We start from the raw sequence: 56,005 nt of genomic DNA on the forward strand, positions 1-56,005 counted from the left end.
CGGGCCCCCCCTCGGGGGGGGCGGGCTGCCCCGCCCCGCCCCGCCCCCCCCCCCCCGGGGGGGGCCCCGGGCCCCCCCCCCCCCGGGGCCCACCGCCGTTGGGAGTCGGCTCAGCTGCTGCCGGGCGCGTCGCTCGCAGAACCTGACGACCCCGACGAGCCCGCGCTGCCGCCGCCGGTGAGTGCGCCGGCGGAGAAGTCGGTGATGCTGGAGACGATCTGGTCCATCTCGGAGACGCTCGGGGCCTTGCTCGCGATGTCGAAGCCCATCCGCACGGCGACCAGCTTGTTCCCGGCCGTGTTCGGGAAGACGACGGTCTCCACCGTCCCGTTGTTGCCGACCTTGGCGTCCACCTGCCACCGGACCAGGTAACCGGAGCGGCCCGCGACGGTGACGGCCTTCTGCTCCAGGACCTGGTGGCCGGTGATGGCGGCGTAGGACTCCTTGGCAGCGGCGGAGATGTCCGTCTCGGCCGCGGCCTGCACGCCGGTGCTGACGGGAGTGCTCAGGGTCACACTGTCGACGCCCGCGAGGGAGCAGGAGTTGCTCGACCCCGCGCAGGTGTAGCTGCCGAAGTAGGCCGAGGCGTGGCCGTCCTGCGTCGTGCCGCCGGTCCAGCCGCTCGGGACCGGGAAGCTGATGCCGTCGACGACGTCGACCGCCGTGTTCGAACCGCTGCCGCCGGAGCCGCCCGTGCTCCCGCCCGAACCGCCGGTGCTGCCGCCGCCGCTGCTGCCGCCCGAACCGCCGGTGCTGCCGCCGCCGCTGCCGAACGGGTTGAGCCCGCCGCTGCCACCGGAACCGCCGTTGCCACCCTGACCGCCGTTGCCGTCCTGGGAGAACGGGCTGCTCGACGCGGTGGTCGACGCGTTGTCGTGGTGCATCACCAGGTACGTGCTGAGCGTGCCGAGGCCCGCGCCGACCAGGGCCGCCGCGACGCCCACGACCACCAGCGGGCGGCGAGGTCCGCGCGTGGGCGCGGCCGGGGGCTCACCGGAGATGAAGACCGTGGTCTCGTCGCTGCGGGTGCTGACGGTCCATTCGGAACCGTTCCACCAGCGTTCGCCGATGTGGTCGGGGTCGGCCGGCTTGGGGTCCGGATACCAGCCGGCTGGTGGGGGCGTCGTATCACTCACGTGGGCAACGTACCGTGCGGCCGATAAGCATCCGATCAGCTCCGCCTGTCGAGCCGTGCGCCGAGCCGTGCGCCGAGCCGTGCGCCGAGCCGTGCGCCGAGTCGTCGCGAACCGTCGCGAACCGTGCCGGCTCGCACCGCGTCGTGGCGCGTCTTCCCAGGTCAGGACAGACCGGGGCAGGCCGGACCGAGCGGTGCTCCAGGGCTGGGACGGGTCTTGACGTGCGCGGATATCGCCCGCAGATTGTGGCGCGAACGCCGAACCGCGGGAAGGACAGCGCCATGAGGGGTACCAGCAGATCGGATCAGCTCGGGCGCTGGGGTCGCGTCGTGCTGGGCGTGTGCGCCGGGGTGTTCCTGGGCGCGGGGCTGCCGCTGTTCCAGCTCGCGTCGGAGGACGGCGGGTTCGGGACGCCGATGGCGCGGGGGCAGGAGGAGCTGGTCCTGGTCGAGCTGGTCGCCGTCCTCGCGGTGCTGGCGCTGCGTCCGCTGCTGGCGCGGGTTCCCCGTGCCCGCCTGCCCTACGGGCCCGTGCCGGTGCTGGCGTTGGCGTTCGTCGTGGTCTGCGCGGCGGTGCAGTGGCAGGAGTTCGGCTTCGCCGACGCGTCGACGCTCGACACGCTGCTCGGCATCAGCGACCGGGCCAAGGAGATGCTGCCGGGCCTGCTCGCGGGCTGGTGGCTGCTGCGCGGGAACCGTCGTGCGAGCTTCCCCACGACGATTCCCGCGCAGCGGGACGAGTCGGTCATCGAGCTCACCCTCGAACCCTTCGAGGTGCTGACCGAGCGCGGCTGAGACCCCGACCGGCCCGCCACGTTCTCCTGGGTCTCCTACAGCGGGGTGACGTACGCGCCGGAGATCCCGCCGTCGACCAGGAACTCGCTGGCGGTGATGAACGCGGAGTCGTCGCTGGCCAGGAACGCGACCGCGGCGGCGATCTCCTCGGCGTGCGCGAACCGTCCGACCGGGATGTGGACCAGACGGCGCGCGGCGCGCTCCGGGTCCTTGGCGAACAGCTCCTGCAGCAGCGGCGTGTTCACCGGTCCCGGGCAGAGCGCGTTGACGCGGATCCCCTCGCGGGCGAACTGGACGCCCAGCTCGCGGGACATCGCCAGGACCCCACCCTTGGAGGCGGTGTAGGAGATCTGCGAGGTGGCCGCGCCCATCTTGGCCACGAAGCTGGCCGTGTTGATGATCGAGCCCTTGCCCTGCCGCTGCATGTACGGCAGCGCCGCCTTGCAACAGAGGTAGACCGAGGTCAGGTTGACCTCCTGGACGCGGCGCCAGGCGTCGATGCCGGTGGTGAGGATGGAGTCGTCGTCGGGCGGCGAGATGCCCGCGTTGTTGAAGGCGACGTCGACGCTGCCGTAAGTGTCGAAGGCGGCCTTGAACAGCGCCTCGACCTGCTCGGCGTCGGTGACGTCGACCTTGACGAAGAGTCCGCCGACCTCCTCGGCGGCGGCCTTTCCGGCCGTCTCGTCGATGTCCGCGCAGACGACGTTCGCGCCCTCGGACGCCAGCCGGCGGGCGGTGGCCAGGCCGATCCCGGAGCCCGCGCCGGTGACGACGGCGGTCCGGCCGACCAGACGACGGCAGACCGGCGCGGCCTGCTGCTCCTCGTGCTGAGTGGTGGTCACCACGTGTCTCCTGTCTTCCTATTCCTCGGTGCTGATGAAGACGTTCTTGGTCTCGGTGAAGTGCGCCAGTGCGTCCGGGCCGAGCTCACGGCCGAGGCCGGACTCGCCGAAGCCGCCGAAGGGCGTCCAGTAGCGGACCGAGCTGTGCGAGTTGACGGACAGGTTGCCCGCGTTGACGCCGCGCGCCATCCGCACCGCGCGGCCGATGTCGCGCGTCCAGATCGAGCCGGAGAGCCCGTAGCGGGTGGCGTTGGCCAGCCGCAGCGCGTCGGCCTCGTCGGTGAAGGGGAGGACCACGGCGACCGGCCCGAAGATCTCCTCGGTGGCGGCGCGGCAGCCCTCGTCCTCGGGCGCGAGCAGCGTCGGCGCCTGCCAGAAGCCGGGGCCCTCCGGGGCCTTGCCGCGGGCCAACACCGGGACGTCGTCGGTGAGGTAGGAGCGGACCCGTTCGCGCTGGACGGCGGAGATCAGCGGGCCCATCTCGGTCGCCGCGTCGCGCGGGTCGCCGACGCGGACCGCCTCGATCGCGGGCGCGACCAGCGCGAGGAAGTCGTCGTAGACCTCGCGCTGGACCAGGATCCGGGTTCGGGCACAGCAGTCCTGGCCGCTGTTGTCGAGGAACGACATCGGCGCGGCGGCGGCGGCGCGCTGCAGGTCGGCGTCGGCGAAGACGATGTTGGGGCTCTTTCCGCCGAGTTCGAGGGTGACCCGCTTCAGGCCCGCGGCGCAGCGGGACATGATCCCCTTGCCGACCGGGGTGGAGCCGGTGAAGACGATCTTCCGTACGCCGGGGTGGTCGACGATCGCCTGCCCGGTGATCCGCCCGTGGCCGGGCAGCACCTGGAACAGGCCCTCGGGCAGACCGGCCGCCAGCGCGATGTCCCGCAGCAGCAGCGCGGTCAGCGGGGTGGTCTCGGCCGGCTTGAGCAGCACCGAGTTCCCGGCCGCCAGCGCGGGCGCGAAGCCCCAGGCGGCGATCGGCATCGGGAAGTTCCACGGCGCGATCACCCCGACGACGCCGAGCGGCTCGTGGAAAGTGACGTTCAGGCCGCCCGCGACCGGGATCTGACGGCCGATCAGCCGCTCGATGCCGCCTGCCGCGTACTCCAGCAGGTCACGGGCGTTGCCCGCCTCCCAGCGGGCGTTGCCGAGGGTGTGTCCGGCCTCGGTGACCTCCAGGTCGGCCAGCTCGTCGATCCGCGCGTCGACGCCGTCGGCGAAGCGGCGCAGCAGGCGCGCCCGGTCGCCGGGGGCGAGCGCGGCCCACGACTGCTGGGCCTTGGCCGCGCGTTCGACGGCGACGGCCACCTGTTCGGGTGAAACGGCCGGGATCTCCGCGACAACCTCTTCCGTCGCGGGGTTCAATACCGTCAGAGATTCGGGGAGATCGCGAAGTTCGGGAAGATCGGGAATTTCGGGAAGTTCGGGGAGCGAAGCAGTCCTGGCATTCACGGGGCGGCTCACATGCGCTCGAAGGAGCGGTAGCGCTCCCAGTCGGTGACGGCGGTGTCGAAGGCGTCCTGCTCCACCTGGGCCATGGTCAGGTAGTGCTGGACGACGTCAGGACCGAAGGCGGCCTTGGCGAGTTCGCTGCCGGCCCAGAGCTCGGCGGCCTCACGCAGGGTCGTCGGCAGGTGGGCGTAGTCGGCGGAGTAGGCGTTGCCGGTGCACGGTTCGGGCAGTTCCAGGCGCTGTTCGATGCCGTGCAGTCCGGCCGCGATCATGCCCGCGATGGCGAGATAGGGGTTGACGTCGCCGCCTGGCGCGCGGTTCTCGAAGCGCAGCGAGGGCCCGTGGCCGACGACGCGGAGCGAACAGGTGCGGTTGTCGGGGCCCCAGGCCACGGCGGTCGGCGCGAAGGAGCCCGGCCGGTACCGCTTGTACGAGTTGATGTTGGGTGCGTAGAGGAGCGTCAGCTCGCGCATGGCCGCCAGCTGACCGGCGAGGAAGTGCCGCATCAGCGGGGACATGTGCCCGCTGCCGTCGGCGAAGGCCGGGCTGCCGTCGGCGTCGCGCAGCGAGAGGTGGATGTGGCAGCTGTTGCCCTCGCGCTCGTCGTACTTGGCCATGAAGGTGAGCGCCATGCCCTCCTGGGAGGCGATCTCCTTGGCGCCGGTCTTGTAGACGCTGTGCTGGTCACAGGTGGTCAGCGCACGGTCGTAGCGGAAGGCGATCTCGTGCTGCCCGAGATTGCACTCGCCCTTGGCGGACTCCACGACGAGCCCGGCGGCGCCCATCTCGTTGCGGATCCGGGCCAGCAGCGGCTCGATCCGGGCGGTGGCGAGGAGGGAGTAGTCGGCGTTGTACTGGTTGGCCGGGGTCAGCGTGCGGTAGCCGCGTTCCCAGGCCTGTTCGTAGGTGTCGCGGAAGACGATGAACTCGAGCTCGGTGCCCGCCCAGGCGGTCAGTCCGCGCTCGGCGAGGCGGTCCAGCTGTCGCTTGAGGATCTGCCGGGGTGAGGCGGCGACGGGCGTGCCGTCCTCCCAGGTCAGGTCGGCGGTGACCAGCGCGGTTCCCGGCTGCCAGGGCAGCCGGCGGAGCGTGTCGAAGTCCGGGCGGAACACGAAGTCGCCGTAGCCGGTCTCCCAGGAGGCCATGGTGTAGCCGGGCACGGTGTTGAGCTCGACGTCCACGGCGAGCAGGTAGGCGCAGCCCTCGCTGCCGTGGGCGACCACCTCGTCGAGGAAGTGGCCGGCCGCGAAGCGCTTGCCCTGAAGCCTGCCCTGCATGTCGGTGAAGGCGAGGGCTACGGTGTGGATCTCTCCTGACGCGACGAGGCCACGGAGCGCCTCCAGGGTCAGGGGCGCTTGCAGGGGCGCCTGAGAAGTCATGGGTGGTGCCTCCGGGTGCATGGGGACATGTGGACCGGGTCGGGCGCCTTAAAGGTATGGCCTTGTACCATTGAAAGGGAAGGGGGTGCCATGATCGAAAAAGACGTGTCCACCGACGCTGGCTCCAGGGCCTCGGGCGACGGCGCATCCGTCGTCGACGCCTACGCGGCCGTGCTGCGTCCGGTTCGCTCCGGCAACACCTTTGAGGAGACGGTCCAGAAGGTGCTGCAGCTGGTCCGGTTGGGCCTGGTCCCGGTCGGCGAGCGGTTGCCGCCCGAGCGCGAGCTCGCGGAACGGCTCCAGATCAGCCGGGTGACGCTGCGTGAGGCGCTCAAGGTGCTGCAGGACGCGGGGGTGCTGGAGGTCCGCCGCGGCCGGTACGGGGGCGCGTTCGTCCGCCAGCCCGTCGCCGCGCCGTCCGCCGCCGAGGGCGACGGCGAGCAACTGCGGCGCCGCGCCGAGGAGTTGGGCGACCAGCTGGAGGACACCCTGCTCTTCCGCGAGGTCCTGGAGGTCGGCGCGGCCGAGCTGTGCGCGGCACGCCGCCCCATCGGCGCCGAGGCCGAGCTGCTGCGCGAGCTGCTCACCGCCACCGGCGAGGCCTCACTCGACGAGTACCGGCGGGTGGACACCCGGCTGCACCTGGCCGTCGCCGAGCTCAGCGGCTCCCCCTCCGTGGCCGCGCACTACGCGACGGTGCGCGCCACCGTCAACGAGCTACTCGACTGCATACCGCTGCTGCCGCCCAACCTGGACCACTCCCAATGCCAGCACGAGCAGCTGGTCGAGGCGATCCTGGCGGGCGACCAGGACCGCGCCCGCGCCGCGATGCGCGAACACCTCGCCGGCACGGCCGCACTGCTGCGCGGCTTCCTCGCCTGACCACCTCTGCTTCCCAGCCTGCCCGCCTTTGCTGCCTCCCCCGACTGCCTCTGCTTCTCCGCTTCCCTTCCGTTCACCTTTCCGTACAGCTTTTCGTACAGCTTCCGTCCCTGCCCCTCACTCCGGAGGTCTCCGTGCCCCGCCCGCTGATCGGCATCACCACCTATCTGAACTCCGCCAGTTGGGGAGTCTGGCGGGACACCCCCGCCGATCTGCTGCCCAGGCGCTACGCCGAGTTCATCCAGGCGGGCGGCGGTCTGGTCGCCATGCTCCCGCCCGACGACCACCCGGACGCGGCAGCCGAGGCGGTCGCCCGGCTGGACGGCCTGATCATCGCCGGTGGACCCGACGTTGCCCCGGCCCGCTACGGCGCGGTCGCCGACCCGCACACACAGGCCCCCACCCCCGACTCCCTCACCCGCGATGCCTGGGAACTCGCGCTGATCCGCGCGGCCCTCGACCGCGAGCGACCGCTGCTGGGCATCTGCCGCGGCATGCAACTCCTCAACGTCGCCCTCGGCGGCGACCTGACGCAGCATCTGCCGAACCTCATCGGCGGCAATCTGGAGCACTCCCCCGCTCCGGGCCGCTACGGCCACCACACCGTCAACGCCGTCGACGGCACTCGCACCGCAACCATCCTCGGCACCGACGCCCTCACTGTTCCCACCTACCACCACCAGGCCGTCGCCACCCTCGGCCACGGCCTCCGTCCCTCCGCCCACGCAGACGACGGCACGGTCGAGGCGGTGGAGGGCGGGGGCCAATCCTTCCTCCTCGCCGTCCAGTGGCACCCGGAGCAGGACGACGACGCCCGCCTCACCGCCGCCCTGGTCCACGCCTCCGCCCGGGTCCACGCCGCGAGCTGACTGGCCGGCGGTGCGCCGATGGTGCGCCGACGGCGCGATCTGATCGCACCACCCCTGGTCGAAAGACCCGGGCCCGGCAAGACTGTCCGCATGCCGACGAACCCGCAGCAGCCCCATGGGGCAACGCCGTTCCACGACCTCGACGCCTTCCTCGCGATCCCGCGCATCGGCGGGCTCGCGCTCTCACCCGACGGATCGCGCCTGGTCACGACCGTGTCGGAACTCTCCTCCGACCGGACCCGGTCCATCTCCGCGCTGTGGGAGCTCGACCCGGAGGGCGAACGGCCCGCGAGGCGGTTGACCCGGTCCGACAAGGGCGAGTCCGCGCCCGCCTTCCGAGCGGACGGCGCGCTGCTGTTCCTCTCCGGCCGGGCGCAGCCCGACGCACCGAAGGGCGAGCCGGAGGTGAAGACGGCCACGCTGTGGGCGCTGCCCGCCGACGGCGGCGAGGCGGAGCGGATCCTGCACCCTGCCGCCGGGGTCGACTCGTTCGCGACGGCGCGGTCGGGTGGTCGGATCGCCTACCTCTCCCCCCGGCTCCCCGGCGCGGTCGACGCCGAGTCGGACGCCGCGCTGCGCAAGGCGCGTGACGAGGCGAAGGTCAGCGCCGTACTGCACGAGGACGCGATCGTGCGCTACTGGGACCACGACCTCGGCCCCGGTCGCCCGCACGTCATCACCGCCTCGGACACCGCCCCCGCCGAGGCGCCGGTGGACTGCGGTTCCTCGAACGCCTTCGAGCCCGCCGTCGTGATCTCCCCCGACGGCTCGCTCGTCGCCTGGACCGCGCTCAGCGGCGGCCACCCGGACACCACCACCGAAGTGATCGTCGTCTCCGACGCGGTGACCGGCAAGGAGCTGCGGCGGATTCACGTCGACGGCGTCTCCTTCACGTCCGCGCTCTTCACCCCCGACTCGCGCGGGCTGGTCTGCCTGCGCTCACTCAACTCCTCCTGGGAGAAGAGCCACGAGGCCACGCTATGGTACTTCACCGACGCCACCGACCCCCTCGACGCGGGCCGCGACCTGCTGCCGGACTTCCCGCACTGGCCGGGAAACGTCGCCGTCTCCCCCGTCCCGGGGCGGGACGGGGCACCGGTCGTCTTCTTCACCGCCGACACGGAGGGCCGTTCGCCGATCTACCGGCTCGACACCGCCGACACCGGCAACTCCGGCAACACCGCCACGCGCAATGGCACAGGCAACGGCAACCGCAGCGGCACCCCGACCCGCCTGACGCTGTCGGGCGCCTACACCAACCTGACCGTCTCCCCGGACGGGACGACGCTCTACGCGCTGCGCGCCGCGGTCGACAGCCCGCCGACCCCCGTCCGCCTGGACGCGCGGCGCGCCGACCAGGACGACCCGGCGGTCCTGCCCGCGCCCGGCCGGATCGCATCGGTCCCGGGCTCGCTGACCGAGGTCACCACCACCGCCGAGGACGGCACCCCGCTGCGCGCCTGGCTGGTCCTGCCGGAGGGCGCGTCGGCGGAGCGTCCGGCACCACTCCTGCTCTGGGTTCACGGCGGGCCGCAGATGAGCTGGAACTCCTGGACCTGGCGCTGGAACCCGTGGGTCGCGGCTGCGGCCGGCTACGCCGTCCTGCTGCCCGACCCGGCCCTCTCCACCGGCTACGGCCAGGAGATGCACGCCCGCGGCTGGGGTGACTGGGGCGGCAACCCGTTCACGGACGTGCTCGCCCTCACCGACGCCGCGCTGGAGCGCGACGACCTCGACGCGGAGCGGACCGCCATGATGGGCGGCTCGTTCGGCGGCTACATGGCCAACTGGATCGCGGGCCACACCGACCGGTTCAAGGCCATCGTCACCCACGCCGCCCTCTGGAACCTGTACTCGTTCAACGGCACCACCGACGCGACCGCCTGGTGGCGCAGGCACTTCGGCGACCCGCTGACCCGGCCGGAGCGGCTGGACTCCTCCTCCCCGCACTTCCACGCGGCGTCCATCCGGACCCCGATGCTGGTCGTCCACGGTGACAAGGACTACCGCGTCCCGATCGGCGAGGCACTGGCGCTCTGGTCGGACCTGGTCCGCTTCGAGGTCCCGGCGAAGTTCCTCTACTTCCCGGACGAGGGCCACTGGGTGCTCAAGCCCAACAACGCCAAGCTCTGGTACACCACCGTGCTGGCGTTCCTCGCCCACCACGTGCTGGGCGAGGAGTGGCGCCGCCCCGACCACGTCTGAGCCGGACGGCGCCAGGCGACCGACAGGGTGTCAGACGGTGTAGGTGACCCCGGTCAGCTCCTCCGACACCGACCACAGCCGTCGCTGTGCGTCGGTGTCGTGGGAGGCCCGGGTGGAGTTGACCCGCTTCGGCGCGCCGCGCATCTCCTGGAAACCGTCGGGTCCGTAGTACTCGCCGCCCTGCGCCTGCGGGTCGGTCGCGGCGCGCAGCGACGGCAACGCGCCGGCCACGGCGGGCTGGGCCAGCAGCGGCTCGACCAGAACCCGGTTGGCGGGCTGCAGGAACTGCGGCAGATGACGCGTCAGCTCGGTGCTGGAGTAGCCGGGGTGGGCGGCCAGCGCCACGGTCCGGACGTTCTCCGCGGCGGCGAGACGGCGCTGCAGCTCGTAGGTGAAGAGCAGGTTGGCCAGCTTGGACTGCCCGTAGGCGAGCACCCGGTTGTAGCTGCGCTCGGACTGCAGGTCGTCGAAGTTGACGCCGCGTCGGGCGAACTGGTGGGCCAGGCTGGCCACGACCACGATCCGCGAGTCGGGCACGTCGCGCAGCAGGTCGAGCACGAGCCCGGTGAAGGCGAAGTGCCCGAGGTGGTTGGTGCCGAGCTGCAGCTCGAAGCCGTCGGCGGTCCGGCCGTAGGGCGGGAACATCACCCCGGCGTTGTTGACCAGCAGGTCGACGCGCGGGTGCCGCTCGTGCAGTTCGTCCGCCGCCGACCGGACGGAGTCCAGCGACGCCAGGTCCAGCCGGAGCACCTCGGCCTTGCCATCGCCCTGCTGTCCGACCTCGGCGGCGGCCTGCTCGGCGCGCTGCGGATCGCGGCAGGCCATCACGACGGTCGCACCACGCGCGGCAAGGACCTTGGCGGTCTCCAGCCCGAGACCGCTGTTGGCGCCGGTGACGACGGCCACCCGGCCGCTCTGATCGGGTACGTCGGCTGCGCTCCAAGCCACGAAGGCCCTCCGAATCCGAGAGTCACAGAAAAGTAAACGCTGTAAACAACAGCCTTGTCCCGATCGTGCGCCTCCGCCGTGGGGGCTGTCAAGCGCCGAGGTCAGCGCCGCTCCCGCGAAGTGCAGTGGTGTCCGACCGCGACTGTCGGTGCCGTACGGCAAGATGAGCGTATGAGTCGAACCGCCCCCCGGCTGATGCTGCTGGACTCCGCGAGCCTCTACTTCCGCGCCTACTTCGGCGTTCCCGACTCCGTGCGGTCCCCGCAGGGCGAGCCGGTCAACGCGGTGCGCGGGCTGCTCGACTTCATCGCCCGCCTGGTCGCGGACCACGCCCCGGACCAGCTGGTCGCCTGCATGGACGCCGACTGGCGTCCTCAGTGGCGCGTCGACCTGATCCCGAGCTACAAGACCCACCGCCTCGCCCAGCCCGCCGACGAGGCGTCAGGCGACGCTTCCGGCGCGGCATCCGGCGCGGCATCCGGCGCGGAGGAGATCCCGGACACGCTCTCCCCGCAGGTCCCGGTCATCACCGCCGTCCTCGACGCCCTCGGCATCGCCCGGCTCGGCGTCCCCGACTACGAGGCCGACGACGTCATCGGCACCCTCACCACGCGCGCCACCGGACCGGTCGACGTGGTGACGGGTGACCGGGACCTCTTCCAGCTCGTGGACGACGCCCGGGGCGTCCGCGTGCTTTACCCGATCAAGGGCATGGGCACCCTCCAACTCACCGACAACGCCCAGCTGATGGAGAAGTACGGCGTCACCGGCGCCCGGTACGCCGACATGGCCGCCCTGCGCGGCGACCCCAGCGACGGTCTCCCCGGCGTCCCCGGCATCGGCGACAAGACCGCCGCCAAGCTCATCACCCAGTTCGGCGACCTCGCCGCGATCCAGGCGGCTGCCCTGGACCCCTCCGCCAAGCTCACCCCCACCCAACGCAAGCGCATCGCCGACGCCACCGGCTACCTCGCCGTCGCCCCCAAGGTCGTCCGCGTCGCCACCGACGTCCCCATCCCCACCGACCTCGACCCCACCCTCCCCACCGAACCCCGCGACCCCATGACCCTGGAAGAACTCGCCACCCGCTGGGGCCTCGGCGGCTCCCTCACCCGCGTCCTCGACGCCCTCGCCCAGAACGGAAATAGGACCTGAGGATTCGCTTTTCCGGCGGGCGGACAATGAGTCAACTCACGGGATAGCCATACACCGGTGGCGCGCTTGATGTGAGCCCCTCGAGGAGTGACTGCTTCACCCGGAGGTGTAAGCCGTCCGGCGCGAGGCGGCTGGTGGAGCCGTCACAAGAGGCCGGCGAGCGGTTCGCCGATGCGGATGCGCCATGCGGGGATGCGGACCGTGCGGACGACGGTGCCAGGCTTGCGCCTTGGCCGCCGCTGGGCGCGCCGGTGAGCAGGTCCGCCCGGGTGTGGAGCAGCCATAGGTGACGTGCGAGGTCGTCCTGGTCGTGGGGGCCGGTGTCGATGAGGACGGCCATGTTGCCTTCGGGCGTGGTGATGATGAAGTCGCAGAGGTGCCCCATGACGGTGGTGGCGCGTTCACATGCTGACAGGCCCTCTGTGCGGAGCCGGGGTTGGAGGAGGTCCGCGAGGTGGGTGCGCTCATCGTCTTGGATGGCCGTGGGTGGGAGGTGCTCGTCGGCCGAGGCGGTGCAGTGCGCGGTGAGGATCTGAGGAAGGCCGCTGCGGGAGGCCCACAGGTCGCGGTGTCCGACGACAGCGAGGCGGGACTTGGCGCGGGTGATGGCCACGTTCCAGATCCGGGTCTGTTCGGCTACCCAGGTGATGCTGTCTGCGGGGCTGTCCGTGGTTGGGACCAGGCTGAGCACGACGGCGTCGAACTCCCCGCCCTGGACGGAGTGGATGGTGCCGACGTGGACTCTGCCCTTCGCACCCTGTAGTGCTTTCAGGCGCCGCTCAACTGCGCTTTTCTGGGCGTGGCACGGGTCGAGTGGATCGTGGGTCTGTCGCCTGGGACGCGGGGCTCGGCTGTGGCGTAGCGGAAGCCCGGGCGTGGGCTCGCCTGGGCCGGAGTTCCCCGCCGCACCGGCTGGGAAAAGCGCTGTCGGGCAAGTGAATCAAGGTGGTAGAACCACCGCTGTGCATAAGACTCTGGAGTTTTCCGATCTGCTGCGGCTGATCGACGAACGTGCGACCGCCTTCCGCGCCGTGATCGCCTCGGCGCCCAGCCTCGACGTGCAGGTGCCGACCTGCCCTGAGTGGACGCTGTTCGATCTGGCGCAGCACCTCGGCCAGGGGCGTCGTTTCCGGGCCGCCACCATCGCCGCGGGACCTGCCGACGCTCCCCCGGCCGAGGCCGTCGCCGAGAGCACTGTGCCGGCCCCCCGGGAGCGCGATGAGCTGCTGGCCTGGTCGGCCGCAACGACGCAGCAGTTGCTGGACGCGTTGCTGGCGGCTGACCCGGACGGCAGTTGCTGGACCGGGTGGGGTCTCACGCAGGTGACGGACACCTGCGGTTCCGTCGCCCGGCACCAGATCCTGGAGATCGCGGTGCACACGTACGACGCTCAGGTCGCCGTGGGCGCACCGCAGCCGCTGCCGACCGAGGTGGCACTCGACGGTGTCGAGGAGGACCTGTTCATCAGCTGCTTCACGACGAGCGCCTGGCCGCACAAGCCCACCGCCTTCGACTTCCACGCCACCGAGGGCCGCTCCTGGCGCCTCACGGTCGACGGCGACGGTGCACGGACCACTCGGCTGCCCGCTACCGGCGAGGACCCGGACGCGGCCGGTCTCTCCATTGGCGGCACCGCCAGTGATCTGGTCCTCTACCTGTACCAACGCATTTCGGTGGACTCCCTGCAACTCGACGGGGACCTGGAGCTGCTCGACCTGTTCCACGCCTGGGAACCGGAGGACTGAGCGTCACGACACGCCACCGCGTACAAACGGGCCGCCTGAATCGCGAACGGTCTCGTACCGAACGGCCGCGGTCTCACCGGATGATCGATTCCAACGGGTCCAGGGGTAGAACGTCAGCGTGACGATGTGCCGTATGGCTGGAAAGAAATAGGTCGCGGCGGCGTTGATGGGCCCCTACCGTCACCTCCCATGAAGCTGCTCTCCGTCAATGTCGGCAGGCCCCGGCCCAACCCGTGGAACGGCCTGAGCGCGACGGGCATCGACAAGCAGCCCGTCAACGGTCCAGTCCCCGTCACCGCACCTGGACCGAAGGGCACCGGTGAGGTCGGTCTCCTTGGCGATCGAGTGTACGACGTGAAGCACCACGGCGGAGTCGACCAGGCCGTCTACGCCTACGCGCGCGAGGACCTCGACGGCTGGGAGGCCGAGTTGGGCAGGCCGCTTCACAACGGTGTCTTCGGGGAGAACCTCACAAGCCTGGGCCTGGACGTCAACGGCGCCCTGATCGGTGAGCGTTGGCGGATCGGGTCGGACGTCGTCCTGGAGGTGTCGTGCGCGCGGATCCCGTGTGGCACCTTCCAGGGCTGGCTGGAGCGCGACGGCTGGATCAAGCGGTTCACGCAGGCCGCACGGCCCGGCGCGTATCTGCGCGTGATCGAGCCCGGCGATATCCGCGCTGCTGACCCGGTCGAGATCGTGCACCGGCCCGACCACGACGTGACCGTCGCGCTCGTCTTCCGTGCGATGACCCTGGAACCGGACCTGCTGCCGCGGCTGCTGGTCGCCGAGGCGCTGCCGTTGGAGGAGAAGGAGCTGGCCCGCAAGCGCTCCGCATAGACATCAGCTGCGGGGATCGCCCGCGCGGGCGAGGTGAGGGAGTCCAGCGTCGGTGTGTGTGAAGACAGAGTTGGACTCCCTCACGACCGCACTCTGGCCCAACGCCGGCTCGACGACGAGGACGCGAGTAGCCGACAGCCGAGAGCCCTCTGCCCCAGGCACCATGCGGGAAGACAGAGGGCTTCGTCGTGCCGCTTGTCAGTTCTGGGTGTCAGTCCTGCTCATCGGCATTCGCACCGGCGATCTCACGAACGGCGTCGCCGATGGCACCGGCGCCGCCGGTGAGGATCTTGCCGTGCCCGGTCGGCACTTTGGCACTGATTTTGAGGTTTGCGTTCTTCGCGAGCACCGGCTCGATGGAGGCCCGCACCTGCTCCATCTCCTCAGTGCTGGAGCCGATGTTGCCACCGGTGGCCAGCACGTACCGGACCTGGAAGGCCGCGCCCTCCAGCATCGGCCCGATGCCCGCGTTGATCTCGTTGTTCTCGATGCTGACGTCGGCGTGCTGCGCGGCGCTCATCCGCGCGGCCAGGCCCAGCGGACGCAGGATCCACATCATGGGCCGCATCCGGCCGAACAGCTTCCGGATCCGCGCCTGCGCCTCCGGCCCGGTGATACCGAAGGGCACCGCGCCGTCGATCGCGACCACACCCACGATCTTCGCGGGGTTCCGGTCGCCCCAGAACACGCCGGTCGGCGCGCCGTAGGACCACCCGACAAGGACAGGCTCTTCGACGTCCCGTGCCTTCAGGACCGCGTCGAGGCTGCGGATGCAGGCCTCGAAGGAGTAGTCCTTCGACGTCTTGGACTTGCCCCGGCCGCGCTCGTCGAAGCAGATGTGCCGGTAGCCGTCACCGAGGCCAGCGATCACGTACTTCCAGTACTTCATTCCAGCAAACGAGCCGTTCAGATAGACGACCACGGGGCCGGAGCCGCCGCTGTCGGTCACCCACAGCTCGGTGTCGTCTACTGGCACCATGCCTGACCAGGCGGAGATCGTGTCACTCACTATTCTGCCCCTCTCCCGTTCGACGTGCGTTCGGATCGGTGCATGGTGCTGCCGTGAGGGTGGGCGCGTTGCGCGCCTCGACAACTGTGTCAGTTTCCTGAGACCAGGAGCGGCTGTCCAGACATCCGGGACAGCGGCCGAGTCCCGGCGAGGCCGCAGCCCGTATGAGTCAAGGTCTCGCCGACCGTCGTGGCCGACGCGGCCCGTCCAGCCGCAGCACAGTTGACGTTGTCTCATTCACCGGAGATCGGGACCTCTTCCAGCTCGTCGACGACGCCCGGGGCGTCCGCGTGCCTTACCCGATCAAGGGCATGGGCACCCTCCAACTCACCGACAACGCCCAGCTGATGGAGAAGTACGGCGTCACCGGCGCCCAGTACGGCGTCACCCCAGTACGCCGACATGGCCGCCCTGCGGGGCGACCCGAGCGGCGGTCTCCCCGGCGTCCCGTCCGCGTCGCCACCGACGTCCCCATCCCCACCGACCTCGACCCACCCTCCCCACCGAACCCCGCGACCCCATGACCCTGGAAGAACTCGCCACCCGCTGCCGTGGAAGACCGCCCGGCCCTGCGGAGCGAGCGCCACAAGGGCGTCGGCGATGACGGCCTCGGCCTGTGGCGTGGCGTGACGGCCCGTGGCGTGACGGCGGCCAGCACACGGTGACCCTCGTCGGTCACGTGGTAGTCCACGATCCGGCCGCGCCCCGAGCCCCGTTCGACGAGCCCGCGGTCCTCCAGTCGCTGCAGCACCCGCTGAGCGTCTGGCCGGAAGACCGATGATCCAGACGGATCGGCATCCGCGTCCTGGCCTGCCGTGCGCCGCCTAGCTGCGTTCGAGGCGGCTGCGTTCGAGGCACTGCTTCAGCGTCGCCAGATTGGCCGGCATCTCCGTGCGAGCCTGACGGCGGACGACGAGCGGGACAAGGAGCCTGCCGATGCCGTGGCCTTCGAAGTCCACGGTGATGGTCAGCCGGGATCGATCAGCCGTCAGGGGCTCGACGGTGACGTCGACGGCCGCCCGGATGGGCCCGTCGATGCCTCGCACGCCCCAGGTCTTGGGCGGGTTGATGGGCACGACTTCGGCGGTGCTGGGACGGTTGGCGCCGCCGATGCGCCGGGTCGTCAGGCACCGGTCTCCTTCAGCGGGGGCGCCGGGGTGGTCCATGCGGCCGTCGATGACGCCCGCCTGCCATTCGTGGAAGCGAGTCGGGTCGACGGCGTAGGCGAACACGTCCTCGGCTGACCGGTCCACCTCGGTGCTGACCGTGATCGCAGACATTCAACTGCCCTCCGTGAACAGGGCCGCGTACCGCGCGAGGTACAGCGGCCATCCCTGGTCGTGGGCGATGCCGTCGCTGACGGCCTGCCAGCCGGGGCCGTGCCGGTCGATGTGGCGGTGCTCCAGCTCCACCCGGGTGCGGTGCGGGGTCTCGGCGACGAAGGTGACCTCGACCTCGCTGGTGTTGTCCGGGTCGGTCTCGATCTGCCACTGCGGGCTGATGTCCCAGCTGAACACCACCCGGTCCGGCGGCTCGAAGGCCAGGATGCGCGCCCAGCGGCACTCGCTGCCGTCGACGCCCCGGTCGTAGATGTGACCGCCGACCTTCGGTTCGAACACCGTCTCGGCGATCGCGACACCGAGCAGGTTGTGCTCCGGCGGCTTGAAGTCGCCGAACCGCTCGGTGAACACGGTGAAGGCCCGCTCGATCGGCGCCTGGACGACGATCTCCCTGTGGACCACGGCAGCCGCTGCTTGGGTCATGGCTTCTCCTCGGTCTGTTCCACGACGTCCTGATAGCTGTCCAGCGCGCGGTTCCAGAACGTCTCAAGCTGATCGCGCAGCGCGGCCACGCCCGCCGGATTGAGCCGGTAGACGCGGCGGGTGCCGACCGCGCGGTCGGTGACCAGCCCTGCCTCCTTGAGCACCTTCAGGTGCTGGGACACCGCCGGCCGACTGATCGGCAGCTCGTCGGCCAGCTCGCCGACGGCACGCGGCCGCTCCGCCAAACACGCGACTATGGAGCGCCTGGTGCGATCCCCCAAGGCGTCAAAGCCATCGCCAGCTCGGTAAGTATCCACGAACAGTAAGTTACGACTTACGGATGCTTCGAGTCAAGACCCGGGGGCCTGCGCGCAGGCCCCCGGCCAAGACCCCGGCCGAGACCCCGGCCAGCCGACCCGCCTCCGCGGCGGCCCTGGCCGCCCAGCCGCGACCCGGCGGTGTCCTCCAGGTCGAGGTCGGGTTGGCGACGGGCCCATTGCCCGCTCCGGCCCACGACCGCCACAGCGTGCGCCGGTGGATACCACCTCGCTCATGTGGGGTCATGTACCTGACGATTGCTCAATTTCTGCTTATGCTTCGAAGAGTGCTGGACTCACGCCATCTCGCCACCTTCCACGAAGTCGTACGGGCGGGCACGCTCTCCGCGGCGGCGCGGACCATGGGGTGCACGCAGCCGGCGGTCACGCAGCAGATCAAGGCCCTCGAGCGCAGCGTCGGTATGCCGCTCTTCGTCCGGGCCGGGCGCCGGCTGCGGCTGACCGAGGCAGGCGAGACGCTCGCGCGGCACACCGGCCTGATCCTCGGGCAGTTGTCGGCTGCGGAGCAGCAGCTCGGAGCCCTGGCCAGACTGCACGGCGGACGGGTGCGGATCTGCTCCTTCCCCAGCGCGAACGCCACCCTGGTGCCGGAGGCGATCGCACGCCTGCTGGCGGAACATCCGGGCATCCGGATCGAGTTGCAGGAGGACGAGCCTCCCGCTTCGCTGCGGCGCGTGCCGCAGGGCAGCTGCGACGTGGCGCTCGCGTTCAGCTATCCGGAGCTCCAGGCGAGCGACTCGGCGGAGCTGGTCGAGTTCCCGCTGATGGAGGACCCGGTCACCGCACTCCTGCCGGTCGGCCACCCGAGCGCGCGGCGGCACGTGGTCCGGCTGTCCGACCTGGCGTCGGAGCGCTGGATCGCGGGCTGCCCGCGGTGCCAGGCGCACCTGCTCCACACCTGCGCGGAGCAGGGGTTCGCGCCCGACATCGTCTTCGCCACCGACGACAACCTCGCGGTGCAGAACCTCGTCTCCGTCGGGGCCGGGGTCGCGCTGGTGCCCGCGCTGATGTTGGCCTTCCTCTGCCACGACCGGGTGACGGCACGTCCGGTGGAACCGCACTCCCGGCGCAGGATCGCGGCGTACGTGCTGCGCGACCACGTGCACGTGCCCGCGATCGGCCTGGTGCTCGACGTGCTCAAGCAGGTCGCCGACGCCCACAACCATTTCTGATGGTCGATAAGCAACGCTGTGCAGCACCCAACAGACCGTTCTTGGACGCGATCCACCGCGCGCTGCACTGTGAAGCGCGTGACTTCCTCCACCTCACGTAGCACCGAACGTCACGCTACAGGTCACGCTGAACGTGACACTGCACGTGACACTGAACGTGACTCGTCCGACCTCGGGACGCCGCCGTGGATCGACGACCTGGCCTCCGGCATCCACCGGGTGCTCCGACGCGGCCTGCCCCCGCTCCTGACCGCACGCCACGTGGCCGACCTGCTCGGACCGTTACTCGGCCGACCGGGCCTCCTCACCCCTGCCCAGGAGGCGGGAGATCCCCGGTCCTACCGTCAACACCTGCTGCACACCGGCCCCGAAGACGGGTTCTCCGTCGTCGCGCTGGTCTGGCTGCCGGGCCAGCACACCCCCGTCCACGACCATGTCTGCTGGTGCGTCGCGGGCGTCCATGAGGGCCAGGAGACCGAGCGGACCTATCGCCGGGCCCCCGGCGACCGGACCGGCCGACTGATCCCGGACGGGAGCGTGGTGAACCCGACCGGCGCGCTCTCCGCGCTCGCGCCGCCCGGCGACATCCACCGCGTCGGCAACACCGGTCCCGCAAAGGCGATCTCGCTCCACGTCTACGGGGCGGACCTCTCCCGGCTCGGTTCCAGCATCCGCCGGGTCTACCCGGAAGCGCCCGGTGGGATCTGAGGTCACACCGGCTCGGCGACCGCCGACGGCGCGGTGGCGAACCGGGCCCCCGGACGCGGCAGGCCGTAGTGCTCGCGCAGCGTGCGGCCCTCGTAGTCGGTGCGGAACAGCCCGCGCTCGCGCAGGATCGGGAGCACCTTCGCCACGAAGACCTCCAAGCCGGACGGCAGCACCGCGGGCATCACGTTGAACCCGTCGGCCGCACCGTGCTCGAACCAGTGCCCGATCGTGTCGGCGACCTGGACCGGTGTGCCGGTGAACGTCCGGTGCCCGCGGCCGCCGCCGAGCCGGCCGATGAGTTGACGCACCGTCAGCTGCTCCCGGCGGGCCAGCTCCACGATCAGGGTGTAGCGGCTCTTCGACCCCTCGACCTCGTCCTCGGAGGGGAGGTCGTCGGGCAACTGCGCGTCGAAGGCCAACCCCTCCGGCTCCACCTTCAGCAGCGCGGCCAGCTGCTCGCGCGCGTACTCGGGCCGGATCAGCCGGTCCAGTTCGGCCTCCAGCTCGCGTGCTTCGGCCTCGGTGTCGCCGATGACCGGGACGATGCCGGGCAGGATCTTGACGTGCTCGGGGTCGCGGCCGAAGGCCACCGCACGGCGTTTGACGTCGGCGTAGAAGGCCTGCCCCTCCGCCAGCGTCGGCTGGGCGGTGAACACCGCCTCCGCCCACCGGGCGGCGAACTCCCTGCCGTCCTCCGAGGAGCCGGCCTGCACGAGCAGGGGGTGCCCCTGCGGCGAGCGGCGCACGTTCAGCGCCCCCTCGACGCGGAAGAACCGGCCCTGATGCCCAGCGGGACGCACGCGGTCCGGCAGCGCGTGCACGCCGGTGTCCTTGTCCCCCACCAGCGCGTCGTCGGCCCAGCTGTCCCAAAGCTTGGCCGAGACGTCGAGGAACTCCGCGGCCCGCTCGTAGCGGGTCCGGTGCAGCGGCTGCCCGTCCAGGCCGAAGTTGCGTGCCGCCGCGTCGCCCGCGGTGGTGACGATGTTCCAGCCTGCGCGCCCACCCGACAGGTGGTCCAGTGAGGCGAACCGGCGGGCCAGGTTGTACGGCTCGTTGTAGCTGGTCGAGGCCGTGGCGATCAGCCCGATGCGCGTCGTGCCCGCAGCGAGTGCGGCGAGGAGGACGGTGGGCTCCAGCCTCGCAGAGGGCCGACGGGAGGGGTCGCCCCAGAGCACGGGGCTGTCGGCCAGGAACACCGAGTCGAACTTCGCGTCCTCCGCGATGCGGGCCAGTCTCTGGTGGAAGCCGAGGTCCAGGTCGGCATGGGGATCGGACTCGGGGAGTCGCCAGGACGCCTCATGGTGTCCGGTGTCGTGGATGAACAGGTTGAGGTGCAGTTGCCGTTGCTGTTGCGGTCGGGTGCTCATGAGCGGTCCTTCGTAGGGTCGGTGCGGAGTGAACGGAACGTCCCGGTGTGGAAGACCAGGGGCTCGACGTCCGGTTCGGCGTACAGGTCGTGGACGCGGAGGACGAGGATGTCGTGGTCCCCGGCGCGGATCTCCTGCTCGACCGAACAGTCGAACCAGGCACTCGCGCCGTCCAGCAGCACGGCGCCGTCCGGGGTCGCCCGCCAGGCGACGCCGGTGAACCGCTCGTCGCTCGGACCGGCCAGCTGGCGGCAGAGCAGAGCGTGCTCCGCGCCCAGCACACTGACCCCAAGGCGCTCGGCGCGGCGCAGCAGCGGCCAGGTCGACGAGGTCTGCCCCGCGCACACCGAGACGAGCGGCGGCGCGAGGGACACGGACGTGAAGGAGCTGGCCGCCAGCCCGACCGGTCGCCCCTCGACCAGGGCGGCGACTGCCGTGACGCCGGAGGGAAAGGCACCGTAGACCGCGCGCAGTGCTGCCGCGTCGTGCAGTGCTGACGTGTCGTGCACGAGTGTGGTCATGCGGGGACCTCCAGCGGGGTCGTGGCGGGAGCGGGCTGCTTCAGCAGCGGCAGGAGCTGGTCGCCGACCCTGGCGATCTCCTGCTTGTAGGGCGTGTCGGACAGCACGAAGTGGGTCACACCCAACGCGCGGTACCGCTCCAGGGCGTCGGCGACCTCCCGTGCGGAGCCGACCAGCCAGGTCGTCCCGGCGCCGCCGCCTCCGTAGCGGCCCGGCTCCGTGTAGAGGCAGCTGTCCAGGACCTCCCCGCGTGCCGTCAGGTCGAGCAGGCGGCGCTGGCCGACCGCCGTCCGGCGTTGGAACGCCTCGGGGTCCTTCGGTCCCTGCTGTGCCATCCGGGCGACCTTGTCCTCCGCGTCGCGCCAGGCCTCCTCGCTGGTGTCCCGGACGAGGGTCGTCACGCGCAGTCCGAACTCCAGTGGCCGGTGCCGTCTTTCGACCGTCCCGCTGAGGGTGCGGAGCCGGTCGATCCGCTCGGCGACGCCGTCCAGCGGTTCGCCCCAGAACAGTTGGACGTCCGCCTCCTGCGCGGCCACCCGCTCCGCGGCGGCGCTCGCTCCACCGAAGTACAGGCGCGGATGCCGTCCCTCGTCCGCGCCCCACGGACGCGGACGGACGGAGGAGTCGGTCACCCGGTAGTGCTCGCCGTGGAAGGTCACCTGCTCCTCGCTCCACAGCCGGCGCACCAACTGGAGGAACTCCCGCGTGCGCTCGTAACGGCGGGACTGGTCGAACTCGCCGTCGCCGTAGGACGCGGCGTTGTCCAGGCCGCTGACGATGTTGACCAGGACCCGGCCCCGGCTGAGCTGGTCGAGCGTGGCCGCGGCCGATGCGAAGTTCGCCGGGTGCCAGTACCCGGGCCGGACCGCGACGAGCGGCTTGAAGGTCGTCGTGCGCGCCGCGAGCGACGCCGCGACGGTGAAGGTGTCGGGCCGTCCCCAGCCGGTGCCCAGCAGCGCCCCGGCCCAGCCGTGGTCCTCCACGGCCCGCGCGAGTTCGGTCGAGTGGTCGAGCGTGCCCCAGCCGTCGCGCGTGTCGTCACCGCGGTGGCCGGGTTCCACCGTGTTGGGTATGTACCAGAGATACTCGCCCATCTCAGCCCTCCCCTCGGTCTTCGGACTCGGCTTCGCCGTCCGGGCCGACGCCGAGCGCGGCGAGCAGCCGCTCGCGGTACTCCCCCAACCGCGGGTCGCGGTAGGAACGCGGGTGGGGCAGATCGACCGTCAGGTCGAGGGAGGTGCGGCCCTGGTCGAGGACGAGGACTCGGTCGGCCAACACGGCGGCCTCGTCGACGTCGTGGGTGACCAGGAGCACGGACGGGTGGTGGCGTTGCCACAGTTCGCGCAGCAGCGCGTGCATCCGGATCCGGGTGAGGGCGTCGAGCGCGCCGAACGGCTCGTCGGCGAGCAGCAGTTCGGGATCCCTGACCAGCGCGCGGGCGAGTGCGGCACGCTGCTGCTCGCCGCCGGAGAGTTGACCGGGCCAGGCGTTCTCGCGCCCGGCCAGCCCCACCTCGGCGAGCGCCTCCCGGCCGCGCAGGGCCGCGTCACGACCGTCGGCGTCCCGCCTGTCCAGGCCGAGCAGGACGTTGTCCAACACCCGGCGCCAGGGCAGCAGTCGGGAGTCCTGGAAGACCACCGAGGCCCGCTCCGGAGTGTCGATGCCGCCGCTGCCCACCGTGTCGTGGTCGAGCCCGGCGACTGCGCGCAGCAGGGTGGTCTTGCCGGAGCCGGAGCGGCCGAGCAGGGCGACGAACTGGCCGGACGGGATCTCCAGGTCGATGCCGTCGAGCACGGTGCGCTCACCGAAGGACCTGGTCAGGCCGGTGAGTCGGACGGCGGGGGTCAGGGTCGGCAGATCAGTTGCCGTGGGGGTCAGCTGCTCAGCGATCGGCGCCATGCCAGGACCCTCCTCTCCAGGAGACGGACTGCCGCATCCGAGGCGAAGCCGAAGACGCCGTAGATGAGCAGTCCGAGGACGATGACGTCGGTCTGGCCGTAGTTCTGTGCCTGGAACATCAGGTAGCCGAGGCCGTTGGTGGCGTTGATCTGCTCCAGGACGACCAGGGAGAGCCAGGAGCCGGTGACTCCGAGGCGCAGTCCGACGAAGAATCCGGGCAGCGCACCGGGGATGACGACCTGCCGGACGAACTGCCACCGGCTCAGCCGCAGCACCTCGGCGAGTTCGACATAGCGGGCGTCGATGCCGGACAGGGCGGCATGCAGGTTGAGGTAGACCGGGATGTAGACGACGATCGCGATGATGACGATCTTGAATGTCTCGCCGATGCCCAGCCAGAGGATGAACAGCGGGATCAGGCCCAGGGTCGGGACGGCACGGTTGACCTGCACGGTGCCGTCGATCAGCGCCTCGCCGATCCGGCTCAGCCCGGCGGCGAGCGCGAGCACCACGCCGGCCACCAGCCCGATCGTGAAGCCCTGGACCGCGCGCCAGAGGGAGGTGCCCAGATCGGTGCGCAGCGTCCCTGCGGTCCACAGATGCGCGCCGGTGTGCAGCACGGTCCAGGGTGCGGGCAGGATCCTCGGGTCCAGCAGTCCGGCGGCGCTGGCCCCGGACCAGACGGCCAGCAGGAGCAGCGGGCCGACGAGCCGGGCGTAGGGTCGGCGTCGGCCGGGCGCGAGTCGCCGCACCCGGGGACGTGCGGACCTCGCACTCGGCGCACTCGGCTCGCTCGGCGCACTCGGCGCGAGTACCGGTACGACGGCCGGCGCGGACGCGGTGACGAGCCGTTCGGGCACGGCCACCGTTGCGGTCGATGCGTTCTCTGCCATCGTCAACTCCGGTATTCGACGGGGACGGCGGCGGCCGCGAGGTGCTCGAACCGGCGGTCGAAGAGCACCTCGGCCTTGAAGGAGTTCACATAGCCGCCCTGGGCCAGGAGGTCGACGGTCTCCTGCTCCCAGGCAATGGCCTCGTCCCAACTCGGGGGCAGCAGCGGCTTGTTGCTCAGCGCGGTGACCTGCTGGGCCTGGGCGGCGCTGATGTTCTGGGTCTTGACGTAGTACTCGTCCTCCCAGACGGACGGGTTCTCGTAGACCCAGACCAGGCCCTTGGCCCAGAGGGGAATGAAGGCCGCGACGGCGGCGGCCTTGTCCGAGTCGGCGAGCACCTCGGCCGGAGCCCACAGCAGGTTGAGCAGGTCCACGACGTCGGTGGTGACGGTGTGCGCACCGTCCGAGGCGTAGCGGTTGAGATAGGCGGGCGCCTGGGAGATGGCCAGCGGTGCGATGTCCACCTGTCCGGCCTCCAGGGCGGTCAGGAACTGATCGCTCGTCAGCGGCACCAGCTGCACGTCGGAGTCCTTCAGCCCGGCCTCGCGCAGCGCCCGCAACAACACCACACCCTGCGCCTGTCCCTGCGAGAAGGCCAGCTTCCTTCCCGCGAACTCGGCCACCGACCGGATGTCGCTGTGCGGCTTGGTGGCGAACAGGTACGACGGCTTGCGGGTCAGGTCGATCGCCACGATCCGGGTGTCGAAACCCTGGTAGTGGGCCTGGATCGGCGGGATGCCGGCGTTGTTGGCCAGGTCGAGGGAGTTGGCGCGGAACGCGTTGATCACGTCCGGTCCCGCGCTGATGTTCGGCCAGGACGGGACGGTGAAGGGGATCTGCTTGATCAGGCCCGAGAGTTGGAGCTGGAGCTGCTCGGCCCCGAGGGCGGAGGCGATGGTCAGGCTGCCCCCCGACGGCACCCGGGTGGGCAGCGGCGCGGTGGACGACAGGGCCGGGCCGCTGGCTGCGGCGGCGGTGCAGGCACTGAGGCCGAGCGCGGCACCGGCGCCCAGGAGGGTCTGCAGGAACAGTCTTCGGTTCGGGGCGGAGAGGCCCTGTGGAGCAGACACGGATGTGTGGTCCTTCCGGTCGGGTCGTGGCGGGAGCGGCGGCGGGTGGCTGTCCGCCGCCGCTGCAGTGCGGGTGCGGGTGTGGCTGCCGGTGCGTCAGGAGGCGACCGTGACACGGTGGTTGGCGGTGAAGGGCCGACCGGCGACGAGTTCGGACTCGCGGCCGTCCGGTCCGACCGGCGTCTCGCCGATCAGGGTGACCCGGTGCAGGCGGCGTTCCACGTCCAGGTGCTCCAGGTCGCGCGGGGCGAGGTGGGCGGTGGCGCGGTTGTCCCAGAAGGCGACATGGCCGGGCTCCCAGCGGAACCGGACCGTGTACTCGGGCCGGGTGATCTCGGCGTAGAGCAGGTCGAGGATGCGCTTGCTCTCACTCGGCGTCACGTCGACGATGTGGCTGGTGAAGCCGGGGTTGACGAAGAGCGCGCGCTCCCCCGTCTCCGGGTGCACCCGGACCACGGGATGAACGGCCACCAGCAGGTTGTCGTTGATCCTGCGGGCGTACTCGCTGTCGCCGTCGACGGTTCGGCTGCCGCCGTAGCGATGCTCGGCGCGCAGGGTGTCTACAAAGGCCCGGACGGGTGCGGACAGCCCCTCGTACGCGGCGACGAGGTTGGTCCAGTGCGTGTCACCGCCGAACTCGGGGACGGTCTCGGCGCGCAGGACGGATCCGGCGGGCGGGTTCACCGCCGGGGTGACGTCGGTGTGCCAGCCGTCGACGTAGCTGTACCGGCGCTTGCGGTACTCGTCACGGAAGTTCTTTCCGTAGCGCTCCTCGAACCGGCGCGGATCGACCGTGAAGATCTCGGGGTGCTCCTCGGGCGGGGTGTCGTCGTGCGGGTGGGCGTAGGTGAGCTCGCCGAACTGACGGGCGAAGGCGATCTGGGTGGCGTGGTCGAGTTGCTGCCCCCGGAAGAAGACGACCTTGTGGCGGTGGAGGGCCCGCTTGATGGTGTCGACAGCCTCGGCGGACAGTGGCTGGGCGAGGTCCACGCCGTCGATGTCGGCGCCGATGTGACCGGCGACGGGACGGACGGAAGGCGTGCTCATGGTGGCGGTTTCCTTTCGGTGATGACGGATCTGTTCCGTCGGGGCACGACGGCATCGCCCTGCGGGCACGTGCCTGCGGATGCGGACGTGCCTGTGGACGTGCCTGTGTGTGCGAGGAGAAGAATCCGACCCGGCGACTACTGCGCCGGGAACGGCAGTGGCAATGGCAACGGCAGCGGCAACGGAATGCGCGCTGCGCTCAGAAGCCGGTCAGCAGGCGTGACAGCGCAGGCCCGCGAAGTGGTGCGCACGGAAGGCGTTCACGGGGTGCCGCTGCGCGGCTGCCCGGACCGTGGCCCTCTGCTGTGCGTCCATGGCAGCAGTCTGCTGCCCCGATGACCGTGCGGACAACGTTTTCTGGCGGCGCGGAAGAAACCCCACCCGGTCACGCCTCACCGCGTACCCCCGACCGTGCGCAGTCCCAACGGGTCCTGGTAGACCGCCGCGAGCACCGGCGCAGCCGCCGCCACCGCGAGCGTGTCCACGCCGAAGGAGCCGACCCGCACCTGACCGGCGGAAGCGCCCAGATCCCGGCTCAACTCGGCTAGCAGTTCCGGAAGATGGAGGGTCACGCTCTCGGTCAGCACCACGGTGTCCGGGCTGATCAGGTCGAGCATCGGCCGGACCGCACGGGCTACCGCCCGGAGCCGGGACCGGCACAGCTCCAGGGCACGGGCGTCGCCCGCACGCGCGGCACGCAGCAGCAACGGCAGGTCAGGACGCGGGACGATGCCCTCGGCGGCGGCGCGCTCCGCGACGGCGCGGTCAGCGACGGTCACCTGAAGGCAGCCGGTACGACCGCACGGGCATGCTTCCGTCGACCCGGGGACGGGGAGGTGCGCGATGCCGCCTGCACCGTACCGACGGCCGCGCATCAGGATCCCGCCGGTGGCGATCGCCGCGTCGACGGCGTTGCCCACGAACAGGTGCACGAGAACGCCGTTTCCGCCCGCACCGAACAGCAGCTCCGCCCGGGCCAGCGCCCGGGCGTGCCCCTCGACATGGACCGGCAACCGGACCATCCGCTGCAGCGCGCGCCGCAGCGGGACGTCACGCCAGCCGAGTGCGGCGTTCTCCACGAGGAGCCCCGCGCCCGGATCCACCCAGCCGCCGGTGACCACGCCGAGCCCGAGCACCGAGCCGCCCCGGGCGTGCCGCCGCACGAAGCCCGGCAGCAGTCCGGCCGCCTGCCGCAGGACCGCACCGGGGTGCGGCTCCCTCGGCACACGCTCGGACGCGACCACGCGCCCGCGCAGGTCGGTCAGCGAGAACGTCAGCTGCGGCACGGCGATGTGCACGCCCGCAGCGAAGTGGTGCGAGGTGTCGATGTCGAGGGGGATCCGTGGGCGTCCCGGCCGGGACGGCTGCGCGGGCTCGGGTGGTTGCCGGACCAGCCCCATCGCGAGCAGGTCCGCCGCATGCCGCGACACGGCCGCAGCGCTCAGCCCGGTCTCCCCCGCGATCGCGGTGCGGGCCAACGGGCCCTGGTCCAGGACGGCCCGCAGCACGGCAGCCGCTCCGTCCGGCCGCTCGGCGGCGGGCGGCTGCGGGTCCGGCGTCGCGATGAGCGCTGGCAGCACAGGTGATCCTCTGTCCGGGGTCGGCCACGGCACGGCGTGGTAGCCCGGTACTGCGGGCTACCTGATGCGGGGACACTCCGACGACGTCATGCCCGGAATGCTCGCAAGTGCCGTGGCCCCGGTCAATGGACCACCGTTACGGCCGCGTGGCAGTTGCGCGAACGGCCCGATCCGCTCCGCTGCGTCTTGTTCGTTCGTTTCATTCGTTCGAGTGGCGGTATGCCGAACCCGAGTGCGATCACTGCGTGGCCTCCCCACGCTGGACGGCATGAGCGAGCCACACGCCGAGGACACCGAGGACATCAGCGACGCCGACGGCGCCGGGGACATCAGGGACACCGGGCACGCCACGCACGTGGTCGTGCACCCCGTCGAAACCGACCCACAGACCGGTCCGTTCCGCCGGGTCGACATCCTCACCGCCCATGTCGGCAAGGCCTACGGGCTCACGGACGTGCTGGAGTTCCTACGCCGCGCGGGCCTCGACGAGCACGCCGTCGACGCGCCCGGCCTGATCGACTGGCAGGGCGGCGACGCCGGGGTGTGGGAGTGACCGGCTACGAGCTGCGCGCGCAGCACGAGCCGGCCGATCCGGTCGGCCGGGACACCACACGCTGGCACGTCGTGCGCCAGGGCGCGTTCGTGGCGATGTGCGGCTACCGCATCGATCCGGTCGCCGACACCCGGCCGATCGGGGACGTCGAGGAGATCGCCCCGGAGTGCCGCTGCCCGGAGTGCTGGGAGTGGTGGGGCGCCGTCGAGCAGGTGTGGGCCGAGGGCAGCCCCCGCGAACCGGAGCCGTGACCCGCACCGGCGCCCACGCCCACGCCCACGCCCCTCAGCACTGCACCAGCGCTGCGCTGACGCGGCACTAGCGCTGCTTGAGGGCGATCCACCGCCCGGGCAGCGCCAGTGCCATCAGCATCAGTGGCCAGACCGGCTGGGAGTGGCATCGGAACTCAACCGTGGACGCGTTCGCGGCGCTGAACGTCCGGACGGGACTGCGGCGCTTGCCGGTCGAGGTCAGCTGGAGGGTGTGCGAGCCGGGCGCCACCTGCGTCTCGAAGGCCTCGTCCGGTGCGATGTGCCCGACCTCCTGGCCATCGAGCAGGATCGCCCAGCTGCCGTGGCGGTCCTGGACCGCCATCGTCGCCCCCGGCATCGCGCGCTCCAGCTGCAGTGTCGTCGCCATGTCCTTCTCCCTGCTGCCGATCCTCTGCTGAACAAAGTGATATCACTTACTTGCCCGATTGGTAAGGCCCCCGCCAGGGAGTGAGCCGGCGAGTCTCAGCAGGCGTCGCGAGACCCGGGGCTCACCCTTCGAGGTAGGCGAGGACCGCGCGCATCCCGTCGAGGACGGCCGCGCGGGACTCGTCCGTCTGGTCGGCATGTTCGAAGGCGTGGTGGCCGTTCGGCACGTCGACGATGTCGACCGCGACTCCGGCGTCCTTCGCCGCCGTGAGGAAGTCCGCGACGGTGGCGGCGATGTCGGGGCCCTCAAGACCGGCGCGGGTCAGGACGAGGGGCAGGCGGGTCGCGCCGTGGAGGGCGTCCGCCGGGCGGAAGTGGGGGTCGACCGCGAGCCAGGTCGGCAGCGGGGCGAGGAGCGGGTAGCTGGCGGCCAGGCAGCGGAGCCAACTCGGCGGTGCGGCGAGCCAGTCGGTGGTGAGCAGGCCGCCACCGGAGAAGAACCAGAGGGCGACGCGGTCGGCGTCGACGCGCGGGTCGCTGCGGACCGTCTCCACCGCCTCGGCGACGTCCGCCGCAGCGGTCGGGAAGTCGGTCAGGGCGTGCAGGCGGTGGGCGACGACCGCGCCGACCACGCCCAGGCTCACTGCAAGTCGGGCGTAGCAGAGGTAGAGCGGCGCGTCGCGGATACCCGGCTCCATGTCGCGGGGCAGCGGGCCGCCGTGGACGAACACGATCGCCGGACGCGGCCCGCTCGCCGCACCCCCGTCCGGCAGGTGCAGGTCCACCCGACCGATGCGCTCGCGAGGGCACTCCGGAACGTCCAACAGGAAGCCCTGCGGGCGCCCGGCCGCGCCCTCGGGCGCGTCCTTCGGCGGATCCAGCCGTCGTCCCTCCCCTGCGGCGGCGCTGAGCAACGCCCCGGCCAGCGCCTGCGGTTCGGAGAGCATCGGCCAGTGGCCGGTCGCCAGCTCGAAGAAGCCGATCCGTGGGTCGGCGAGCCACCGGAACTGCGGCGGTCCGTAGGAGACGAGGTTCTGCACCGCGGCGATCGTGGTGCCGCCCGCCGTACAGAGGATGCCGCTGGTCGGCACCGCGTCGATGCTGCCGGTCAGCCGCAGCGGCTGGGTCAGCGTGCGGCCGGGCTGCGGCGCGGCGAGCGCGGAGAGGCGGTCGAGGTGCTGCGCGGAGAGTCCGGCGGTGCTGCCCCAGCGCTGCCACTCCTCCCCCTCGGGCGGCGGGACCAGCGCGTCGGGCTGCCCGCTCAGCAGCGCGTGGACGCCCGGGTCGGGCACGAGCGCGAGCGGCGCATCGCCGTCCTGCGGCAGGCCCGCGTCCAGGTACACGATCCGGGCCACCCGCTCCGACCGCCGCGCCGCCGCGCCGAGCACGGGGTGGATGCCGTAGTCGTGGCCAACCAGGACCACGGGCGACGCGTCAGGCGCGTCTCCGGCATCGCCTGCGTCAGCCGCATCGCCTGGGTCAGCCGCATCGAGGGAGTCGATCAGCCGGACAACCTCCTCGATGTGCGCTTCCAGGTCGGCCCCCGCCCCCTCCGCGCCCTCCGCTCCGGCCAGCGCAGCGGGAAGCACCTGCGCACCGGCCGCGCGCAGCCCGGCGGCCACCTCGTCCCACACGGCTGCGCCGGTGAACGGGCCGGAGGCCAGGATGAATGCCGTCATGGTGAGACCTCCACGTCTCTTGTCCCCCGCGGTACACCCTCCGGGTGCGGCCGCGCCGTACCAGTACCGTAGGAACTCCCCCTGATGGAGGTTCAAGTCGTGTCCCGACCCGAGCTGCTGACCATCGGCGAACTCGCCGAGCGCGCCGGGGTGACCGTGAAGACCCTGCGCTTCTGGTCCGACCGGGGGTTGCTGCCCGAGGCGGACCGGAGCAGCGGCGGGCACCGCCGTTACGCGCCGGAGGCCGTCGAGCGGCTGCAGCTGATCCGTTCGCTGCGCGGACTGCGCATGCCGCTGCCGGAGATCGGCCGGGTACTGGACGGCGAGCGCGGCGACGCGCCGGACGGGGCCGGACTGGACGGGGCCGCGCTGGCGGATGTCGTCGAACGGCAGCTGGACGAGCTCGGCGTCCAACTGACCGCGCTGCGCTGGCGCGAGGCAGGGCTGCGGCTGCTGCACGAGTCCGCGCCGGAGCAGCGGCCCGAGCGGCTGCGCCTGATCGGCGCGCTCGCCTCGCCGCCGGACACGGACGCGGTGGTCCGGTACTGGCGACGGCTCCTGCCGTACCCGCTCCCGGCCCGGCTGGTGGCCTCGATCACCGACATGGCCGTGCCGCAGCTCCCCGAAGCGCCCACTCCGGCGCAGGTGCTGACCTTCGCCCGACTTCACGCGCTGACCGGTTCCGCCTCCGACGCGTGCCTGGCCGCGCACCGGCCGGTCGTGCCCCGCGCCGACGTGCTCTACGACGGCCTGTTCGAGGCCTACACCCTGGCCCTCGCCCCGCTCCTCGCGCAGCGCCCGCCCCATCCAGGCGCGGCGCTCGACTGCTTCGTGGACGCGCACGCCCGCGCACAGGACGCACGCGACACCCCGGCGTTCCGCCGCACGCTCGGCCGGGCGCTCGCCTTGGGCGCGGAGCCGGTGATGGACCGGTACTGGCAACTGGCGGGCGAGCTGTCGACGGCGCCCACGCTGGGAGCCGCCCACGCCTGGCTGCAGTCCGCGCTCGACGTGGAGCTCGCGGACGCGTAGTCCCGCTGACGCAGCCGCGCCTTCACCATGGGCTACGCGACGGTCGTCGTCACGGCGACACCTTCGGGGGGAAGTTCGGAGAGGAGTTGGGAGAGGAGTTCGGGGACGCACCAGGGGACGCGCTGACGGATGCGGTCGTCGAACCCGCGCCGGACGGTGGGATGTCCTTCGTCAGGTGGGCGAAGACGACGACGTTGGCGTTGTAGCCGCCGGCACTGCTGTAGGAGCCGCCACAGGTGATCAGTCGGAGCTCCGGGCGAAGGGTGTTGTCGTAGACGGAGCTCGGGAAGGCGCTCTTCGCGTAGACGTTGATCCCGTCGATCGTGAACTCCGCGGTGTGCCTGTCCGCCCGCAGGACGTCGATGACCTCGCCCTTGTGCAGCACGCTCAGGCCGTAGAAGACGGCGGGGCCGGTCTTGCTGTCGACGTGGCCGACGATGACCGCCGTGCCGATGCTGCCCGGGGTGACGCCCTGGCTGTCCCAGCCCGCCAGGTTGCGGTTGTCGTCCGGCGGGACGGCGAGGCTCTGGCCGGTGGGGTCGGTGGTCAGCGGCATCAGCGGCGCGTCCACGGCGATCTCCGGGATGCGGATCCGCGTCGGAACCGAGTCGGCCATGTCGGGGAAGCCCAGCGCCGCGTCCTCGGCGGCGGCGCCGGATGCGGAGCCGGACGGGAGCGCGTCTGCCGCCGAGGGCGGCGGAGGCGGCGATGAGCCGGGGGCGGCAGCGGCGAGCATGACGCCGCCGAGCACGGCGGACGCGGCAACCAGCGTCCAGCCGATCCGTTGGCTGCGAGAAGAGTTACCGCTGCGCGGCTGAGCCATGGTGGTCTCCGGACTTCAACAAGCAGGTCGAGCGAGTCGACCATGTCGAGCAATCAAGCGGTCAGGCGATCGACCTGTCGAACGATCAAACAGTCAGTCGGTCAGGCGATCAGTCGATCGGGCGATGCCTGTGTCACGCAGTTCTGCCGCCACGCGCACGTCAGACGTCGATGTCCGATGTCCGTGCGCGCGGCGGCAAGCAACTGCACCTTCGCTACTTCACTACTTCACTACTTGCGGGACCTGCTACCTCAGCGACCGAGGTTGCGACGGCGCACCAGCGCCGTGCCACCCACGCCGGCCGCGGCGACGGCAGCGGCGCCGCCCGCGAGGGCACCGTTGGCGGTGCCGCTCTGGGTGCCGCCGAGACCGGCCTGGACATGACCGCGGTGGTCGCGGTGGCCCAGGCAGCAGGCGTCCTGGACACGGTCCCAGGCGCGGGCGACCTCCCGCTTGGCCTTGGCGATGGCCCAGTCCTTGTCGGACTTCAGGGCCTTCTTCAGGTCGTCCTTCGCCTTGTCGAGCTCCTTGGCGGCCTTGACGCAGGCAGCGGCGGGGTGGTGGTGGCCGGCCGGCGCCGTGGTGGTGGCGGCGAAGGCAGAGGAGACGGGCAGCGCGACCAGACCGGCCGTCAGACCGGCCGCGGCGAGAACGCGAACAGAACGCATTTTTGATGGACCTCCGAGACGGTGCGGCCACGGTGCACTGTGCACCGCGCAGACGGGCCGGAAGACCCGCGCCGCATAATCAGACAATCTGATGGTTCGTCGAATGTCGCGCTGAGCGATCGGTCCGTCACCGTGATGGAGGATCAAGGTCCCGCTTTCGGACGCAGCGGCGCCCGGAGCAGACCCACCGTCAGGCGCTGTGACCAGGGAAATCGCAGACCGCCTCAGAAAAGTCTGAACGAAGGCTGATTGTCTGCTGAAAGAGTGTCGGATCGGGCTCCGGGCCGTCCGACGTCACGCAGCGCAGCCGAAACGAGGCCGCGCAGGCCGCCCGATCCGCGTGCGCTCACGCCCCATCATTACTGTTCGGTAACGAGTCTGGTCCAAGCGTTCGCTTTGATTCACCGTCCTGCCACTTTGTTACCCGCCAGTTGACATCCGAGCGTTGGATCGTCTTCGGCGTCGGTCTGAATCTCTCGTTCCGGAGGCCTCTCGTGGCGCCCGTCACCCGTCGTACGTTCCTCGGTTCCGCAGCCGCGCTCGGCGCGGTGCTGGGACTGGACGCCCTGCCCGGCACCACGTCTCGCGCGTCCGCCGCGACCACGGGCACGATCACCGACGTCAAGCACGTCGTCGTGCTGATGCAGGAAAACCGCAGCTTCGACCACTACTTCGGCACGCTCCAGGGCGTGCGCGGCTTCGACGACCGCTCGGCCATCCAGATCTCCGGTGGCAACAGCGTCTTCAACCAGCCCAACGGCAGTGGACGGCAGTACCCGTGGCAGCTCAGCGACACCTCCACCTGGTGGTGGGGTGTGAGCAAGGAGCAACTCGCCCAGTGCGACGGCTCGTTGGACCACTCCTGGTCGACGCAGCACACCGCCTGGAACAACGGCAAGATGGACTCCTGGATCTCGGCCAAGGGCTCCGACCGGACCATGGGCTTCATGACCAGGTCCGACATCCCGTTCCACTACGCGCTGGCCGACGCCTACACCGTCTGCGACGCGTACCACTGCTCGATCCTGTCGGCGACCGGTCCCAACCGGACCTACCTGTGGTCCGGCATGATCGACCCGTCCGCCACCGCGGGCGGCCCGGCGTACGACGGCGGTTCCGAGTCCGGGCTCTCGTGGCAGACCTACGCCGAGGCACTGCAGAACGCGGGCGTCAGCTGGAAGGTCTACCAGAACGCCGGTGACAACTTCGGCGACAACGCCCTGGCTTACTTCAAGCAGTTCACCAGCGCGCCCAGTTCGAGCCCGCTGGCGACGCAGGGCATGGGATCGGTACCGAGTACCGGGTCGACGCCGGACGACATCGCCGCCGCCATCAAGGCCGACGCCCAGGCCGGGACGCTCCCGCAGGTGAGCTGGGTGGTCGCGAACCAGCTCTTCTCCGAGCACCCTGACGGTCCGCCGGAGAACGGTGCGCACTTCGTCAACCTGGTCATCCAAGCGCTCGCCGCGGACCCGGACACCTTCGACTCGACCGTCCTGTTCCTCAACTACGACGAGAACGACGGCTTCTTCGACCACGTCCCGCCGCCCGCCGCCCCGTCGGGGACCTCCGGCGAGTTCTACTCCGGCACCAACATCGGCCTCGGCTTCCGCGTGCCCATGCTGATCGTCTCGCCGTGGACCCGCGGCGGCTGGGTCGACTCCCAGGTCTACGACCACACCAGCGTCATCCAGTTCCTGGAGACCTGGACCGCAGCCCTGGGCACCCCGGCCGCGTGCGCAAACATCTCAGCCTGGCGCCGCCAGGTCTGCGGCGACCTCACCGGCGCCTTCGACTTCGCCAACCCCGTCTACGGCCTGCCGTCCCTGCCGGACACCAGCGCCACGATCAGCCAGGCGACGGCTAACCTGCAGATCAACCCGGCTCCCGGCACCAACTCCATGCCGACGCAGGAGTCCGGCACCCGCTCCGCCCGCGCGCTGCCCTACCAGCCCAACGCGTGGATCGACAGCGTCACGTACGGCGCCAACGGCCAGGTCCAGGTCTGGATCACCATGGCCAACCAGGGCGCGCAGGCCGCCGCCTACGCCCACTACTCCGTCTACGCCAACAACTTCCGCAGCGGCGGGCCGTGGCAGTACACCGTCGCGCCCTACGCCAACGGCACCGACGGCAGCACCCGGGACTTCTACAACGTCGGCACCAACTACGGTAACGGCGACTACGACCTCAGCTGCGTCGGCCCCAACCGCTTCCTGCGCCACTTCACCGGCAACGGCAACGGCGCGGCCAAGGGCTGCGAGGCGACGACCCACTACGCCCCGGCGCCGGACAGCGGCAAGGACGCGGTCTGGTTCACCATGACCAACACCGGCACTGCCACCGTCACCTACACCATCACCTCGAACCACTACCGCAGCGGCACCTGGACCTACCAGGTCGCACCGGGCGCGACGGTCTCGGACTTCTTCAACGCCGTGTCCATCGCCGACGGCTGGTACGACTTCACGGTCACCGTCGATGCCGACTCCAGCTGGAGCCGCCGGGCCATGGGCCACATCGAGACCGGCTCGGCCAGCGTCACCGGCTGAGCCGGAGCGCCCCGTACATCACTCGCACGCGCGGAACCGTGCGCGCGAAACTCGCGGAATCCGCCGGGTCCGACGGGCCCGGCGGGCTACGCTGCGATCATGGGCACGCCTTCTCCGGCCCCGCCGCCGGCGCAACCCGCAGACGACGCCGCACCCGCACTGCGGTTCGGAACCGGCCCCGGCCGGTGGGTGCTGGCGGCCACCGTGATGGGCTCCGCGCTGGCGTCCATCGACGCGACCGTGGTCGGCATCGCCCTGCCCGCGATCGGTCGGGACTTCGGCGTCGGACTGGCCGGACTCCAGTGGGTGGTCACCGCTTACACCCTCACCCTGGCAGGCCTGTTGCTGGTCGCCGGTTCGCTCGGCGACCGGTACGGGCGCAAGCGGTTCTTCGTGATCGGCGTGGTCTGGTTCGCCTGCGCGTCACTGCTCTGCGGGCTGGCGCCGAACGTGTCGGTGCTCATCGCCTCGCGCGCGTTGCAGGGCGTCGGCGCAGCGCTGTTGACGCCGGGCAGCCTGGCGATCCTGGAAGCGTCGTTCGTCCCCGAGGACCGGGGCCGGGCCATCGGCGCGTGGTCCGGGCTGAGCGGGGTGGCCACCGCCATCGGCCCGTTCCTGGGCGGCTGGCTGGTGCAGGCGGTGTCCTGGCGGCTGATCTTCGTGATCAACCTGCCGTTGGCCGTCGGGGTGGTGGCAGTGGCGCTGCGTCATGTCCCCGAGTCGCGCGATCCGGCCACGCGCGGAACGCGGATCGACCTGACCGGCGGGGCGCTGATCACGCTCGGCCTGGTCGGCGTCACCTACGGGCTGATCGAGGGACCGTCCAGCGGCTTCCAGAGCGCGGGCGTGCTCACCTCGCTGTTCGGCGGGGTGGCACTGCTGGCGGCCTTCGTCTGGTGGGAGGGGCACACGCCCGCCCCGATGCTGCCGCTCTCGCTCTTCTCCTCACGGCAGTTCACCGCGACCAACGTGGTCACCTTCGTGATGTACGGGGCGCTGGGCGGCGTGCTGTTCCTGCTGCCGATCCAACTGCAGCAGGTCTCCGGCTACTCCGCGCTGGAGGCCGGGGTCTCGCTGCTGCCGCTGACGCTGATCATGCTGGCGCTCTCCGCGCGCTCCGGCGCGCTGTCCGGACGGATCGGGCCGCGGCTGCAGATGAGCGTGGGCCCGTGCCTGGTCGGCGTGGGCATCGCGCTGATGGTCCGGGTCACCGGCTCCGGCACGTACTGGACCGAGGTGCTGCCCGCCGTGCTGGTCCTCGGCTTCGGGCTGGCAACGGTGGTCGCGCCGCTGACGTCGACCGCGCTCTCCTCCGCCCCCGCGCAGCACGCGGGCATGGCGTCGGCGGTCAACAACGACGTGGCACGTGCCGCCTCGCTGGTCGCGGTCGCGGTGCTGCCGGCCGTCGCCGGGATCACCGGCGACGCCTATCTGCACCCGGCCACGTTCTCGGCCGGGTTCCACAAGGCCTCGCTGGTCTCGGCCTCGCTCTGCCTGCTGAGCGGCGTGCTGGCCGCCGCGCTGATCCGCAATCCGGCCCGCGTCGCCGAGGCGGAGCAGCCCATCCCGCAGCACAGCTGCGGTCTGGACGCGCCGCCTCGGGAGCGGTCCTGACGACGGGTCAGCCGGTGACGCTGGCCGAGCCGGTCTCGATGTGGCCGGTGACGCGGCGGCTCCAGCTGGAGTCGCCGCTGACGGTGACCGTGAAGTCGTACCAGCCGTCCTGGTTGGCGACCGCGTTGAAGTAGTCCGACGTGGTCTGTCCGGCGGCGACCTGGTAGGTCCACGGGCCGTCACTGCGGTAGTTGTTCGACGTGACCGTGAAGGTGACGGTGCTGGTCCCGGTGTTGGTCATGTGGACGTAGAGCGCCTCCTTCCCGGTGTCCGGCGCGGTGGCGTAGGTCGTGGTGGCCTCGCAGCTCTTGCCCGCGGCGGTGGTGTTGCCGGTGAAGTGGCGCAGGAAGCGGTTGGGGCCGACGCAGGTGAGGTCGTATTTGCCGCTACCGTAGTTGGTGCCGACGTTGAAGTAATCGATCGTCGTGCCGTCGGTGCCGTTGGCGTAGGGCGCGACGGTGTACTGCCACGGCCCGCCGCTGCGGTAGGCATTGGCGTAGATCGAGTAGTGGGCGTGACTGGTGGCCTGCGCGCCCTGGTTGGCCATCCGGATCCAGACCAGCGTCTTGCCGCCCGAGTCGAACTCGATGTGGTCGACCCACGCGTTGGGCTGGTAGGGCAGCGCGCGGGCGGAGCGGGTGCCGGACTCCTGCGCCGGCAGCGCGTTGGTGGTCGGGGCCGGATTGGGCAGCGGGTCGCAGTTGGCCTGACCGAAGACCGCACTGGTGCTGGGCAGCGACGGCGCGCCGTAGACGGGGTTGGCGAAGTCGAAGGCGCCGGTGAGGTCGCCGCAGACCTGGCGGCGCCAGGCTGAGATGTTTGCGCACGCGGCCGGGGTGCCCAGGGCTGCGGTCCAGGTCTCCAGGAACTGGATGACGCTGGTGTGGTCGTAGACCTGGGAGTCGACCCAGCCGCCGCGGGTCCACGGCGAGACGATCAGCATGGGCACGCGGAAGCCGAGGCCGATGTTGGTGCCGGAGTAGAACTCGCCGGAGGTCCCCGACGGGGCGGCGGGCGGCGGGACGTGGTCGAAGAAGCCGTCGTTCTCGTCGTAGTTGAGGAACAGGACGGTCGAGTCGAAGGTGGTCTCGTCGGCGGCCAGCGCCTGGATCACCAGGTTGAGGAAGTGGGCACCGTCGTTGGGCGGGCAGTCGGGGTGCTCGGAGAACGCCTGGTTGGCGACCACCCAGGAGACCTGCGGGAGCGTCCCGGCCTGGGCGTCGGCCTTGATGGCGCCGGCGATGTCGTCCGGGGTCGAACCGGTGACCGCCGGGACCGAGGCCATGCCCTTGGTGTAGAGGTCGCTGCCGGTCGAGGCGTTGGCGAACTGCTTGAAGTAGGCAAGGCCGTTGTCGCCGTAGTTGTCGTTGGCGTTCTGGTAGACCTTCCAGCTGACGCCCGCGTTCTGCAGTGCCTCGGTGTAGGTCTGCCAGGACAGACCGGACTCGGAACCGCCGTCGTACGCCGGGCCGCCCGCGGTGGCGGACGGGTCGATCATGCCGGACCACAGGTAGGTCCGGTTGGGACCGGTCGCCGACAGGATCGAGCAGTGGTACGCGTCGCAGACGGTGTAGGCGTCGGCCAGCGCGTAGTGGAACGGGATGTCCGCGCGGGACAGGTAGCCCAGCGTGCGGTCCGTGCCCTTGGCCGAGACCCACGAGTCCATCTTGCCGTTGTTCCAGGCGGTGTGCTGCGTCGACCACGAGTGGTCCAACGAACCGTCGCACTGCGCCAGTTGCTCGGAGGTCTGGCCGTCGGCCGGAGCGGTGGTGCTCATCCGCCACGGGTACTGCCGTCCACTGCCGTTGGGCTGGTTGAAGACGCTGTTGCCACCGGACAGCTGGATGGTGGCCTTGTCGCCGAAGCCGCGCACACCCTGGAGCGTGCCGAAGTAGTGGTCGAAGCTGCGGTTCTCCTGCATCAGCACGACGACGTGCTTGACGTCGGTGATCGTGCCCGTGGTCGCCGCCGCCGCGCGCGGCGCGACACCCGGCAGGGCATCCAGTCCCAGCACCGCGCCGAGCGCGGCTGCGGAACCGAGGAAGGTTCTACGAGTAACGGGCGCCACGTGATTCCTCCGGAGGGAGAGGGGGTCGACGTGGGGACTATGGAGCGCGCGAGTGACCTGAGCCCCCGTCCAAAGTGACAGGGGCATGAAGCGCAGCCTACGTCTGGCCCAGACTCGTTGCCGATCCGTTATCTATGTGTACGCAGCAGCAGGCAAACTGATCATCCGTCAGATGCTGGTTCGAGCACAGCGCCCCCTCGCACGACCCCTGATGAAAATGCCTTCCAAGGAAGGTACTCTTGTCGGGTAACCGGACCGCACCGCCCGCACCCCGCCGACCTCCCGAGGAGCCGCTCCCGTGGACGCCACCCAGGCACCCGCCCCGACCAGCCGCGCCGCCGGGCTGCGGCTGCTGCTGATCCTCGGCGCACTCTCCGCCTTCGGGCCGCTCTGCCTGGACATGTACCTCCCCGGGCTCCCGCAGCTGGCGGCGGACTTCCGGGTCTCAGACTCCGCGGTGCAGCTGACGCTGACCAGTTGCCTGGTCGGTCTGGCGCTCGGCCAGCTGATCGCCGGGCCGATGGCGGACACCTGGGGACGGCGTCGGCCGCTGCTGGTCGGGCTCGCCGCCTACGCCGCCGCGTCGGTGCTGTGCGCGCTGGCGCCCTCGGTGGAGATGCTCACCGCGCTGCGGCTCGTGCAGGGGCTGGCGGGCGGCGTCGGCATCGTCATATCCCGCGCCGTGGTCCGCGACCTGCACGAAGGCACTGCGGCGGCGCGCTTCTTCTCCATGCTGATGCTGGTCAACGGCACCGCGCCGATCCTCGCGCCGCTGCTGGGCGGGCAGTTGCTGCGGTTCACCGACTGGCGCGGGATCTTCGTCACGCTGTCGGTGATCGGCTGCGTGCTGCTGGCCGCAGCCGCCTTCGGCCTGCGCGAGACCCTTCCGCCCGAGGGCCGACGCCGCGGCGGCCTGGGCGAGACCCTACACGGGATGCGTGCGCTGCTGCGCGACCGCGCCTTCGTCGGCTACGCGCTCTCCGGCGGCTTCTCGCTCGCGGCGATGTTCGCCTACATCTCCGGTTCGTCCTTCGTGCTGCAGGACATCTACGGCCTGGACGCGCAGACGTTCAGTCTCGTCTTCGGCGCCAACGCGCTCGGCATCGTGGCGCTGGGGCAGCTGAACGGCGCCTTGCTGCGCAGGTTCCGGGTCGAGACGCTGCTGCGGGCCGGACTGGTGCTGAGTGGTGCGGGCGGGATCGGCCTGCTCGTCTCGGTGCTGGCCGGGCTCGGGCTGCCCGGGGTGCTGGTCAGCCTGTTCGCGCTGGTCTCCAGCATCGGCCTGATCGGCCCCAACGGCACCGCGCGGGCCATGGACGGTCACGCCGGGCAGATAGGCGCGGCCTCGGCGCTGGTCGGGCTGCTCCAGTACGGCGTCGGCGGTTTCGCGGCACCGCTGGTCGGGCTCGGCGGCAGCGGGACGGCCGTGCCGATGGCGGTCGTCGCCTGCACCTTCGCGTTGGCCGCGGTCGTCGTCTACGCCGCGCTGGTCGGCCGCGTCCGGACCGGGGCCTCGGTGGACGAGGCGGTCGGGCACCCCGCCGAGGACGCCCTCACGCGGTGAGGCCGCGCTCGACCAGGTCCAGCGTCGACTCCAGCACCGCCTCGAACTGCTCCTCCCCGCACGCGGCCAGCGGACCGTCGATGCTGAGCAGCGCCAGGCCGTGCAGCGCGGCCCAGGCGGGGAACTCCGCGCCCGCACGGCGCTCCGGCCGCATCAGCCCGGCCGCCGCGACCGCGTCGAGCGCCTCGCCGACGATCCGGAACGCGCGGTAGTCCGCGAGCGCCTCCGGCTGGACGTCCAGCTCGCTCAGGCCGTGACAGAACGCGGTGCGGAACAGCCCGGGTTCGATCTGGGCGAAGCCGACGTAGGCCTTGCCCAGTGCCCGCAGCCGGGCCAGCGGGCCCGCGTCGGCCGGGACCTGCGCCAACCCCGCGTCCAGCGCCTCGGCCAGCAGCTCGAGACCGCGCTCCTTGGCCGCCCGCACCAGCTCCTCGTGCGAGGCGAAGTGCCGGTAGGCGGCGGGGGCGGAGACGCCGACGCGTCGGGCTGCCTCCCGCAGCACCACCGCCTCGGGTCCGCCCTCTCGGGCGAGCGCCACGGCCTCCTGGGCCAGGGCGTTGGCCAGGTCGCCGTGGTGGTAGCGCGTACGGGGGCGGGCGGAAGGCGGTGTCTGCGGCACACCCCGATTCTGCCGCCCGCACCGGGCGAATGGCCAAAGCCCGGGGCCCGAACCCGTAAACCGGATTCGAGCTCCGTCGCTCAGACCGACTTCTGGTACGAGCGGAAGGTCCGCATGGACAGCCAGACCGCGCCGGCCGCCAGCAGCACCAGCCAACCGCCGTGGCTGAGCACCGACCACCAGTCCGGGTGCGCGGCCATCGCCGCACGGCCCGCCTCAAGCGCCCAGTTGACCGGGTTGAACCGGGCCACCACCTGCATCCAGTGCGGCATCAGCGACGCCGCCATGAACGCCGAGGAGAGGAAGGTCATCGGCAGCAGCAGGAAGGTGTTGATGCCGATGATCGACTCACGCTCACGCACCAGCATGCCGAGCGCGTTCGAGAAGGCGCCGAACACGGTCCCCAGCACCGAGGAGGCGACGATCAGCACGAGCAGGCCGAGCACGCCGCCGGGGTAGTGGGCCCCACCCACCCAGCCGAGCAGCACGATGATCACCGACTGGAAGGCCGTGGTCAGCGCCTGCATCACCACGTTGGCGTTCATCAGCGCGCTGCGGTGGACCGGGGTGATCAGGAACCGGTTGAGCGTGCCGCGCTCGATCTCCTCCAGTGTGCCCATCCCCGCCCACATGTTGGAGGAGACGGCGCTCATCACGATGACGCCGGGGACCAGGTAGTCCAGGTAGCTGCCGGAGCCGAAGCCGGGCAACTCGACGACCCTGCGGAAGAGCGCGCCGAAGAGGAAGAGCCAGATCACCGGCTGGATCAGCGTGATGATCAGGTAGGCGGGCTGCCGCACGAAGGCCATGAACTGACGCTGCGTCATGAACAGGGTCTCGCGCAGCGCGGCCGAGGGCGCGAAGGCGGTCCGGACCGGGCCCGGGGTCAGGGTCGCGGTGCTCATCGGGAGGCTCCTTCCAGAACCGAGGAGTGGGCAGCCTCGGCGGAGGAGAAGCTGCGGCCTGCGTAGCGGAGGTAGACGTCGTCCAACGAGGGACGCGAGACGGTGACGGCGGCGACCGGCAGGCCGATCCGCTCCAGCGCGGCCAGCGCGGCAGGGACTGCGGCGGCGCCGTCGTCCGCGCGGGCCGCGACGCGGCGGCCGTCGACGGTGATGTCCCGCAGGCCCGGCAGCGCGCCGAGCGCGCCGACCACCGGGAGGTGGTCAAGAACCGGCTCGGTGAGCTCCACCGCGACCGCGTCACCGCGCAGTTCGCCCTTGAGTGCGTCCGGCGTCCCCTCGGCGACGATCCGGCCGCGGTCGACGATGGCGAGCCGCGCCGCCAGCTTGTCGGCCTCCTCCAGGTAGTGCGTGGTGAGCAGGATGGTCAGGCCCTCGGAGCCGGCCAGCCGCTCGATCTCCTCCCACATCGCGGTACGCGCCTCCGGGTCCAGGCCGGTGGTCGGCTCGTCCAGGAAGAGCACTTGGGGGCGGTGGACCAGACCGATCGCCACGTCGAGGCGGCGCAGCATGCCGCCCGAGTAGGTCTTCACCTGCCGCCTGGCGGCGTCGACCAGGTCGAACCGCTCCAGCAGCTGGTCGACGCGGTGGGTCAGCTCGGCGCCGCGCATGCCGTAGAGGCGGCCCTGGAGCAGCAGGTTGTCGCGGCCGGTGGCGACCGGGTCGGCCCCGGACCGCTGGGCGACCACGCCGATGGCGCGCCGCACCCGGCCCGGCTCGCGGGCCACGTCGAACCCGGCGACAGTGGCGCTGCCGGAGTCGGCGGAGGCCAGCGTGGTCAGGATCTTGACGGTGGTGGACTTTCCCGCACCGTTCGGCCCGAGCAGGCCGAAGACGATGCCGGGCTCGACACTGATGCCGAGCCCGTCGAGCGCCCGCACTCCCCCGGGCACGGCCTTGCCGCGCCCCTTGGGGTGGTAGGTCTTGACGAGGCCTGTGGCGTGGACGGCGTAGCCGCCCCCGCCCGGGGCGGCCGTTGCCGCGGCCGCTCCGGGGACGACGCCGAGCGTCGTCCGGGACTGGGTGTTCATGACGGGGATTCCCTCCGGTCGTGACGGCGGACACTGCTGCCGATCTACGACGGGGGATCCGGGGCTACGATGGAGCTGCGTGTTCCTCGTAGGCGCCGGATCTGTTGCCGCAGGCCGGTCGCGAGGTCCCTGCCCCCGCCCGGTGTTGCCGCACCGCGCGGGGGCTCTTTCATTCGGTTGTGCCGGATCTCTCCGGAACTCTTCTCATGGCGTGGCGCACATGGGTGCTGACGCCCGGTCAGGCGGAGCCGAAGCCGGGGTCCTCCTCCCACAGGGCGCGGGCGCGCTCCTCGATGTCGATCCACTCCTGGGGCGGCTTTCCGGTGGCGGAGAACTGCCGCCAGCCGTCCATGCCGCTGAGCGTGCCGTCCTCCATCTCGGCGAGCAGGCCGCTCAGCCACGCCGCCTCCGCACGCCGCATCGCCAGCGCGTACTCGGCCTCGACCAGGAAGATCCGCGGCAGCAGCGTCAGGCAGGTCTCCAGCATCTGCTGCTGCGTCGCGATGCCCTCGTCCAGCGCGCTGAGCCGCTTGCGCAGCAGCACGAGGACCTCGTCCGGAGGCAGGCTGCCGGCCAGCGACAGGCCCGCCTCGAACTGGGGGTACTCCTTGGCCGGGACGCTGAGCAGCTCCGACAGCCAGTCGTGCAGCTCGGCGCGGCCGGCCTCGGTGACGCCGTAAACCGTGCGTTCGGGCCTGCGGCCGTCACGCTCACTGCCCACGGCCTCGATGAAGCCGTGACGCTCCAGGTTCTGGACCACGGTGTAGAGCGAGCCGAAGTTGATCTTGATGCTGAAGTGCTTGCCACGCTGCTTCAGTACCTGGGCGATCTCGTAGGGGTGGCGCGGCTGCTCGGCACAGGTCGAGAGCACGGCCAGGGCGAGCGGATTGCTGAGCTTGCGCTTGGCCACCGGGTCACCTCCCATCGACAACGCGAACCTACTCACTTACTCGCCTACGAGTATATGAGCACGGGTATAGCGCGTGTCAATACGCTATATCGCGATAGCCTTCCCGGCCTTGGCCCAGTTGGAGTTGAGCGTGTCGAGATACTGCTGCGCCTGCGGCCCGAGCGGGACGCCGCGTGCGAAGGCCAGCATGTTGCCCGGACCGGTGTTGTAGCCGAGGGCCAGCAGCTGGTCTTCGGTGAGGGAGCCGGTGCGCTGCGCGGGCAGGTCGGTGGCCAGGTCGTGCAGGCACCAGGCCTCCGCCTCGATGGCGAGGTCCGGGTCGTCCGGCAGGCTCAGCCAGGGCCGGTCGGCGAAGGAGCGGCCCTGCTTGACCTGGTCGTAGGTGGCCTCGTGCATGTTGGCGACACCGAGCGCCGCGGTCGGTTTGATCTTGAGCCAGGCGCGCTCGAAGGCCGGGTCGTGCGGCTTGTAGTCCTCGTTGTAGAGCACCGCCATCACCAACTGCGGGTCCACTCCCGCCTCCTTGGCCCGCTGCCGCACCTGGGCGGCGAACTGGGACGGGTCGTAGCTGCCCGTGTACCAGCTGCCGCCCGTCGCCGACGGGCTCGGCGAAGCGCCGCCGTGCCCGGCGGCGGAACCGGAGGCTGACGCCGCGTCAGTCTTCGAGGACGGCGACTTGCCCTGACCGTGCGTCACCCCCCAGAGCAGCAGCGCCGCCACCGGCAGCACGATCCACCACACCCGCGACGATCGCCCACCGGCCACGCCCCCGCTCACCCCACCGACGAGTAGGCAATGATGCCGCGCCGGATCTGGTCGACGGCCTTGCGCGCGGCCGTGCGCACCGCGCCGTCGTCCGGGGCGGCGTTCATGATCTGGCCCAGTACGTCGATCAGTTGCCGGGTCCAGCGGACGAAGTCGCCGGCGGGCATGTCGGCCTCGCGGAGCACCTTGTCCAGCGCGTCGCCGGACGCCCAGCGGAAGGCCGTCCAGGCGAAGCCGAGGTCCGGCTCGCGCTGGCCCCAGTTCTCCATGGTGGAGAGCTTGTGCTGCTCCTCCAGCGCGTCCAGGTGGCCCCAGATGCGGACCATCTCGCCCAGCGCGTCACGGGCCTTGCCGTCCGGCAGCTTGACCGCGCTGCCCTCGTCGTCGCCGCGTCGGGACTCGTACACCAGGGCCGAGGCGCAGGCCGCGAGCTCCGCCGGGCTGAGGCCGTCGAAGACGCCCTCGCGCAGGCACTCGGAGGCGAGCAGGTCCAGGTCGCCGTAGAGGCGGCCGAGGCGGCGGCCCTGCTCGGTGACGGTGTCCCCCTCCAGGTAGTCCAGGTCGGCCAGCAGTGCGCAGACCCGGTCGAAGGTGCGGGCGATGGTGTGGGTGCGCGAGCGCATCCGGCGCTCGAGCTGCTCGGTGTCGCGCTTGAGCCGGTCGTGGCGCTCGGCCCAGCGGGCGTGGTCCTCGCGCTCGTCGCAGCCGTGGCACGGGTGCTGCCGGATCTCGGCGCGCAACCGGGAGATCTCCGGGTCGTCCGCCGCCGCGGCCCGGCCCTTGCGGACCCGGCCCGGATCGATGTGCCCGGCCTTGCTGCGCAGCGCCGAGGCCAGGTCGCGCCGGGACTGCGGGCTGCGCGGGTTGAAGCTCTTGGGGATCCGCAGCCGCTCGATCGCCTCCACCGGCGTCGGGAAGTCGATCATCGCCAGCCGCTTGACCTGCCGCTCGGCGGTGAGCACCACCGGACGCGGGCCGTCGCCGTACTCCTGGCCGCGGCCGTTTCCGTAGCCGCGCGTGCCGTGGCGGCCGACCGGCGGGATGCCCGGGTCCAGCACCACGGCCAGCCCGGCGAAGCGGCCGGTCGGAACATGGATGACGTCGCCGGGACGCAGCTTCTCCAACGAGTCGGCCGCGCTGGCCCGGCGCTGCGCGGCGCCCTCGCGGGCCAGCAGCGTCTCGCGCTCCTTGAGGGCGCGGCGCAGGCCCATGTACTCCTCGAAGTCGCCGAGATGGCACTCGACCGCCTCGCGGTAGCCGGCCAGGCCCTCCTCGTTGCGCTGCACCTGCCGGGCGATGCCGACGACGCTGCGGTCCGCCTGGAACTGCGCGAAGGAGGTCTCCAGCAGCTCTCGCGCGGTGTGCCGGCCGAACTGGCCGACCAGGTTGACGGCCATGTTGTACGACGGCTTGAACGACGACCGCAGCGGATACGTACGCGTGCCCGCCAGCCCGGCCAGCGCGGCCGGGTCCAGCCCCGGCTGCCAGAGCACCACGGCGTGGCCCTCGACGTCGATCCCGCGCCGCCCGGCGCGGCCGGTCAGCTGGGTGTACTCGCCCGGGGTGACGTCGGCGTGGGTCTCGCCGTTCCACTTGACCAGCTTCTCCATGACGACCGAACGGGCCGGCATGTTGATGCCCAGCGCCAGCGTCTCGGTCGCGAAGACCGCCTTGACCAGGCCCTTCTGGAAGAGCTCCTCGACGACCTCCTTGAAGGTCGGCAGCATGCCCGCGTGGTGGGCGGCGATGCCGCGCTCCAGGCCGTCCAGCCACTCGTAGTAGCCCAGGACGTGCAGGTCCTCGGCGGGGATGGCGGCGGTGCGCGACTCGACCACCTGGCGCACCTCGGCCCGCTCAGCGTCGGTGTTCAGGCGCAGGCCGGAGTGGAGGCACTGCTGGACGGCGGCCTCACAGCCGGCGCGGCTGAAGATGAAGGTGATCGCGGGCAGCAGACCCTCGGCGTCCAGCCGGTCGATCACCTCGACCCGACTCGGCGTCCAGGCCCGGCCCGGACGGCCGTTGGACATCGACCGGCCCCGACCACGCCGGTCGAACCGGTCCCGGCCACCACGACGGTCCTGCTCGGCGCGGGCCAGCCGGACCAGCTCCGGGTTGACATCGGCCTCTCCCCCGCGCGCGCCGTCCCGCTTGCGCCCGGAGGCGCGCTCCTCGGCGACGCGGTCGGTGAACAGGTCGTACATCCGATGACCCGCCAGCACGTGCTGCCAGAGCGGGACCGGGCGGTGCTCGGAGACGATGACCTTGGTGCCGCCGCGGACGGTGTCCAGCCAGTCGCCGAACTCCTCGGCGTTGGAGACGGTGGCCGAGAGCGAGACCAGGGTGACCGACTCGGGGAGGTGGATGATGACCTCCTCCCACACCGCGCCGCGGAAGCGGTCCGCGAGGTAGTGGACCTCGTCCATGACCACGTAGCCCAGGCCCGAGAGGGTGCGGGAGCCCGCGTAGAGCATGTTGCGCAGCACCTCGGTCGTCATGACGACGACGGGCGCCTCGCTGTTGACCGTGTTGTCACCGGTGAGCAGGCCGACCTTGTCGGCGCCGTAGCGCTTCACCAGGTCCTGGTACTTCTGGTTCGACAGCGCCTTGATGGGCGTCGTGTAGAAGCACTTGCGGCCCTCGGCCAGCGCGAGGTGCACGGCGAACTCGCCGACGATGGTCTTGCCGGAGCCCGTCGGTGCGGCCACGAGGACACCCTCGCCGCCCTCCAGCGCCTGGCACGCCTCCACCTGGAACGGGTCCAGCGGGAAGTCGTACAGCTGCCGGAAGGCGTGCAGGGCACTCGCCTCCTCCTGCGCGCGGCGCCGGGACGCGGCGTAGCGCTCGGAGGGGCTGAGGTTCTCCTCGTCGGACGGATCGGACGAGTCGGGCGAGAGCAGGTTCTGGTCAGTCATCTCGCTAGGAGAGTACCCGCCAGGACTGACACTCCACCTCAAGATTGTTTACTGCGTGCGCCATCGCCCGATCGGGCGGTACGGCGGGTGCTCAGGTGACGTCGTCCGGGTGGTACGTCATCGGCTCGCCCGCGGCCAGCTCGGTGGCGTTGACCGGCTCCGGGATGGGCAGGTCGTCGGCGCCGAGGGAGGACGGGCGCAGATCCACCGAGGAGGCCTGGTCCGGGTCGAGCTGGTGGTCCGGGTTCTCGGCGTAGCGCCGGGCCACGGCCTTGTCCCGCAGCGTCGCCACGCCGACGGCGGCGAAGTAGAGCAGACACATCGGGACGGCGAGCACCGTCATGGTCACCGGGTCACCGGTGGGCACGGCGATCGCGGAGAAGACGAAGATCCCGAAGACCGCACCGCGCCACCAGCCGCGCAGCCGGGCGGCGCTGACGATCCCGAGGAAGTTCAGCATCACCAGCAGCAGCGGGACCTCGAAGGAGAGCCCGAAGACCAGCACCATCCGGATGAAGAAGTCCAGGAACTCGGCGCCGGAGAAGGCCAGCGAGAAGTTGGCCGGGTTGAAGCTGGCCAGGATCTGCAGGGCCTTGGGGAAGATCTCGTACGCCAGGTACGCGCCGCCGAGGAAGAGGGGGACTGCGGCGCCGACGAACCCGAGACCGTACTTCTTCTCCTTCTTGTACAGACCCGGCGCGACGAAGGCCCAGAGCTGGTAGCTCCACACGGGGCTGGCCAGGATGAAGCCGATCATCATCGCGATCTTGAAGGTGAAGGTCAGCGGCGAGAGCACGCCGTTGTTCACCAGCAGACCGTTGGGACACGCCGCGGTCTTCTCGCCGTAGCCGTGCACGCCGGTGATGTGACAGGCCGGGGTGACCAGCTCGTTGATCGCCCAGTTGTGCATCAGCCAGCCGATGACCGTGGTCACGAGCAGGGCGAGGATCGAGACGATGAGCCGGTAGCGCAGCTCGCGGAGGTGGTCCGCGAGCGGCATCCGGCCGTCATCGTTCTTCGGAGGCCGCTGCTGCTTCTGCCTCTGTTGGGTGTCGCTCACCGTGCGGCTACGTCCCTGCGAGAAAAAGGTGGGAGTGAGGAGGAATGCGCCTGATTCAGACCTGGCTGCTCGGCTGCTTGTCCTCGGTGACGGGACGCGCGGAGGCGGTGTCCCCCGGCGCGGACTGGATGGTCCGCGGCGCGGCGGGGGCCTGCGCCTGCTCCTCGGAGGTGGTGACGTTGGAGACCTGGGCGTCGGTCTTCTTGCCGTCGTCCTTCATCGCGCCGACCTCGGACTTGAGGATGCGCAGCGACTTGCCGAGCGCACGCGCGGAGTCCGGGAGCCGCTTCGCTCCGAAGAGCAGCAGCACGATGACCGCAATGATGATGATTTCCAGAGCGCGGTTCTCGAGCATCGGGTTTCCCTCTTCGTCGTCGTGTCTGCGCCGATGATACGCACCGTGAAGGCACGGCCCATAGCGTCGCGACAGAAAGCTGCCCCAACGCATCTTCGATACTACGCGGATCCGTTTGGCGCTTGAATAGACGGTGCACGCGTGGTCAGCAGCGCGGCTCCCCCGCTGCGCGCGACCGCCTCAGCCGCGCGCTCGACGTCCGCGCCCGCCTTGGACAGCCGCTCCGAGCTGCGCGAGAGTGCCCTGGCCAGCGCGGCTACCTCGCGGTAGGCCAACACGGACAGCGCTCCCAGCACGAGCAGACCTGCGGTCGTCAGTCCCACGATGATCCACACCACGGGACCAAGCATGCACCATCGCGGGACCGGTCTTTTCGGTGGGCGGGGAAGTTGCACCATCACGGGCGCGGCGCAGTGCAACCTCCCTCTCCGTCTCCCTCCGTCTCCGGCTCCGTCTAAGTCCCGACGTGCAGCCTCATGGTGGGCACGCCCGCCCCCGTCAGTGCGTCGATGATCCGCGCGCCGGCGTGCTTGCGCACGGCGGAACCGCACGCCGGGCAGGTGAAGCTGTAGAAGGTCCGTTCCGCCGTACGGCCGAGCGCCAGGCGGAACGCGCGAGCGTCCAGCTCCGTGGTGACCCGGCAGTCGGGGCAGGAGGCGCGGAACCGCGTCACGCTCATCCGGTGCGCCCGTCGTGCCCGGCCTCGTACCCCGCCAGCGCGCGGGACGCGACGTCGCGGGCCCGCGCGGCCAGGGACTCGGGGGCGACCACGCGGCCGTCAGGGCCGAGCCGGAGGACGAGCCGCAGCAGGCTGGACGGGTCCGGCGTGCGCAGCACGATGCGGAGGCCGCCGTCGGGCTGCTCCTCCGCCGCCTCGTGCGGGTAGTACTCGGCGACCCAGCGGCCCGCCGGGCCGACCTCGAGGACGACCTGGGGGTCGTCGGTGGACGGGCGCATCATGCCCTCGGAGAGGTCGCGGAGCTCCAGCTTGGGCGGGTCGGCGGGGGTGTCCAGGACCTTGATCTCGGCGATCCGGTCCAGCCGGAAGATCCGCCGGTCCTCGGAGAGGCGGCACCAGGCCTCGAGGTAGGTGTGGCCCTCGGTGACCAGCCGGATCGGGTCGACCTCGCGCTCGGTGAGCTCGCCACGCGCGGAGGACCAGTACTGCAGCCAGAGCCGCTTGCGCTCGGTGAACGCGCGGTCGATCTCGGCGAAGACGTCGCCCTCGGCCTCGAAGGTCACGCCGACGCGCGTGCTGCCCTCGGCGACGTCGCCGGCGGCGGCCTCCAGCTTGGCGACCGCACGGGTCAGCGCCTCGCGGTCGCGCTCGCGCAGGCCCGGCAGACCAGCCACCGCGCGGGCGGCGACCAGCAGGGAGGTCGCCTCGTCGGCGGCGAGCCGCAACGGCTGGGCCACGTCGTCCGGGTTGTGCCACCAGATCTGCTCGCCGTCGGTGTCGATGTCGAGCAGGTCGCCGCCGCGGAAGCTGGTGCCGCACATCGGCAGCACGCTGAGGTCGCGGATCAGCTCGCGCTCGGTGACGCCGAAGGCGCGGGCGACCTCGCCGACCCGGGCACCGGGGCGCTCGCGCAGGTAGGTGACCAGCGACAGCATCCGCCGGGTCTGGTCGATCGCGCTGCTCACTCGCCCACCTCGTTCTCGGAAATGCCGGAGGTCCCCGCGTCCGTCCCACCCGCCACGGCCCGCAGACGTGCGATGACCTCCGCGCGGAGGTCGGCGGGTTCGACCACGACCACGTCCGGGCCGAACTCGACCAGGTCCGCGGCCAGGCCGTGGCCGTAAGGAATGGTCAGCTCATCCCATTCTGCGTCGTCCGGCGCGGGTGCCGCGGTGAGTGCCTTGGCCCGGACCGGGAAGGCGGCCCTCCGGCGGACCCGGACGCGGGCCTGCTCGGTCGCGCCCTCCCCCGCGAAGCGGGCGACGGTCTCGCGGACGTCGACGTGATCGGGGACGGGCACGCTGAACTGGCCGCCCTTGCTGCGGACCCGCCCGACGATCCGGCTCAGCCGGAAGACCCGGACGTCGGAGCGGTCGCGGTCCCAGCCCGCGAGGTACCAGTGGCCGTGCCAGAACTCCAGCGCCCACGGCTCGACGGTGCGCGGCTCGGCCTGGGCGGCGCCGCTCTTGCGGTAGTCGAAGGCGACCGGACGCCGATCGCGCGCGGCGACCAGCAGTGGCTCGAACGCGGCGTCGCGCGCGGGGACGCGGGGCTGGAGCGTGGTCCGGCCCTCGCCGCCGTCCTCGGCCAGCGAACCGGCGGCACGCAGCTTCTGCAGGGCGCCACTGGCGGCTCCGGCCAGGCGTGCCTGCTCCCAGACCCCGGCGGCCAGGCTCAGCGCGGCGGCCTCCTCCGCGTCCAGGTGAATCTCGGGCAGCCGGTTGACGTCGCGCCGGGCCAGATAGCCGAGTTCGCCGTCGAGCGGGTTCTCCACCACGTCGATGACCAGGCCGAGTTCGCGCAGATCGTCCTTGTCGCGCTCGAACATCCGGTTGAACGCGTCCTCGCTGACCTGCTCCCCCGCAGACCCCGCCTCACGGTAGGCCTCGATGGACGTCCGCAACTCCCGCTTGCTCAGCGGGCGTTTGGTGTTCATCAGACACAGCGCGAGGTTCATCAGGCGCTCGGACTTGGCGATGGGCATCGCTCACCCTTCTTCTACGCGCGGCACCGACCGCGACCCGGAACTCGGCACCCGGTATCAACTGACCGTACCGCTAGGGCTCTCGACGACGAAGCGCACCCCCATCCAAAGGGACGGGGGTGCGCTTGCGTGACTCGCGCGTCGCGTGCGACTCGTGTGCGGCTCGCGTGCGACAGGGCGTCAGACGCCGAGCAGGTCCACGACGAAGATCAGCGTCTCGCCGGGCTTGATCGCGTCGCCCGCGCCACGGGCGCCGTAGGCGAGCTTGGCCGGGATGATCAGCTCGCGACGGCCGCCGACCTTCATGCCCTGGACGCCCTGGTCCCAGCCGGCGATGACCTGGCCGATGCCCAGCTTGAAGCGGAGCGGGGCGCCACGGTTCCAGCTCGCGTCGAACTCCTCGCCGGTGCTGAAGGCCACGCCGACGTAGTGGACGCTGACGTTGTCCTTGGCCTTGGCCTCGGCGCCGTCGCCCACCCAGATGTCGCGGATCTGCAGCGTGGTGGGGGCCTCGCCGCCCGGGAAGTCGATCTCCGGCTTCTCGATGCTCACGGTGGTGGTTCTCCTTGGAGGGACGAAAGATGGTGCAGAGCTGGTGCTGTGCGCCCCTACGTTACGCGGCGCCGAGGATGTCCACGACGAAGACCAGGGGTGCGTTGGCCGGAATGCCCGAACCCTGCGGCGGCTGCGCCCCGTAGGCCTCGGCCGCCGGGATGGTCAGCAGCACCCGGGAACCGACCGTCTGCCCGACCAGGCCCTTGTCCCAGCCGGGGATGACCTGACCCTTGCCGATGACGAAGTTGGTCGCCCCGCCGTGGCTCCACGACGAGTCGAAGACCTTGCCGTTGGCCAGAACCGCACCGGTGTACTGGGCGATCAGGTTCTGGCCGGGCTGGACCGTCGGGCCGTTGCCCTTGAGCAGCACCGTGGCGCCCAGGGTCTTCGGGTCGCGCTGCGAGGAGCTGATGGTGAAGGAGGCCGCGGCCTTGTCGTTCATCTGCACCTTGGGCACGTCGGCCGTCGGCGTCTGGGGGGTGCCGTCGGCCGACCCGTCGACGGGGACAGCGGCGGTGATGTCGAAGACCATCGCCAGCGTGTCGTGGCAGGTGATCTGCAGCTGGGGGTAGCCCGCGTTGCCGAAGCCCGCCGCCGGCGGGGCGACGACCTCGACCCGGCTGCCGACCTTCTGGCCCACGACGGCCTTGCTGAACATCGGCAGCATCGGCGTGGTGTGCAGGTTGTCGACCGCGGCGCCGCCGCTGTCCTTGTAGGAGTCCTGGAAGGGCTTGCCGGCCCAGGTCTGGCCGACGATGTTGAAGCCGACCACGTCGTCGTTGGTCACCACCGGGCCGTTGCCCACGGAGATCGGCTTGACGACGAAGTTGCCCGTCGGGTCGCCCTTCGGGACGGCGATGGTCGCGCTCTTGCCGAACTCGCCCGAGACGGTCGGCAGCTGGCTGTCCGTGCTGGTCACGGGCGGCACCGGCAGCGGCGACTGGGCGGCGGAACCGGACGGGCAGGGCGCCGCGGTGTCGGCGGCCGTGGCCGTCTTGGCGCTGCTCCCACAACCGGTGAGCAGCAGCGTGGGCGCAAGAAGCAGCGCGGCGGCGAGTCGGCGCACGGTGATCCTTAGGTGGTGAGCGGTTCAGCGGTCCGCGCCACTCTATGGCCTTGTCCCGGATCTGCGCAGAGACCCCGCCCACAACTCAGGTCACAAGTCGGTCATGTTCACTCCAAAGCTGGCTCCGAGACACGAGGACCGGCCGACGGGCTCGCGCCCACCGACCGGCCCCCACGTCCGGCCCTCGCGTCCGACCCCGACCCCCGGGCTCACATGCCGGCGATCAGCTTCTCCACGCGCTCGTCGACCGATCGGAACGGGTCCTTGCACAGGACGGTCCGCTGCGCCTGGTCGTTGAGCTTGAGGTGGACCCAGTCGACGGTGAAGTCGCGCCGCTGCTCCTGGGCCCGGCGGATGAAGTCGCCACGCAGTCGCGCCCGGGTGGTCTGCGGCGGCACCGACTTGGCCTCGAAGATCTTGAGGTCGTTGGTGACCCGCTCCGCCTGCCCGCGGTTCTCGAGCAGGTAGTACAGGCCGCGGCGACGGTGGATGTCGTGGTACGCGAGGTCGATCTGGGCGACCCGCGGGTGCGACATCGAGATGCCGTTCTTGGCCCGGTAGCGCTCGATCAGCTGGTACTTCATCACCCAGTCGATCTCGCGCTCGACCTTGGCGTAGTCCTCGGTGCGGACCGCTTCCAGCGTGCGGCCCCACAGGTCGAGCACCCGCGCGATCGTGCCGGTGCGGATGCCCCGGTGGTCGGCGAAGTCGCTGGCCTTCTGGAAGTACTCCTGCTGGATCTCCAGCGCGCTGGCCTCGCGGCCGTTGGCGAGCCGGACCAGGCGCTGGCCGGTCAGGTCGTGGGAGACCTCGCGGATGGCCCGGATCGGGTTCTCCAGGGTGAGGTCGCGCAGCACCGTGCCGGCCTCGATCATCCGCAGCACCAGGTCGGTCGCGCCGACCTTGAGCAGCGTGGTGGTCTCCGACATGTTGGAGTCGCCCACGATGACGTGCAGACGGCGGTAGCGCTCGGCGTCCGCGTGCGGCTCGTCGCGGGTGTTGATGATCGGACGGGACCGGGTGGTCGCCGAGCTGACGCCCTCCCAGATGTGCTCGGCGCGCTGGCTGACGCAGTAGACCGCGCCGCGCGGCGTCTGCAGCACCTTGCCCGCGCCGCAGATCAGCTGACGGGTGACCAGGAACGGGATCAGGATGTCCGCCAGGCGGGAGAACTCCCCGTGCCGCGCCACCAGGTAGTTCTCGTGGCAGCCGTAGGAGTTGCCGGCGGAGTCGGTGTTGTTCTTGAACAGGTAGACGTCCCCGGCGATGCCCTCCTCGTGGAGCCGGCGCTCGGCGTCCACCAGCAGGCCCTCGAGGATGCGCTCCCCGGCCTTGTCGTGCGTCACCAGCTCGGCGACGTCGTCGCACTCGGGGGTGGCGTACTCGGGGTGCGAACCCACATCCAGATAGAGGCGGGCACCGTTGCGCAGGAACACGTTGCTGCTGCGGCCCCATGACACGACGCGGCGGAAGAGGTACCTGGCCACCTCGTCCGGTGACAGGCGACGCTGCCCCCGGAACGTACAGGTGACGCCGTACTCGTTCTCCAACCCGAAGATTCGGCGGTCCATGCCTAGTAGTTCACCTTCCCGCCCTGATCGAAACCATGGGAAAAGCGGCTGTTGCTACTCCCCCTCGGCCGCGGCGGCCGAACCGGCCGGCGGCTCCTCGTCGTCGGACGCCGCACTGGCGTCCCCCTCCAGCAGCCGGCTCAGCTGGGTGCCGAGCAGGCGCTTGAACTTTCGCTGCTGCCAACGGCCCCGGTCCAGCACCGCGACCTCCAGTTGCTCCGGGGTCAGGGTGCGGGGCGCGCCGCCGTTCGGGTCCCTGGCCAGGCTCTCTACGGCGAGCTTGAGGGCGTCCAGCAGGGATGTGCCCTCCTCGTGGCGCTGCTCCAGGTAGGTGGCGATGGATTCGGAGTTGCCGCCGACGGCGACCGAGCCGTGCTCGTCCACGACCGAGCCGTCGGGGGTGAGGCGGTAGATCTGGTCGTCGCCCGGGGTCTTGCCGACCTCGGCGACGATCAGCTCGACCTCGTAGGGCTTCTCCCCGGTGGAGGAGAAGATGGTGCCCAGGGTCTGGGCGTAGACGTTGGCCAGACCACGGGCGTTGACGTCCGCCCGGTCGTAGGAGTAGCCGCGCAGGTCGGCGTAGCGGACGCCGCCGATCCGCAGGTTCTCGAACTCGTTGTAGCGGCCCACCGCGGCGAAGGCGATCCGGTCGTAGATCTCGGAGACCTTGTGCAGCGCGCGGGAGGTGTTCTCCGCGACGAAGAGGATGCCGTCGGCGTAGGTGAGCACGACCA

General features: G+C 71.1%; 53 protein-coding genes and 2 pseudogenes (1 of these 55 cut by a window edge). 16 read left to right on the top strand and 39 right to left on the bottom strand.

The genetic code is table 11. From position 1 onward, the window contains the following. Positions 1 to 110 precede the first annotated feature (110 nt). The gene (locus tag ABH928_RS30320; RefSeq protein ID WP_370071846.1) at positions 111 to 1,136 is read right to left on the bottom strand and encodes a DUF2510 domain-containing protein; all 1,026 of its coding nucleotides are present in this window, start codon (positions 1,134 to 1,136) and stop codon (positions 111 to 113) included. Between the two features lie 281 nt (positions 1,137 to 1,417). Between ABH928_RS30320 and ABH928_RS30325 the strand changes: the two genes are divergently transcribed. After that, positions 1,418 to 1,930 carry a hypothetical protein gene (locus ABH928_RS30325; RefSeq protein WP_370071847.1) on the top strand — a complete coding sequence of 171 codons (513 nt, stop codon included), beginning with the start codon at positions 1,418 to 1,420 and terminating at the stop codon, positions 1,928 to 1,930. 35 nt (positions 1,931 to 1,965) lie between these two features. Here the strand turns inward: ABH928_RS30325 and ABH928_RS30330 are convergent, their stop codons facing one another. Genes ABH928_RS30330 through ABH928_RS30340 form a run of 3 tightly spaced genes read right to left on the bottom strand, consistent with a single transcriptional unit; the run spans position 1,966 to position 5,603 of the window. Then, positions 1,966 to 2,772 carry a 3-oxoacyl-ACP reductase gene (locus ABH928_RS30330; protein WP_370071848.1) on the bottom strand — a complete coding sequence of 269 codons (807 nt, stop codon included), beginning with the start codon at positions 2,770 to 2,772 and terminating at the stop codon, positions 1,966 to 1,968. A gap of 18 nt (positions 2,773 to 2,790) precedes the next feature. Continuing rightward, on the bottom strand, positions 2,791 to 4,185 hold the full coding sequence (locus ABH928_RS30335) for an aldehyde dehydrogenase (protein WP_370071919.1): 1,395 nt from the start codon (positions 4,183 to 4,185) through the stop codon (positions 2,791 to 2,793). Positions 4,186 to 4,232: 47 nt separating this feature from the next. After that, positions 4,233 to 5,603: a glutamine synthetase family protein gene (locus tag ABH928_RS30340; RefSeq protein WP_370071849.1), complete on the bottom strand. Its 1,371-nt coding sequence runs from the start codon at positions 5,601 to 5,603 to the stop codon at positions 4,233 to 4,235. Between the two features lie 90 nt (positions 5,604 to 5,693). On the opposite strand from ABH928_RS30340, the gene ABH928_RS30345 reads away from it, so the two are divergent. From ABH928_RS30345 to ABH928_RS30355, 3 genes are all read left to right on the top strand, one after another. Further along, complete coding sequence (locus ABH928_RS30345) at positions 5,694 to 6,485, top strand: FadR/GntR family transcriptional regulator (protein WP_370071850.1); 792 nt, start codon at positions 5,694 to 5,696, stop codon at positions 6,483 to 6,485. 134 nt (positions 6,486 to 6,619) lie between these two features. Then, the gene (locus ABH928_RS30350) at positions 6,620 to 7,354 is read left to right on the top strand and encodes a gamma-glutamyl-gamma-aminobutyrate hydrolase family protein (protein WP_370071851.1); all 735 of its coding nucleotides are present in this window, start codon (positions 6,620 to 6,622) and stop codon (positions 7,352 to 7,354) included. A gap of 90 nt (positions 7,355 to 7,444) precedes the next feature. Next, positions 7,445 to 9,559, top strand: a complete 2,115-nt coding sequence (locus ABH928_RS30355; protein WP_370071852.1) for an alpha/beta fold hydrolase — start codon at positions 7,445 to 7,447, stop codon at positions 9,557 to 9,559. A gap of 30 nt (positions 9,560 to 9,589) precedes the next feature. Here the strand turns inward: ABH928_RS30355 and ABH928_RS30360 are convergent, their stop codons facing one another. Next, positions 9,590 to 10,507, bottom strand: coding sequence for an SDR family NAD(P)-dependent oxidoreductase (locus ABH928_RS30360; RefSeq protein WP_370071853.1), 918 nt, complete (start codon positions 10,505 to 10,507; stop codon positions 9,590 to 9,592). A gap of 195 nt (positions 10,508 to 10,702) precedes the next feature. Here ABH928_RS30360 and ABH928_RS30365 point away from each other — a divergent pair, with 195 nt between their 5' ends. Then, the gene (locus tag ABH928_RS30365; RefSeq protein ID WP_370071920.1) at positions 10,703 to 11,662 is read left to right on the top strand and encodes a 5'-3' exonuclease H3TH domain-containing protein; all 960 of its coding nucleotides are present in this window, start codon (positions 10,703 to 10,705) and stop codon (positions 11,660 to 11,662) included. Between the two features lie 31 nt (positions 11,663 to 11,693). Here the strand turns inward: ABH928_RS30365 and ABH928_RS30370 are convergent. Continuing rightward, a pseudogene (locus ABH928_RS30370) lies at positions 11,694 to 12,452 on the bottom strand (AAA domain-containing protein); the annotation flags it as partial. 172 nt (positions 12,453 to 12,624) lie between these two features. On the opposite strand from ABH928_RS30370, the gene ABH928_RS30375 reads away from it, so the two are divergent. Continuing rightward, positions 12,625 to 13,407, top strand: coding sequence for a maleylpyruvate isomerase family mycothiol-dependent enzyme (locus ABH928_RS30375; protein ID WP_370071854.1), 783 nt, complete (start codon positions 12,625 to 12,627; stop codon positions 13,405 to 13,407). A gap of 189 nt (positions 13,408 to 13,596) precedes the next feature. Then, positions 13,597 to 14,244: an MOSC domain-containing protein gene (locus tag ABH928_RS30380; protein ID WP_370071855.1), complete on the top strand. Its 648-nt coding sequence runs from the start codon at positions 13,597 to 13,599 to the stop codon at positions 14,242 to 14,244. 211 nt (positions 14,245 to 14,455) lie between these two features. Here ABH928_RS30380 and ABH928_RS30385 read toward each other — a convergent pair whose 3' ends face one another. Next, the gene (locus ABH928_RS30385) at positions 14,456 to 15,223 is read right to left on the bottom strand and encodes an alpha/beta fold hydrolase (RefSeq protein ID WP_370071856.1); all 768 of its coding nucleotides are present in this window, start codon (positions 15,221 to 15,223) and stop codon (positions 14,456 to 14,458) included. 251 nt (positions 15,224 to 15,474) lie between these two features. Between ABH928_RS30385 and ABH928_RS30390 the strand changes: the two are divergent. Continuing rightward, positions 15,475 to 15,724 (top strand): annotated as a pseudogene (locus tag ABH928_RS30390) (flap endonuclease); the annotation flags it as partial. 353 nt (positions 15,725 to 16,077) lie between these two features. On the opposite strand, the gene ABH928_RS30395 reads toward ABH928_RS30390, so the two are convergent. The 3 genes from ABH928_RS30395 to ABH928_RS30405 are packed head-to-tail and all read right to left on the bottom strand — an operon-like array spanning position 16,078 to position 17,333. Continuing rightward, positions 16,078 to 16,533, bottom strand: coding sequence for an SRPBCC family protein (locus tag ABH928_RS30395; RefSeq protein ID WP_370071857.1), 456 nt, complete (start codon positions 16,531 to 16,533; stop codon positions 16,078 to 16,080). Beyond that, entirely contained in the window at positions 16,534 to 17,016 is a 483-nt protein-coding gene (locus tag ABH928_RS30400) for an SRPBCC family protein (protein ID WP_370071858.1), read from the bottom strand. Then, positions 17,013 to 17,333, bottom strand: a complete 321-nt coding sequence (locus ABH928_RS30405) for an ArsR/SmtB family transcription factor (RefSeq protein WP_370071859.1) — start codon at positions 17,331 to 17,333, stop codon at positions 17,013 to 17,015. The genes ABH928_RS30400 and ABH928_RS30405 overlap by 4 nt, the downstream gene beginning before the upstream one ends. Before the next feature lie 287 nt (positions 17,334 to 17,620). Between ABH928_RS30405 and ABH928_RS30410 the strand changes: the two genes are divergently transcribed. Both ABH928_RS30410 and ABH928_RS30415 read left to right on the top strand, forming a co-directional pair. After that, entirely contained in the window at positions 17,621 to 18,526 is a 906-nt protein-coding gene (locus ABH928_RS30410; protein WP_370071860.1) for a LysR family transcriptional regulator, read from the top strand. A 261-nt stretch (positions 18,527 to 18,787) separates the two neighbouring features. Beyond that, the gene (locus ABH928_RS30415; RefSeq protein WP_370071861.1) at positions 18,788 to 19,234 is read left to right on the top strand and encodes a cysteine dioxygenase; all 447 of its coding nucleotides are present in this window, start codon (positions 18,788 to 18,790) and stop codon (positions 19,232 to 19,234) included. A gap of 2 nt (positions 19,235 to 19,236) precedes the next feature. On the opposite strand, the gene ABH928_RS30420 is transcribed toward ABH928_RS30415, so the two are convergent. The 8 genes from ABH928_RS30420 to ABH928_RS30455 form a co-directional block, all read right to left on the bottom strand. After that, positions 19,237 to 20,601, bottom strand: coding sequence for an LLM class flavin-dependent oxidoreductase (locus ABH928_RS30420; protein ID WP_370071862.1), 1,365 nt, complete (start codon positions 20,599 to 20,601; stop codon positions 19,237 to 19,239). Then, on the bottom strand, positions 20,598 to 21,122 hold the full coding sequence (locus ABH928_RS30425) for a flavin reductase family protein (RefSeq protein WP_370071863.1): 525 nt from the start codon (positions 21,120 to 21,122) through the stop codon (positions 20,598 to 20,600). The genes ABH928_RS30420 and ABH928_RS30425 overlap by 4 nt, the downstream gene beginning before the upstream one ends. Continuing rightward, positions 21,119 to 22,216, bottom strand: coding sequence for an LLM class flavin-dependent oxidoreductase (locus ABH928_RS30430; RefSeq protein WP_370071864.1), 1,098 nt, complete (start codon positions 22,214 to 22,216; stop codon positions 21,119 to 21,121). Before ABH928_RS30430 ends, ABH928_RS30425 begins: the two co-directional genes overlap by 4 nt. Position 22,217: 1 nt before the next feature. Further along, positions 22,218 to 23,021, bottom strand: coding sequence for an ABC transporter ATP-binding protein (locus ABH928_RS30435; protein ID WP_370071865.1), 804 nt, complete (start codon positions 23,019 to 23,021; stop codon positions 22,218 to 22,220). Further along, on the bottom strand, positions 22,997 to 23,914 hold the full coding sequence (locus tag ABH928_RS30440) for an ABC transporter permease (protein ID WP_370071866.1): 918 nt from the start codon (positions 23,912 to 23,914) through the stop codon (positions 22,997 to 22,999). The genes ABH928_RS30435 and ABH928_RS30440 overlap by 25 nt, the downstream gene beginning before the upstream one ends. Positions 23,915 to 23,916: 2 nt before the next feature. Continuing rightward, positions 23,917 to 24,984, bottom strand: a complete 1,068-nt coding sequence (locus ABH928_RS30445) for an ABC transporter substrate-binding protein (protein WP_370071867.1) — start codon at positions 24,982 to 24,984, stop codon at positions 23,917 to 23,919. Between the two features lie 96 nt (positions 24,985 to 25,080). Beyond that, positions 25,081 to 26,031, bottom strand: a complete 951-nt coding sequence (locus tag ABH928_RS30450; protein ID WP_370071868.1) for a TauD/TfdA dioxygenase family protein — start codon at positions 26,029 to 26,031, stop codon at positions 25,081 to 25,083. A 392-nt stretch (positions 26,032 to 26,423) separates the two neighbouring features. Next, entirely contained in the window at positions 26,424 to 27,611 is a 1,188-nt protein-coding gene (locus tag ABH928_RS30455) for an ROK family protein (RefSeq protein WP_370071869.1), read from the bottom strand. 268 nt (positions 27,612 to 27,879) lie between these two features. On the opposite strand from ABH928_RS30455, the gene ABH928_RS30460 reads away from it, so the two are divergent. Together ABH928_RS30460 and ABH928_RS30465 are read left to right on the top strand one after the other, a co-directional pair. Further along, complete coding sequence (locus ABH928_RS30460; protein ID WP_370071870.1) at positions 27,880 to 28,164, top strand: hypothetical protein; 285 nt, start codon at positions 27,880 to 27,882, stop codon at positions 28,162 to 28,164. Further along, complete coding sequence (locus ABH928_RS30465) at positions 28,161 to 28,415, top strand: hypothetical protein (RefSeq protein WP_370071871.1); 255 nt, start codon at positions 28,161 to 28,163, stop codon at positions 28,413 to 28,415. Before ABH928_RS30460 ends, ABH928_RS30465 begins: the two co-directional genes overlap by 4 nt. Positions 28,416 to 28,482: 67 nt before the next feature. On the opposite strand, the gene ABH928_RS30470 is transcribed toward ABH928_RS30465, so the two are convergent. Both ABH928_RS30470 and ABH928_RS30475 read right to left on the bottom strand, forming a co-directional pair. After that, positions 28,483 to 28,803, bottom strand: coding sequence for a hypothetical protein (locus ABH928_RS30470; protein WP_370071872.1), 321 nt, complete (start codon positions 28,801 to 28,803; stop codon positions 28,483 to 28,485). Between the two features lie 121 nt (positions 28,804 to 28,924). Then, positions 28,925 to 30,481 carry an alpha/beta hydrolase gene (locus ABH928_RS30475; RefSeq protein ID WP_370071873.1) on the bottom strand — a complete coding sequence of 519 codons (1,557 nt, stop codon included), beginning with the start codon at positions 30,479 to 30,481 and terminating at the stop codon, positions 28,925 to 28,927. A 99-nt stretch (positions 30,482 to 30,580) separates the two neighbouring features. Between ABH928_RS30475 and ABH928_RS30480 the strand changes: the two genes are divergently transcribed. After that, positions 30,581 to 31,513 carry a MerR family transcriptional regulator gene (locus ABH928_RS30480; RefSeq protein WP_370071874.1) on the top strand — a complete coding sequence of 311 codons (933 nt, stop codon included), beginning with the start codon at positions 30,581 to 30,583 and terminating at the stop codon, positions 31,511 to 31,513. A 49-nt stretch (positions 31,514 to 31,562) separates the two neighbouring features. Here the strand turns inward: ABH928_RS30480 and ABH928_RS30485 are convergent, their stop codons facing one another. Continuing rightward, entirely contained in the window at positions 31,563 to 32,336 is a 774-nt protein-coding gene (locus tag ABH928_RS30485) for a class F sortase (RefSeq protein WP_370071875.1), read from the bottom strand. A gap of 251 nt (positions 32,337 to 32,587) precedes the next feature. Further along, on the bottom strand, positions 32,588 to 33,004 hold the full coding sequence (locus tag ABH928_RS30490; protein ID WP_370071876.1) for a hypothetical protein: 417 nt from the start codon (positions 33,002 to 33,004) through the stop codon (positions 32,588 to 32,590). A 494-nt stretch (positions 33,005 to 33,498) separates the two neighbouring features. Here ABH928_RS30490 and ABH928_RS30495 point away from each other — a divergent pair, with 494 nt between their 5' ends. Together ABH928_RS30495 and ABH928_RS30500 are read left to right on the top strand one after the other, a co-directional pair. Next, complete coding sequence (locus ABH928_RS30495) at positions 33,499 to 35,556, top strand: phosphocholine-specific phospholipase C (RefSeq protein WP_370071877.1); 2,058 nt, start codon at positions 33,499 to 33,501, stop codon at positions 35,554 to 35,556. Positions 35,557 to 35,655: 99 nt separating this feature from the next. After that, entirely contained in the window at positions 35,656 to 37,170 is a 1,515-nt protein-coding gene (locus ABH928_RS30500) for a DHA2 family efflux MFS transporter permease subunit (RefSeq protein WP_370071878.1), read from the top strand. Between the two features lie 7 nt (positions 37,171 to 37,177). Here ABH928_RS30500 and ABH928_RS30505 read toward each other — a convergent pair whose 3' ends face one another. Then, positions 37,178 to 39,238, bottom strand: coding sequence for a phosphocholine-specific phospholipase C (locus ABH928_RS30505; RefSeq protein WP_370071879.1), 2,061 nt, complete (start codon positions 39,236 to 39,238; stop codon positions 37,178 to 37,180). 298 nt (positions 39,239 to 39,536) lie between these two features. Here ABH928_RS30505 and ABH928_RS30510 point away from each other — a divergent pair, with 298 nt between their 5' ends. Continuing rightward, positions 39,537 to 40,802 (top strand): multidrug effflux MFS transporter, encoded by a 1,266-nt coding sequence (locus tag ABH928_RS30510; RefSeq protein WP_370071880.1) that lies wholly within the window; start codon positions 39,537 to 39,539, stop codon positions 40,800 to 40,802. Here ABH928_RS30510 and ABH928_RS30515 read toward each other — a convergent pair. The 16 genes from ABH928_RS30515 to prcA form a co-directional block, all read right to left on the bottom strand. Next, complete coding sequence (locus tag ABH928_RS30515) at positions 40,792 to 41,421, bottom strand: TetR/AcrR family transcriptional regulator (RefSeq protein ID WP_370071881.1); 630 nt, start codon at positions 41,419 to 41,421, stop codon at positions 40,792 to 40,794. The genes ABH928_RS30510 and ABH928_RS30515 overlap by 11 nt on opposite strands. An 80-nt stretch (positions 41,422 to 41,501) precedes the next feature. Then, complete coding sequence (locus ABH928_RS30520) at positions 41,502 to 42,248, bottom strand: ABC transporter permease (RefSeq protein ID WP_370071921.1); 747 nt, start codon at positions 42,246 to 42,248, stop codon at positions 41,502 to 41,504. Between the two features lie 74 nt (positions 42,249 to 42,322). After that, the gene (locus tag ABH928_RS30525) at positions 42,323 to 43,414 is read right to left on the bottom strand and encodes an ATP-binding cassette domain-containing protein (protein ID WP_370071882.1); all 1,092 of its coding nucleotides are present in this window, start codon (positions 43,412 to 43,414) and stop codon (positions 42,323 to 42,325) included. A 238-nt stretch (positions 43,415 to 43,652) separates the two neighbouring features. Then, entirely contained in the window at positions 43,653 to 44,324 is a 672-nt protein-coding gene (locus tag ABH928_RS30530; protein ID WP_370071883.1) for a PadR family transcriptional regulator, read from the bottom strand. A gap of 84 nt (positions 44,325 to 44,408) precedes the next feature. Continuing rightward, a complete protein-coding gene (locus ABH928_RS30535) occupies positions 44,409 to 45,089 on the bottom strand; it encodes a lytic transglycosylase domain-containing protein (protein ID WP_370071884.1) in 681 nt (226 codons plus the stop codon). A gap of 8 nt (positions 45,090 to 45,097) precedes the next feature. After that, complete coding sequence (locus ABH928_RS30540; protein WP_370071885.1) at positions 45,098 to 48,001, bottom strand: DEAD/DEAH box helicase; 2,904 nt, start codon at positions 47,999 to 48,001, stop codon at positions 45,098 to 45,100. A 91-nt stretch (positions 48,002 to 48,092) separates the two neighbouring features. Further along, complete coding sequence (tatC, locus tag ABH928_RS30545; protein WP_370071886.1) at positions 48,093 to 49,061, bottom strand: twin-arginine translocase subunit TatC; 969 nt, start codon at positions 49,059 to 49,061, stop codon at positions 48,093 to 48,095. A 55-nt stretch (positions 49,062 to 49,116) separates the two neighbouring features. Continuing rightward, on the bottom strand, positions 49,117 to 49,416 hold the full coding sequence (tatA, locus tag ABH928_RS30550) for a Sec-independent protein translocase subunit TatA (RefSeq protein WP_370071887.1): 300 nt from the start codon (positions 49,414 to 49,416) through the stop codon (positions 49,117 to 49,119). A 101-nt stretch (positions 49,417 to 49,517) separates the two neighbouring features. After that, complete coding sequence (locus ABH928_RS30555; RefSeq protein WP_370071888.1) at positions 49,518 to 49,754, bottom strand: hypothetical protein; 237 nt, start codon at positions 49,752 to 49,754, stop codon at positions 49,518 to 49,520. 116 nt (positions 49,755 to 49,870) lie between these two features. Next, positions 49,871 to 50,095, bottom strand: coding sequence for a hypothetical protein (locus ABH928_RS30560; RefSeq protein ID WP_370071889.1), 225 nt, complete (start codon positions 50,093 to 50,095; stop codon positions 49,871 to 49,873). Further along, positions 50,092 to 51,030, bottom strand: coding sequence for a helix-turn-helix transcriptional regulator (locus ABH928_RS30565; protein WP_370071922.1), 939 nt, complete (start codon positions 51,028 to 51,030; stop codon positions 50,092 to 50,094). Before ABH928_RS30565 ends, ABH928_RS30560 begins: the two co-directional genes overlap by 4 nt. A 26-nt stretch (positions 51,031 to 51,056) precedes the next feature. Further along, positions 51,057 to 52,079 carry a helix-turn-helix transcriptional regulator gene (locus ABH928_RS30570; protein ID WP_370071890.1) on the bottom strand — a complete coding sequence of 341 codons (1,023 nt, stop codon included), beginning with the start codon at positions 52,077 to 52,079 and terminating at the stop codon, positions 51,057 to 51,059. Positions 52,080 to 52,259: 180 nt separating this feature from the next. Continuing rightward, positions 52,260 to 52,631, bottom strand: coding sequence for an FKBP-type peptidyl-prolyl cis-trans isomerase (locus ABH928_RS30575; protein ID WP_370071891.1), 372 nt, complete (start codon positions 52,629 to 52,631; stop codon positions 52,260 to 52,262). A 61-nt stretch (positions 52,632 to 52,692) separates the two neighbouring features. Beyond that, positions 52,693 to 53,700 (bottom strand): FKBP-type peptidyl-prolyl cis-trans isomerase, encoded by a 1,008-nt coding sequence (locus ABH928_RS30580; RefSeq protein WP_370071892.1) that lies wholly within the window; start codon positions 53,698 to 53,700, stop codon positions 52,693 to 52,695. A gap of 209 nt (positions 53,701 to 53,909) precedes the next feature. Further along, a complete protein-coding gene (gene pafA / locus ABH928_RS30585; protein ID WP_370071893.1) occupies positions 53,910 to 55,271 on the bottom strand; it encodes a Pup--protein ligase in 1,362 nt (453 codons plus the stop codon). A 54-nt stretch (positions 55,272 to 55,325) separates the two neighbouring features. Continuing rightward, positions 55,326 to 56,005 carry the 3' portion of a proteasome subunit alpha gene (prcA, locus tag ABH928_RS30590; RefSeq protein ID WP_370071894.1) on the bottom strand. 88 nt of this gene lie beyond the right edge of the window, so the window shows 680 of its 768 coding nt (coding positions 89–768); its start codon lies beyond the right edge, outside the window; the stop codon is at positions 55,326 to 55,328.

The sequence above is a fragment of the Streptacidiphilus sp. MAP5-3 genome (genome assembly GCF_041262505.1).
Taxonomy (GTDB): domain Bacteria; phylum Actinomycetota; class Actinomycetes; order Streptomycetales; family Streptomycetaceae; genus Streptacidiphilus.

What these genes read in the sequence shown, in the direction of transcription:
- ABH928_RS30560 (WP_370071889.1), bottom strand. Translation starts at nt 50,095, where the DNA reads ATGAGCGTGACGCGGTTCCGCGCCTCCTGCCCCGACTGCCGGGTCACC.
- ABH928_RS30355 (WP_370071852.1), top strand. Translation starts at nt 7,445, where the DNA reads ATGCCGACGAACCCGCAGCAGCCCCATGGGGCAACGCCGTTCCACGAC.
- ABH928_RS30365 (WP_370071920.1), top strand. Translation starts at nt 10,703, where the DNA reads ATGCTGCTGGACTCCGCGAGCCTCTACTTCCGCGCCTACTTCGGCGTT.
- ABH928_RS30470 (WP_370071872.1), bottom strand. Translation starts at nt 28,803, where the DNA reads ATGGCGACGACACTGCAGCTGGAGCGCGCGATGCCGGGGGCGACGATG.
- ABH928_RS30340 (WP_370071849.1), bottom strand. Translation starts at nt 5,603, where the DNA reads ATGACTTCTCAGGCGCCCCTGCAAGCGCCCCTGACCCTGGAGGCGCTC.
- ABH928_RS30400 (WP_370071858.1), bottom strand. Translation starts at nt 17,016, where the DNA reads ATGACCCAAGCAGCGGCTGCCGTGGTCCACAGGGAGATCGTCGTCCAG.
- ABH928_RS30325 (WP_370071847.1), top strand. Translation starts at nt 1,418, where the DNA reads ATGAGGGGTACCAGCAGATCGGATCAGCTCGGGCGCTGGGGTCGCGTC.
- ABH928_RS30395 (WP_370071857.1), bottom strand. Translation starts at nt 16,533, where the DNA reads ATGTCTGCGATCACGGTCAGCACCGAGGTGGACCGGTCAGCCGAGGAC.
- ABH928_RS30475 (WP_370071873.1), bottom strand. Translation starts at nt 30,481, where the DNA reads ATGACGGCATTCATCCTGGCCTCCGGCCCGTTCACCGGCGCAGCCGTG.
- ABH928_RS30450 (WP_370071868.1), bottom strand. Translation starts at nt 26,031, where the DNA reads ATGAGCACGCCTTCCGTCCGTCCCGTCGCCGGTCACATCGGCGCCGAC.
- tatA (WP_370071887.1), bottom strand. Translation starts at nt 49,416, where the DNA reads ATGCTCGAGAACCGCGCTCTGGAAATCATCATCATTGCGGTCATCGTG.
- ABH928_RS30520 (WP_370071921.1), bottom strand. Translation starts at nt 42,248, where the DNA reads ATGACGCAGCGTCAGTTCATGGCCTTCGTGCGGCAGCCCGCCTACCTG.
- ABH928_RS30540 (WP_370071885.1), bottom strand. Translation starts at nt 48,001, where the DNA reads ATGACTGACCAGAACCTGCTCTCGCCCGACTCGTCCGATCCGTCCGAC.
- ABH928_RS30435 (WP_370071865.1), bottom strand. Translation starts at nt 23,021, where the DNA reads ATGGCGCCGATCGCTGAGCAGCTGACCCCCACGGCAACTGATCTGCCG.
- ABH928_RS30460 (WP_370071870.1), top strand. Translation starts at nt 27,880, where the DNA reads ATGAGCGAGCCACACGCCGAGGACACCGAGGACATCAGCGACGCCGAC.
- ABH928_RS30385 (WP_370071856.1), bottom strand. Translation starts at nt 15,223, where the DNA reads ATGGTGCCAGTAGACGACACCGAGCTGTGGGTGACCGACAGCGGCGGC.
- ABH928_RS30525 (WP_370071882.1), bottom strand. Translation starts at nt 43,414, where the DNA reads ATGAACACCCAGTCCCGGACGACGCTCGGCGTCGTCCCCGGAGCGGCC.
- ABH928_RS30430 (WP_370071864.1), bottom strand. Translation starts at nt 22,216, where the DNA reads ATGGGCGAGTATCTCTGGTACATACCCAACACGGTGGAACCCGGCCAC.
- ABH928_RS30490 (WP_370071876.1), bottom strand. Translation starts at nt 33,004, where the DNA reads ATGCGTTCTGTTCGCGTTCTCGCCGCGGCCGGTCTGACGGCCGGTCTG.
- ABH928_RS30420 (WP_370071862.1), bottom strand. Translation starts at nt 20,601, where the DNA reads ATGAGCACCCGACCGCAACAGCAACGGCAACTGCACCTCAACCTGTTC.
- ABH928_RS30440 (WP_370071866.1), bottom strand. Translation starts at nt 23,914, where the DNA reads ATGGCAGAGAACGCATCGACCGCAACGGTGGCCGTGCCCGAACGGCTC.
- ABH928_RS30345 (WP_370071850.1), top strand. Translation starts at nt 5,694, where the DNA reads ATGATCGAAAAAGACGTGTCCACCGACGCTGGCTCCAGGGCCTCGGGC.
- ABH928_RS30485 (WP_370071875.1), bottom strand. Translation starts at nt 32,336, where the DNA reads ATGGCTCAGCCGCGCAGCGGTAACTCTTCTCGCAGCCAACGGATCGGC.
- ABH928_RS30500 (WP_370071878.1), top strand. Translation starts at nt 35,656, where the DNA reads ATGGGCACGCCTTCTCCGGCCCCGCCGCCGGCGCAACCCGCAGACGAC.
- ABH928_RS30565 (WP_370071922.1), bottom strand. Translation starts at nt 51,030, where the DNA reads ATGCTGTCGCTGGTCACCTACCTGCGCGAGCGCCCCGGTGCCCGGGTC.
- pafA (WP_370071893.1), bottom strand. Translation starts at nt 55,271, where the DNA reads ATGGACCGCCGAATCTTCGGGTTGGAGAACGAGTACGGCGTCACCTGT.
- ABH928_RS30425 (WP_370071863.1), bottom strand. Translation starts at nt 21,122, where the DNA reads ATGACCACACTCGTGCACGACACGTCAGCACTGCACGACGCGGCAGCA.
- ABH928_RS30570 (WP_370071890.1), bottom strand. Translation starts at nt 52,079, where the DNA reads ATGCCCATCGCCAAGTCCGAGCGCCTGATGAACCTCGCGCTGTGTCTG.
- ABH928_RS30380 (WP_370071855.1), top strand. Translation starts at nt 13,597, where the DNA reads ATGAAGCTGCTCTCCGTCAATGTCGGCAGGCCCCGGCCCAACCCGTGG.